Annotated in this window: 52 protein-coding genes (1 of these 52 cut by a window edge); 31 read left to right on the top strand and 21 right to left on the bottom strand. The window is 65.2% G+C overall.

The genetic code is table 11. From position 1 onward, the window contains the following. Nucleotides 1–968 carry the 5' portion of an aldehyde dehydrogenase family protein gene (locus ACIPZB_RS08120; RefSeq protein WP_400639733.1) on the bottom strand. It extends 418 nt beyond the left edge of the window, so 968 of the gene's 1,386 nt are visible here — the first part of the coding sequence; its start codon is at nt 966–968; its stop codon lies beyond the left edge, outside the window. A 105-nt stretch (nt 969–1,073) separates the two neighbouring features. Here ACIPZB_RS08120 and ACIPZB_RS08115 point away from each other — a divergent pair, with 105 nt between their 5' ends. The 4 genes from ACIPZB_RS08115 (at nt 1,074) to ACIPZB_RS08100 (ending at nt 3,954) form a co-directional block, all read left to right on the top strand. Next, nucleotides 1,074–1,940, top strand: coding sequence for a LysR family transcriptional regulator (locus ACIPZB_RS08115; RefSeq protein WP_400639770.1), 867 nt, complete (start codon nt 1,074–1,076; stop codon nt 1,938–1,940). Nucleotides 1,941–2,000: 60 nt separating this feature from the next. Further along, on the top strand, nt 2,001–2,444 hold the full coding sequence (locus tag ACIPZB_RS08110; protein WP_400639732.1) for a carboxypeptidase regulatory-like domain-containing protein: 444 nt from the start codon (nt 2,001–2,003) through the stop codon (nt 2,442–2,444). Between the two features lie 57 nt (nt 2,445–2,501). After that, complete coding sequence (locus tag ACIPZB_RS08105) at nt 2,502–3,248, top strand: phytanoyl-CoA dioxygenase family protein (RefSeq protein ID WP_400639730.1); 747 nt, start codon at nt 2,502–2,504, stop codon at nt 3,246–3,248. 184 nt (nt 3,249–3,432) lie between these two features. Next, on the top strand, nt 3,433–3,954 hold the full coding sequence (locus tag ACIPZB_RS08100) for an acyloxyacyl hydrolase (RefSeq protein WP_400639729.1): 522 nt from the start codon (nt 3,433–3,435) through the stop codon (nt 3,952–3,954). 32 nt (nt 3,955–3,986) lie between these two features. Here the strand turns inward: ACIPZB_RS08100 and ACIPZB_RS08095 are convergent, their stop codons facing one another. Then, complete coding sequence (locus tag ACIPZB_RS08095; RefSeq protein ID WP_400639728.1) at nt 3,987–6,122, bottom strand: TonB-dependent siderophore receptor; 2,136 nt, start codon at nt 6,120–6,122, stop codon at nt 3,987–3,989. Nucleotides 6,123–6,314: 192 nt separating this feature from the next. Then, nucleotides 6,315–7,205 carry a universal stress protein gene (locus ACIPZB_RS08090; protein ID WP_400639727.1) on the bottom strand — a complete coding sequence of 297 codons (891 nt, stop codon included), beginning with the start codon at nt 7,203–7,205 and terminating at the stop codon, nt 6,315–6,317. Nucleotides 7,206–7,343: 138 nt separating this feature from the next. Between ACIPZB_RS08090 and hisN the strand changes: the two genes are divergently transcribed. The 3 genes from hisN to ACIPZB_RS08075 all read left to right on the top strand — a co-directional run bounded on the left by hisN (nt 7,344) and on the right by ACIPZB_RS08075 (nt 10,294). Then, entirely contained in the window at nt 7,344–8,135 is a 792-nt protein-coding gene (gene hisN, locus ACIPZB_RS08085; RefSeq protein WP_008090730.1) for a histidinol-phosphatase, read from the top strand. A gap of 208 nt (nt 8,136–8,343) precedes the next feature. Beyond that, entirely contained in the window at nt 8,344–9,075 is a 732-nt protein-coding gene (locus ACIPZB_RS08080) for a hypothetical protein (RefSeq protein WP_400639726.1), read from the top strand. Nucleotides 9,076–9,337: 262 nt separating this feature from the next. After that, entirely contained in the window at nt 9,338–10,294 is a 957-nt protein-coding gene (locus ACIPZB_RS08075) for an AraC family transcriptional regulator (protein WP_400639724.1), read from the top strand. Nucleotides 10,295–10,390: 96 nt separating this feature from the next. On the opposite strand, the gene ACIPZB_RS08070 is transcribed toward ACIPZB_RS08075, so the two are convergent. The 7 genes from ACIPZB_RS08070 to ACIPZB_RS08040 all read right to left on the bottom strand — a co-directional run bounded on the left by ACIPZB_RS08070 (nt 10,391) and on the right by ACIPZB_RS08040 (nt 18,387). Beyond that, nucleotides 10,391–11,542 (bottom strand): acyl-CoA dehydrogenase family protein, encoded by a 1,152-nt coding sequence (locus ACIPZB_RS08070; protein ID WP_400639723.1) that lies wholly within the window; start codon nt 11,540–11,542, stop codon nt 10,391–10,393. Nucleotides 11,543–11,558: 16 nt separating this feature from the next. Beyond that, nucleotides 11,559–12,629 carry an enoyl-CoA hydratase/isomerase family protein gene (locus ACIPZB_RS08065; RefSeq protein ID WP_400639722.1) on the bottom strand — a complete coding sequence of 357 codons (1,071 nt, stop codon included), beginning with the start codon at nt 12,627–12,629 and terminating at the stop codon, nt 11,559–11,561. 332 nt (nt 12,630–12,961) lie between these two features. Next, complete coding sequence (locus ACIPZB_RS08060) at nt 12,962–14,158, bottom strand: MFS transporter (RefSeq protein ID WP_400639721.1); 1,197 nt, start codon at nt 14,156–14,158, stop codon at nt 12,962–12,964. Nucleotides 14,159–14,232: 74 nt separating this feature from the next. Beyond that, the gene (locus tag ACIPZB_RS08055) at nt 14,233–15,273 is read right to left on the bottom strand and encodes a DUF3445 domain-containing protein (protein WP_008091737.1); all 1,041 of its coding nucleotides are present in this window, start codon (nt 15,271–15,273) and stop codon (nt 14,233–14,235) included. Between the two features lie 17 nt (nt 15,274–15,290). After that, nucleotides 15,291–16,259, bottom strand: a complete 969-nt coding sequence (locus ACIPZB_RS08050) for a PDR/VanB family oxidoreductase (RefSeq protein WP_008091738.1) — start codon at nt 16,257–16,259, stop codon at nt 15,291–15,293. Further along, the gene (locus ACIPZB_RS08045) at nt 16,256–16,861 is read right to left on the bottom strand and encodes a dimethylamine monooxygenase subunit DmmA family protein (protein WP_400639720.1); all 606 of its coding nucleotides are present in this window, start codon (nt 16,859–16,861) and stop codon (nt 16,256–16,258) included. The genes ACIPZB_RS08050 and ACIPZB_RS08045 overlap by 4 nt, the downstream gene beginning before the upstream one ends. Before the next feature lie 101 nt (nt 16,862–16,962). Continuing rightward, entirely contained in the window at nt 16,963–18,387 is a 1,425-nt protein-coding gene (locus tag ACIPZB_RS08040; RefSeq protein WP_400639719.1) for a gamma-aminobutyraldehyde dehydrogenase, read from the bottom strand. Nucleotides 18,388–18,623: 236 nt separating this feature from the next. Between ACIPZB_RS08040 and ACIPZB_RS08035 the strand changes: the two genes are divergently transcribed. The 11 genes from ACIPZB_RS08035 (at nt 18,624) to madM (ending at nt 27,558) form a co-directional block, all read left to right on the top strand. Continuing rightward, a complete protein-coding gene (locus ACIPZB_RS08035; protein WP_400639718.1) occupies nt 18,624–19,379 on the top strand; it encodes a FadR/GntR family transcriptional regulator in 756 nt (251 codons plus the stop codon). Between the two features lie 47 nt (nt 19,380–19,426). After that, nucleotides 19,427–20,170, top strand: a complete 744-nt coding sequence (locus ACIPZB_RS08030; RefSeq protein ID WP_400639717.1) for a cache domain-containing protein — start codon at nt 19,427–19,429, stop codon at nt 20,168–20,170. A gap of 111 nt (nt 20,171–20,281) precedes the next feature. Beyond that, entirely contained in the window at nt 20,282–21,943 is a 1,662-nt protein-coding gene (gene mdcA / locus ACIPZB_RS08025; RefSeq protein WP_400639715.1) for a malonate decarboxylase subunit alpha, read from the top strand. After that, nucleotides 21,943–22,863 carry a triphosphoribosyl-dephospho-CoA synthase gene (locus tag ACIPZB_RS08020; protein ID WP_400639713.1) on the top strand — a complete coding sequence of 307 codons (921 nt, stop codon included), beginning with the start codon at nt 21,943–21,945 and terminating at the stop codon, nt 22,861–22,863. Before mdcA ends, ACIPZB_RS08020 begins: the two co-directional genes overlap by 1 nt. Before the next feature lies 1 nt (nt 22,864). Beyond that, nucleotides 22,865–23,164, top strand: a complete 300-nt coding sequence (locus tag ACIPZB_RS08015; RefSeq protein ID WP_400639712.1) for a malonate decarboxylase subunit delta — start codon at nt 22,865–22,867, stop codon at nt 23,162–23,164. After that, complete coding sequence (locus ACIPZB_RS08010) at nt 23,157–24,005, top strand: biotin-independent malonate decarboxylase subunit beta (protein ID WP_400639711.1); 849 nt, start codon at nt 23,157–23,159, stop codon at nt 24,003–24,005. The genes ACIPZB_RS08015 and ACIPZB_RS08010 overlap by 8 nt, the downstream gene beginning before the upstream one ends. Then, entirely contained in the window at nt 24,002–24,793 is a 792-nt protein-coding gene (gene mdcE, locus ACIPZB_RS08005; protein WP_400639710.1) for a biotin-independent malonate decarboxylase subunit gamma, read from the top strand. Before ACIPZB_RS08010 ends, mdcE begins: the two co-directional genes overlap by 4 nt. 1 nt (nt 24,794) lies before the next feature. Beyond that, nucleotides 24,795–25,409 carry a malonate decarboxylase holo-ACP synthase gene (locus tag ACIPZB_RS08000; RefSeq protein WP_400639709.1) on the top strand — a complete coding sequence of 205 codons (615 nt, stop codon included), beginning with the start codon at nt 24,795–24,797 and terminating at the stop codon, nt 25,407–25,409. Then, nucleotides 25,406–26,326 (top strand): malonate decarboxylase subunit epsilon, encoded by a 921-nt coding sequence (gene mdcH / locus ACIPZB_RS07995; RefSeq protein WP_400639708.1) that lies wholly within the window; start codon nt 25,406–25,408, stop codon nt 26,324–26,326. The genes ACIPZB_RS08000 and mdcH overlap by 4 nt, the downstream gene beginning before the upstream one ends. A 60-nt stretch (nt 26,327–26,386) precedes the next feature. Next, nucleotides 26,387–26,788, top strand: coding sequence for a malonate transporter subunit MadL (gene madL / locus ACIPZB_RS07990; RefSeq protein ID WP_028625380.1), 402 nt, complete (start codon nt 26,387–26,389; stop codon nt 26,786–26,788). A gap of 5 nt (nt 26,789–26,793) precedes the next feature. Next, nucleotides 26,794–27,558, top strand: a complete 765-nt coding sequence (gene madM, locus ACIPZB_RS07985; protein WP_400639707.1) for a malonate transporter subunit MadM — start codon at nt 26,794–26,796, stop codon at nt 27,556–27,558. Nucleotides 27,559–27,674: 116 nt separating this feature from the next. On the opposite strand, the gene ACIPZB_RS07980 is transcribed toward madM, so the two are convergent. After that, the gene (locus ACIPZB_RS07980; protein WP_400639706.1) at nt 27,675–28,586 is read right to left on the bottom strand and encodes a LysR substrate-binding domain-containing protein; all 912 of its coding nucleotides are present in this window, start codon (nt 28,584–28,586) and stop codon (nt 27,675–27,677) included. Between the two features lie 166 nt (nt 28,587–28,752). On the opposite strand from ACIPZB_RS07980, the gene ACIPZB_RS07975 reads away from it, so the two are divergent. The 3 genes from ACIPZB_RS07975 (at nt 28,753) to ACIPZB_RS07965 (ending at nt 32,560) form a co-directional block, all read left to right on the top strand. Beyond that, nucleotides 28,753–29,601: a helix-turn-helix transcriptional regulator gene (locus ACIPZB_RS07975; protein WP_008091760.1), complete on the top strand. Its 849-nt coding sequence runs from the start codon at nt 28,753–28,755 to the stop codon at nt 29,599–29,601. A 64-nt stretch (nt 29,602–29,665) separates the two neighbouring features. Next, on the top strand, nt 29,666–31,156 hold the full coding sequence (locus tag ACIPZB_RS07970) for an aldehyde dehydrogenase (protein WP_400639705.1): 1,491 nt from the start codon (nt 29,666–29,668) through the stop codon (nt 31,154–31,156). Between the two features lie 21 nt (nt 31,157–31,177). Further along, entirely contained in the window at nt 31,178–32,560 is a 1,383-nt protein-coding gene (locus tag ACIPZB_RS07965) for an aspartate aminotransferase family protein (protein WP_400639704.1), read from the top strand. Between the two features lie 160 nt (nt 32,561–32,720). Here the strand turns inward: ACIPZB_RS07965 and ACIPZB_RS07960 are convergent, their stop codons facing one another. Continuing rightward, nucleotides 32,721–34,721, bottom strand: coding sequence for a U32 family peptidase (locus ACIPZB_RS07960; RefSeq protein WP_400639703.1), 2,001 nt, complete (start codon nt 34,719–34,721; stop codon nt 32,721–32,723). Nucleotides 34,722–34,926: 205 nt separating this feature from the next. Between ACIPZB_RS07960 and ACIPZB_RS07955 the strand changes: the two genes are divergently transcribed. Continuing rightward, nucleotides 34,927–35,979, top strand: a complete 1,053-nt coding sequence (locus ACIPZB_RS07955) for a 3-keto-5-aminohexanoate cleavage protein (protein WP_400639702.1) — start codon at nt 34,927–34,929, stop codon at nt 35,977–35,979. A 179-nt stretch (nt 35,980–36,158) separates the two neighbouring features. After that, complete coding sequence (locus ACIPZB_RS07950) at nt 36,159–37,493, top strand: MFS transporter (RefSeq protein ID WP_400639701.1); 1,335 nt, start codon at nt 36,159–36,161, stop codon at nt 37,491–37,493. Between the two features lie 71 nt (nt 37,494–37,564). On the opposite strand, the gene ACIPZB_RS07945 is transcribed toward ACIPZB_RS07950, so the two are convergent. After that, complete coding sequence (locus ACIPZB_RS07945; protein ID WP_400639700.1) at nt 37,565–38,584, bottom strand: AraC family transcriptional regulator; 1,020 nt, start codon at nt 38,582–38,584, stop codon at nt 37,565–37,567. 291 nt (nt 38,585–38,875) lie between these two features. Here ACIPZB_RS07945 and ACIPZB_RS07940 point away from each other — a divergent pair, with 291 nt between their 5' ends. Continuing rightward, nucleotides 38,876–40,747 (top strand): DUF1302 domain-containing protein, encoded by a 1,872-nt coding sequence (locus ACIPZB_RS07940; RefSeq protein WP_400639699.1) that lies wholly within the window; start codon nt 38,876–38,878, stop codon nt 40,745–40,747. A gap of 40 nt (nt 40,748–40,787) precedes the next feature. After that, complete coding sequence (locus tag ACIPZB_RS07935; RefSeq protein ID WP_400639698.1) at nt 40,788–42,143, top strand: DUF1329 domain-containing protein; 1,356 nt, start codon at nt 40,788–40,790, stop codon at nt 42,141–42,143. Nucleotides 42,144–42,188: 45 nt separating this feature from the next. On the opposite strand, the gene ACIPZB_RS07930 is transcribed toward ACIPZB_RS07935, so the two are convergent. The 3 genes from ACIPZB_RS07930 to ACIPZB_RS07920 are packed head-to-tail and all read right to left on the bottom strand — an operon-like array spanning nt 42,189 to nt 46,204. Next, the gene (locus ACIPZB_RS07930; protein WP_400639697.1) at nt 42,189–43,247 is read right to left on the bottom strand and encodes an NAD(P)-dependent alcohol dehydrogenase; all 1,059 of its coding nucleotides are present in this window, start codon (nt 43,245–43,247) and stop codon (nt 42,189–42,191) included. A 55-nt stretch (nt 43,248–43,302) separates the two neighbouring features. Continuing rightward, nucleotides 43,303–44,760: an acyl-CoA reductase gene (locus tag ACIPZB_RS07925; protein ID WP_400639696.1), complete on the bottom strand. Its 1,458-nt coding sequence runs from the start codon at nt 44,758–44,760 to the stop codon at nt 43,303–43,305. 4 nt (nt 44,761–44,764) lie between these two features. Continuing rightward, nucleotides 44,765–46,204 (bottom strand): hypothetical protein, encoded by a 1,440-nt coding sequence (locus tag ACIPZB_RS07920; protein ID WP_400639695.1) that lies wholly within the window; start codon nt 46,202–46,204, stop codon nt 44,765–44,767. A gap of 289 nt (nt 46,205–46,493) precedes the next feature. Between ACIPZB_RS07920 and ACIPZB_RS07915 the strand changes: the two genes are divergently transcribed. From ACIPZB_RS07915 to ACIPZB_RS07905, 3 genes are all read left to right on the top strand, one after another. After that, a complete protein-coding gene (locus ACIPZB_RS07915) occupies nt 46,494–47,645 on the top strand; it encodes an iron-containing alcohol dehydrogenase (RefSeq protein ID WP_400639693.1) in 1,152 nt (383 codons plus the stop codon). Beyond that, entirely contained in the window at nt 47,642–48,076 is a 435-nt protein-coding gene (locus ACIPZB_RS07910) for an acyl-CoA thioesterase (protein ID WP_400639692.1), read from the top strand. Before ACIPZB_RS07915 ends, ACIPZB_RS07910 begins: the two co-directional genes overlap by 4 nt. 70 nt (nt 48,077–48,146) lie before the next feature. After that, nucleotides 48,147–48,806, top strand: coding sequence for a TetR/AcrR family transcriptional regulator (locus ACIPZB_RS07905; RefSeq protein WP_400639690.1), 660 nt, complete (start codon nt 48,147–48,149; stop codon nt 48,804–48,806). A gap of 135 nt (nt 48,807–48,941) precedes the next feature. On the opposite strand, the gene ACIPZB_RS07900 is transcribed toward ACIPZB_RS07905, so the two are convergent. Beyond that, nucleotides 48,942–49,301: a RidA family protein gene (locus ACIPZB_RS07900; RefSeq protein ID WP_400639689.1), complete on the bottom strand. Its 360-nt coding sequence runs from the start codon at nt 49,299–49,301 to the stop codon at nt 48,942–48,944. 148 nt (nt 49,302–49,449) lie between these two features. Between ACIPZB_RS07900 and ACIPZB_RS07895 the strand changes: the two genes are divergently transcribed. Continuing rightward, entirely contained in the window at nt 49,450–50,145 is a 696-nt protein-coding gene (locus ACIPZB_RS07895; RefSeq protein WP_400639687.1) for a tRNA (adenine(22)-N(1))-methyltransferase, read from the top strand. A 1-nt stretch (nt 50,146) separates the two neighbouring features. Here ACIPZB_RS07895 and ACIPZB_RS07890 read toward each other — a convergent pair whose 3' ends face one another. After that, nucleotides 50,147–50,422 carry a DUF2790 domain-containing protein gene (locus tag ACIPZB_RS07890; protein WP_400639686.1) on the bottom strand — a complete coding sequence of 92 codons (276 nt, stop codon included), beginning with the start codon at nt 50,420–50,422 and terminating at the stop codon, nt 50,147–50,149. Nucleotides 50,423–50,546: 124 nt separating this feature from the next. Between ACIPZB_RS07890 and ACIPZB_RS07885 the strand changes: the two genes are divergently transcribed. Next, nucleotides 50,547–51,479 (top strand): LysR family transcriptional regulator, encoded by a 933-nt coding sequence (locus tag ACIPZB_RS07885; protein WP_008091796.1) that lies wholly within the window; start codon nt 50,547–50,549, stop codon nt 51,477–51,479. A 9-nt stretch (nt 51,480–51,488) separates the two neighbouring features. On the opposite strand, the gene ACIPZB_RS07880 is transcribed toward ACIPZB_RS07885, so the two are convergent. The 3 genes from ACIPZB_RS07880 to ACIPZB_RS07870 all read right to left on the bottom strand — a co-directional run bounded on the left by ACIPZB_RS07880 (nt 51,489) and on the right by ACIPZB_RS07870 (nt 53,882). Then, nucleotides 51,489–52,040 carry a YbhB/YbcL family Raf kinase inhibitor-like protein gene (locus ACIPZB_RS07880; protein WP_400639684.1) on the bottom strand — a complete coding sequence of 184 codons (552 nt, stop codon included), beginning with the start codon at nt 52,038–52,040 and terminating at the stop codon, nt 51,489–51,491. A gap of 41 nt (nt 52,041–52,081) precedes the next feature. Then, nucleotides 52,082–52,393, bottom strand: coding sequence for a hypothetical protein (locus ACIPZB_RS07875; protein WP_400639682.1), 312 nt, complete (start codon nt 52,391–52,393; stop codon nt 52,082–52,084). 211 nt (nt 52,394–52,604) lie between these two features. Beyond that, entirely contained in the window at nt 52,605–53,882 is a 1,278-nt protein-coding gene (locus ACIPZB_RS07870) for an MFS transporter (protein WP_400639681.1), read from the bottom strand. A gap of 153 nt (nt 53,883–54,035) precedes the next feature. Here ACIPZB_RS07870 and ACIPZB_RS07865 point away from each other — a divergent pair, with 153 nt between their 5' ends. Beyond that, nucleotides 54,036–54,911 carry an AEC family transporter gene (locus ACIPZB_RS07865; protein WP_400639680.1) on the top strand — a complete coding sequence of 292 codons (876 nt, stop codon included), beginning with the start codon at nt 54,036–54,038 and terminating at the stop codon, nt 54,909–54,911. The last annotated feature ends 137 nt before the right edge of the window (nt 54,912–55,048 follow it).

Below are 55,048 nucleotides of genomic sequence, written 5' to 3'. Positions count from 1 at the left end.
TGAACCTGGCCATCGAGCTCGTCGCGCAGGTCATAGCGGGCCATCGGGCCGATGTAGGTGTCGTCCTGCAGCGGGTTGCCGATTTTCAGCTGGCGCGTCGCCTCGACGAACTTGCGCGTGAATGCCTCGACGATGCTTTCTTCGACGATCAGACGCTTGGCGGCGGCGCAGACCTGGCCAGTGTTCTGGTAGCGGCCAATCACAGCAGCCTTGACCGCGGCGTCCAGGTCGGCGTCGGCCAGCACGATGAACGGATCGGAACCGCCCAGCTCGAGCACGCACTTCTTCAGCGCGGCACCAGCCTGGGCTCCGATGGCCATGCCGGCGCGCACGCTGCCGGTGAGGGTCACGGCGGCGATACGCGGGTCGTTGATGGCGCGGGTGACGCCCTCGGGCGTCACGTTCAGTACCTCGAACACGCCTTCAGGCACACCTGCGTCCTTGAACAGTTCACCCAGCAGGTAAGCGCTGCCCATCACGTTCGGGGCGTGCTTGAGCACGTAGGTGTTGCCGGCCAGAATCGCTGGCACCGCGCCGCGCAGCACCTGCCAGATCGGGAAGTTCCACGGCATCACGGCCAGGATCGGGCCCAGCGGGCGGTATTCGATACGCGCCTTTTCCACCTGGGTCGGTTCTGCGGCCAGCATGGCTGGGCCGTGCTCGGCGTACCAACGGCACAGGCCGACGCATTTGCTCACTTCACCGCGGGCCTGGCTGATCGGCTTGCCGATTTCGTGGCTGATCATCTGCGCGAAGGCTTCGGCCTTGGCTTCCAGGGTGCTGGCCAGGGCGAGCAGGTATTCGCTGCGCTGACCCAGCGACACTTGGCGCCACTGGCTATAGCCCGCCTTGGCGCGTTGCAGCGCCGCTTCCAGTGCGGCGTCGGTGTCGAAGGGGTAGGCGCCGATCTGTTCGCCGCTGAATGGGTCGACGGAGATGGCGTGGGTCAGGCTGCTGATCGCACTCATGGCGGGGCACTCTTTGTTGTTAATCAGTGACGCCAGACTAGTGGGCTATAGCTTTAATGAAAACTGAATAATAATGAGCGAAACATTCACGTTTGGAGAATGACTGTGGACCTGGTGCAACTGGAGATCTTCAAAGCCGTGGCCGAGCAGGGCAGCATCAGCGCCGCCGCCCAGCACATCCATCGGGTGCCGTCGAACCTGACCACCCGCATCAAGCAGTTGGAAGAAGACCTTGGCGTCGAGCTGTTCATTCGCGAAAAGAGCCGCCTGCGCCTGTCGCCAGCTGGCTGGAATTTCCTCGAATACACCCGGCGGATCCTCGACCTGGTGCACGAAGCACGGCTGACCGTGGCCGGCGAAGATCCGCAGGGCACCTTCGCCCTGGGATCGCTGGAGAGCACGGCGGCGGTGCGCATTCCGGCGCTGTTGGCGGCGTACAATCAGCGTTACCCCAAGGTCGACCTCGACCTGTCCACCGGGCCTTCGGGGACCATGCTCGAAGGCGTGCTGTCCGGACGTCTGGTGGCGGCGTTCGTCGATGGGCCGGTGCTGCACCCGACCCTCGAAGGCATGCCGGTGTTCGAAGAGGAGATGGTGATCATCTCGCCGCTCAACCATGCGCCGGTGAGCCGCGCCCAGGACGTCAATGGCGCGAGCATCTACGCCTTCCGTGCCAATTGCTCGTATCGCCACCACTTCGAGAACTGGTTCGTCCATGACCAGGCGGTGCCAGGCAAGATCCATGAAATGGAGTCGTACCACGGCATGCTCGCCTGCGTCAGCGCCGGCGCGGGCCTGGCCATGTTGCCGCGCAGCATGCTCGACAACATGCCCGGCTGCAGCACGGTCAGCGCCTGGCCGATGTCGGAGGATTTCCGCTACCTCAAGACCTGGCTGGTGTGGCGTCGGGGCACCGTGTCGCGCAGCCTGAGCATGTTCGTGAAACTGCTCGAAGAACGCCGCGCGGCATGAACCTCGCCGCTGGCCGGGCATCCAATGTAGGTGAGCCATCTCCACAAGGAGGAGCTAACCATGCGTACTCATCACTACGCCCTGGGTGCAGCACTGCTGGTCACCTTGGCATTGCCCTGGACCCTCGCCGCCGCCGCGGACCTGAATGCCCCGGTCGACATGCAAGCCGTGCAACTGCAACCGCAGGAGCAGAACGGCATTCGCTACCTGGAAGGCGGCATAGGCCAGGACGAAGCCAATGCCCTGCGCAAGACCCCAGGCTACGACCTTCACGTAGAACTCTCGACCGGGCCCGACGGCAAGTTCCAGAGCGGCGCTTCGGTGGACATCCAGAACGCCCAAGGCAGCTCGTTGCTCAGCCTGCAGGATGCGGGGCCATTGCTATACGTACAGCTGCCACCGGGCCAGTACCGCGTGATCGGGCAGGCTGACGGCACTACGGTGCAGCAGCACGTGACCGTGAACGGCAAGGCACCTGCCACGGTGAACCTCAACTGGCGTTAAGAGGGCAGAGATGGCGCGGAGTACAAATGTACTCCGCGCAGGGAGGAGCACATCGCCATGGGACTGGACGTTCAATTGAAGCAGTTGCAGGAGCAGGGCTACGTGCTGCTGCCCGGTGTGCTCGACCCCCTGCAGGTGGCGTTGCTGCGCTGCGCCATCGATGACCTGCAGCCCATCCACTGGGATTACCAAGGGCTGCTCGAACACTACAAATGTGTCTTCAATCGCCACCCGCTGTGGCTGCCGTTTCTCGACCTGCCCCCGCTGATCGCCCTGGCCGAGGCAGCGCTGGGTAGCGATTGTCACGTGATCGGCCAGACCGCCTGGCGCAGCCACCCCGGCTACCCGGGCATGGGCTTGCACCTGGATCATCTGCCCATGCAACTCCCGGCGTGGATCAGCGAGCGTGATGACTTCGTCCAGCCTATGAACATTCTTACGGCGCAGCTGTACCTCTGCGACATCGACCCCAGCATCGGGCCGACCTGTATCGTGCCCGGCAGCCACCGTGCGGCACGACCGCCGCAAGCTGGCGAGCTGCAATGGCAGGGGCGCGAGGCGCAATCGGTGTTGTGCCAGGCGGGCGATGCGCTGGTGTTTCGCAGTGACGTCTGGCACAGCGCGGGCGCCAACTGCAGCAACACCCGCGAGCGCGACATGCTGCAGGTGCACTACGGGCGGCGCATGGTGGCGCAAAAGTTTTCACCGTACCTGAGCTGGCAGTTCAACCCGCACGTGTTGCAGGCGGCCACGCCCCGGCAGCGCCGTTTGCTGGGTGAACATGAGGAGGCTGAGTACGATTGAAACCCGGCCGCCGAGGGCGAAAAAGAGATTAGCCATTAGTGGCAATTCACTTTCAACTTTCTGATTATCTGAACAATAATCAGAAAGGTATTACATCGTGTGACCAGTTGAATGTACTTGTCACCGAAAAAATCGAGGGGCCCAAGCCCCCGCTTGCCATGTCGACCATCAGGAGAAGTCATCAATGAATACCCGTCTAGCCGCTTCGCTGGCCGCCGCCGTATTGGCATTCACCGCGACCAACCTTGCTCAGGCTGCGCAGGTGTCCGGGGCCATTGGCGCCACCGGCCAGGGGGACATGACCTACCGTATCGGCATGTCCTTCGACTGGGACAAGAAATGGCTGGAAAGCAACACCGGTTACGTCACCGGCTACTGGGATGCGGCCTACACCTATTGGGAAGGGGGTGATTTCAGTGGTGCCCACTCGCTGTCGTTCAGCCCGGTGTTCACCTACGAGTTCAGCGGTTTCACCTACACCCCTTACATCGAGGCCGGTATCGGCCTGGCGGCGTTCTCCAAGACCGATGTGGGCAATCAGCAACTGGGCTCGTCGGTCAACTTCGAAGACCGTATCGGCTTTGGCCTGAAGCTGCCGGGGGAGCAGAAGATCGGCCTGCGTGTCATGCACTACTCCAATGCCGGTATCAACCAGCCGAACGACGGCATCGAGTCGTACTCGCTGTTCTACAGCAAAGGGTTCTGAGTAGCAGGGGGCCGCAGCGCGGCCCCAGCCCTTCAGAAGGTGTAAGACACTCCGGCCTGTACGGTGCGCGGTGCGCCTGGGTAGACGTAGGTATTGAACGCCCCTTCGTCATAGCCTTTGTTGAACAGGTTCTTCACATCCAGGTTCAGCCGCACGTGCTCGTTGACCTTGTAGAAGCTGAGCAGGTCGACCACGCTGTAGCGCTCCATGGTGTAGGTGGTCGCGGCAGTCTGCCCGGCGCGGTCATCGATGTACTTCACCCCAACCCCCAGGCCCAGGCCCTTGGCCAACCCATCCTGGAACTCGTAGGTGTTCAGCAGGCTGAAGCTGTTGCGCGGAATGTTCGCCAGGCGCGTGCCGGTGGGTACCGTGTTGTCCTCGGTCACTTCGGCATCGACGTAGGCATAGCCACCGATCACGCGCCATTCGGGCGTGAGGTTGCCGGCAATGTTGATGTCCAGGCCACGGCTGCGCACTTCGCCCGCGGCAATACTGTAGGTGCCGGTCGGGTCGTTCGGGTCGCGGGTCAGCACGTTCTCCTTGACGATGTGGTAGATCGCCGCGTCGATGCTCAGCTGGCGATCCAGCGCCTGCCATTTCACGCCCAGTTCGTATGACTTGCCTTTCTCCGGGTCGAAGCCACTGCCTTGCAGACTGGCACCGCTGTTGGGCTTGAACGAGCGCGCGGTGTTGGCATAGACCGCCACGCTGTCGGTGAGGTCATAGATCAGGCCAAAGCGTGGGGTCACGCCGTTTTCGCCCTTGCTGAAGTCACCGGCATTGTTGAGCTTGTTGTCGTAGTCATGCTCGTAGCGCTCGAAGCGCACGCCGGCGAGGGCCTTCAGGCGCTCGGTCAAGGCAACCTGATCCTGGACGAAGACGGCCCAGGTCTTGAGGTTCTCCTTGTCGAAGGTGGTGGTACGGGTCAGGGCAGGGCGGGGCTGGCCCAGCACCGGGTCGAAGATGTCGATCGGGTAGGCGCCGCTGCCGGCGGCCGAGCGCTGGATGATTGAGTTGTAGTCGTAGTCTTCGTATTCGATGCCGGTCAGCAGCGTATGGGCGAAGCCGCCGGTGTCGAAGTGGCCGGTGAGGTTGAGCTGATAGTCGCGGTCGGTCCACTCCAGCTTGCGGTAATTGAAGTTGCGCCCCAAGGTGCGGCCGTCCGCCTGCAGGCCATTGGCTTCGACGGCGTTGCCCTTGAGCGAGCCGTCCAGCCACTGCAGGCCGCCGCCGAGTGTCCAGTTGTCGTCGAGGGCGTGCTCGAAGCGCAGTTGCGCCATGTCGTTGTCGTTGTGCAGCAGGTTGTCGCTGCCTTTCTCCCAGATGTAGGTGTCGCGCGAGGCCGTGCCGCGCTGGCCAGGCAGGCGGGTCAGGCCACGGTCCAGGGGGTGGTTGTTGCGCATGAAGTCGCCCTCGAAGACCAGCCTGGTGGCGTCGTTCACCTGCCAGCTGATCACCGGCGCGACGTCGTAGCGTTCGCTCTCGACATCATCGCGGAAGCTCTCGCCACCTTCGCCCAGCACGTTCAGGCGATAGGCCAGCGAACCGTCCTGATTGAGCGGCCCGGTAGCGTCCAGGGTGGCGCGGTGCATGCCCTGGTCATCGAACTGGCTACCCAAGGTCACCTTGGGCTCGGCCAGCGGCTGTTTGCTGACTACATTGAAGGTCCCGCCAGGGTCGCCACGGCCATACAGGCTGGTGGCGGGGCCGCGAATCACTTCCAGGCGCTCGACGGTATTGGCGTCGGGCGCATTGGGGTAGCCGCGGTTGATCGGGAAGCCGTTACGGTAGAACTCGCCGGTGGTGAAGCCGCGCACGGTGAACGTGGTCAGGCCCTGGCCACCGAAGTTGTTGGCGCGACCGACGCCGCCGGCGTAGTCCAGGCCATCCTGCAGGCGCGTGGCGCCGATGTCTTCGAGCACATCCTTGGGCACCACGCTGATCGACTGCGGGGTTTCATGCAGGGCGGTGTCGGTACGCGTGGCGCTGGCCGAGCGGGTGGCCCGATAGCCCTCGACCGGGCCATCGGCGCGCTCGCTGTCGGCGCTGCTGGTGATGTTCAGGGCCTGCAGCTCGATGCTTGCAGGGTCGCTGGCAGGTGCAGGCTCGGCAAGGGCCAGGGGGGAGATGGCTTGAAGCACACAAAGCGAAACGAACGTGCGACGCATCGACGGTACGATCCTGAAGTAGGGCGCTGAGAGGGGTGGGGACGCGCCGCGAAACTACTACGAATCATTATCAAATGCATTATATTTAAGTGGTACTGGTGTACCACATACCATAGTCGTCGCCGCCCGGGCCTTTCCGCGTGCAAGCCTGCACCTGCACGAGAAAGGTGGGCGCCGATGAGCTGCTAAAACTTATTGCGCCCCCTTGATCGCCAGCACGTTGCACAGCGGATGCTCCAGCACATGGGCCGTGGTGCCGCCGAGGAACGTCTGCATGGCATCGTGCCGGTGGCTGCCCATCACGATCACATCCATCCGGCTGTGGCTGACGAACTGGGCGATCGCCCGTGTCGCGGCGCCTTCGAGGAAATGCCGGCGGTCGAGCGCGATCTGATGATGGTCGCCGAGCCGGTTGAACGCCGCGCGCTGGCCGCTGCGCACGCTGGCATCGAAGCCAGGCATGGTCACCGTGCCGGCGCCGAAATCGGCGATGTGGGTCTTGCTCGCATCGCACACATGCAGCAAGTGCAGTTCGGCGTTGCACTGCAGGGCCAGGGCATGGGCGCAGTGGATCACCTGCTCGTCCAGGTGTTCGCCGGCGCCATGGCTATTGAGGTCGACCGCCGCGGCGATCTGCCGGGGCAGCGGCAGGCGGATGTCGCTGACCAGGTGCACCGCCACCGGGCTGTTCTTGAGCAGTTGCCAGTCCAGTGGGGTCACCAGCAGGCGCTTGAGCACGGGTTCGTGCTGCACGTCCTTGACCAGCAGGTCGCAGCCCACTTGTTCCATGCGTTCGAGGACGCTGCCCAGCGGGTCGCGGGTCAGCAGCAGCTCGGTGGACACATCGAGCCCGGCATTGCCCAGTTGCTCGGCCTGGTCGATCAGCCACTGGCGGTTGTCGGTGAGCAGGCGCTCGCGCTCATGACCGTCGCCCATCAAGCCAAAGGTGTCGACGTCGTCGACGAATACGTTGATATCCAGCAGTGCACCGTTGGACTCCGCCAATGCCGCTGCACGTTGCAGGGCTGGCGTGTGGCGCATCTGCGGGCCGAGCATGACGAACAAACGCTTGAACTGGCTCATCGCACACCTCCTCGTGTGGGCAGCCCCCCGGTTCATGCCTCGTGGTCTGTTCAGTCTAGACCCAGCTGCGGCTGGCACGCAGGCGTTGGCCACTCGGGTATGATGCGAGCCCCAACTTCTACCTCGAGGTCCCGCCCCATGTCCCTGAATGCCGAACAGATCGCCGAATACCGCGCCTTCGCCGAGCAGTTGGCCGATGCCGCTGCAGCAGCGATCCAGCCGTACTTTCGCGCCAGCCTGGACGTCGAGGACAAGGGCGGGCGCTTGTACGACCCGGTGACCGTGGCTGACAAGGCGGCCGAAGACGCCATGCGCGCGCTGATCCAGGCGCGCTACCCCGAGCACGGCATTCTCGGTGAAGAGGCGGGCGTGGCAGTGGGCAGCAGCCCGCTGACCTGGGTGCTCGACCCTATCGACGGCACCCGTGCGTTCATCACCGGCCTGCCGTTGTGGGGCACGCTGATTGCGCTGAACGATGGCACGCGCCCGGTGCTTGGGGTGATGAACCAGCCGTTCACCGGTGAGCGCTTCGTGGGTACGCCCGAAGGCGCCTGGCGCAGTGGCACGCCGCTGAAAACCCGGGCCTGTGCGGACCTGGCGTCGGCCACCTTGATGTGCACCACGCCGGACATGTTCGACACGGCCGAGCGCAAGTCGGCCTTCGAAGCCGTGGCTGGCAAGGCGCGGCTGATGCGTTACGGTGGCGACTGCTACGCCTATTGCATGCTGGCTTCGGGCTTCGTCGATGTGATCGTCGAGGCGAGTCTGCAGCCCTATGACGTGCAGGCGTTGATGCCGATCATCGAAGGGGCGGGCGGGGTGATGACTGCCTGGGATGGCAGCTCGGCGCAGGAGGGTGGGTGCGTGGTGGCCTGTGGCGATCCGGCGCTGCATGCACAGATGGTGGAGATGTTGCGTCACGCCATGTAGGTGCAGGGGCTGTACCGGCCTCATCGCCGGCAAGCCGGCTCCCACAGGGTAAACACTGACCTGAAGGTGGGTGGTGTACCTGTGGGAGCCGGCTTGCCGGCGATGAGGCCATGACAGGCAGACATCGCACTTTTTCCCATTTCCGGGCTCTATGTCTTGGCCAGGCCACGCCGATCCCCGCGCGGCCGCCGATTTCGTCCCGGTGCCGATGGTTGCAAGCAAACCCGAATTCTTCCCCCGCCTGCTGTTGGCAGGCGCCCTGATCTGCCTGGGCGCCTGTACCCAGCAACAAGGCCATGACATCGTCAGCCAGTTCGGCAACGGCAAGCCCAGCGAGCTGTTCCAGACCAGCGTCGATCGCCTGGCCACGCTGTCGATGCGCGACAACCTGCAGAGCCTGTACCTGCTGATGAACAAGCTGTACCTGCGCAACCCCAACCAGTGGAAGATGTCCGGCTACCTCGATGCCGCCACCGCCGAGCGACAGATTCGCATCGCCATCGAACAGCGCCAGCCCTTGGCGCAGCTGGGCGACCGCCGCGACCTGGCTGCCCTGAGCTATGCCCTGAGCCCGGAGTTTCGCGGTGACCGGGTCGGCGCCTTCATCTACGCCATCGGCAGCATGCTGATCACCGCGCACGGCGGGCGTACCGATTTCTACATGACCGATACCATCGACCCGCTGTTCGTCAACAACGCCGCGCGCAACATCGAGAAGGCGACCTGGATGCTCAGCCAGCGCCAGGATGTCAACGGCGTGCTGCTGTTGTTTTCCAACGAAATCTCCGAAGAGGGCAGCAACCTGAGCTTTGCCGTCGAGTTCGGCAAGATCGTGGCACGCCTGGATCTGCTCGCCGAGCTACTGGATGAACGCTACCGGCGGATCGGGCTCAACTATGCCCAGAGCCTGTTGCTGATGAACTTCCTGCCGGTGCAGTGACGGGGGTCAGGCGCTGGCGTGCAACAGGGTGTGAGGTTGTGCTTCCGGGCCCCATCGCCACAAATTGCAAAACCGTTCGATTATCGCGCAACCCAACCCACGCCCCTGTCCGCTATCCGCCCACCCAATCCACAGGTCGCATTGCCCAACCCCCACCTTTTGCTTAGTGTATCGTTCAATGACCGTGACCGACCGCGACCACAGGCCCCCGAGCCTGTAGGAAGCGGCGCCCAGAACAATAACGACACCGAGTGCCTTGCCTATGGAAAGCCGCCTGCTGAGCGAGCGCAGTAGCGTGTTCCATCACGCCGACCCGTATGCCGTGTCCGACTACGTCAACCGGCACGTCGGCCAGCACTGCATCGGCTTGTCACGCACCACCCATCCTCAAGCCAGCCTCAGCCACCGCAAGTTCGCCGACCTCGACCTGTGCCGCATCAGCTACGGCGGCAGTGTGCGCGTCACCTCACCGGCACTGGAAACCATCTTCCACCTGCAGGTGCTGCTCAACGGCAACTGCCTGTGGCGCGGCCACCAGCGCGAGCACCACCTGGTGCCTGGCGAGCTGTTGCTGATCAACCCGGACGACCCGGTCGACCTGACCTACTCGGACGACTGCGAGAAGTTCATCCTCAAGGTGCCCACCCGGCTGCTCGACTCGATCTGCGAAGAACAACGCTGGCAACGGCCGGAGGGCGGGGTGCGGTTCTTGCGCAACCATTATCGACTGGACGAGCTGGACGGTTTCGTCAACCTGCTGGGCATGGTCTGCCATGAGGCCGAGGTCAGCGATTCGCTGCCGCGCGTGCAGGGGCACTACAGCGAGATCGTGGCAAGCAAGCTATTGACCTTGATGAGCACCAATATCCGGCGCGAGCACCTGGGCAACCCTGGGGCGGGGCTGGAGCGGATACTTGATTATGTCGATCGCAACCTGAAGCTGGAGCTGGCGGCCGAGACGTTGGCGGAGCAGGCGTGCATGAGTGTGCGGTCGTTGTATGCGCTGTTCGACCGGCAACTGGGCACCACGCCCAAGCAGTACGTGCGCCAGCGCAAGCTGGAACGGGTGCATGCGTGTCTTAGGGATGGCAGTTGCACGGTGCGCAGCGTGACCGAGTTGGCCATGGATTATGGCTTCATGCACCTGGGGCGGTTTTCGGAGATCTATCGGCAGCGGTTTGGCGAGCTGCCTTCGGAGACCTTCAGGCAGCGGCGCTGACTGTACCGGCCTCATCGCCGGCAAGCCGGCTCCCACATTATCAGCGGCGCTGCCGTACCTGTGGGAGCCGGCTTGCCGGCGATGAGGCCGGTAGCATCACAACGGATAGTGCTTCAACTCCCGCGCAATCAGCATCCGCTGAATCTCGCTGGACCCTTCATAGATCTGGGTAATCCGCGCATCCCGATAATGCCGCTCCACCGGGTAATCCTCCAGGTAGCCATACCCCCCATGCACCTGGATCGCCATCGAGCAGACCCGCTCAGCCATCTCCGAGGCGAACAGCTTCGCCTGTGAAGCCTCCGACAAGCACGGCTTGCCAGCCGTGCGCAGGCGCGCGGCGTGCAGAATCAGTAGCCGCGCGGCATTGACCTGAACCTGCATGTCGGCCAGCAGGTTGGCGATGCTCTGGTGCTCGTTGATCGGCTTGCCGAACTGCACCCGCTCACGCGAGTACACCAGCGCCGCCTCGAACGCCGCACGGGCAATCCCCAGCGCCTGGGCACCAATGCCGATACGCCCACCTTCGAGGTTGGACAGGGCAATGGCCAGGCCCTTGCCGCGCGCGCCCAGCAGGTTGGCGGCAGGGATACGGCAGTTGTCGAAGGTCACGGCGCAGGTGTCGGAGGCGCGAATGCCCATCTTGTGTTCGCTGCGGTCGACCTTGAAGCCTGGGTTGTCGGTCGGCACCAGGAAGGCCGACAGGCCTTTCTTGCCCAGGTCCGGGTCGGTCACCGCAAAGACGATCGCCAAGCCCGCACGGCGGGCGTTGCTGACGAACTGCTTGGCGCCGTTGATCACCCATTCACCGTCAACCAGTTCGGCCCGGGTACGCAGGTTGTGCGCCTCGGAGCCAGCCTGCGGCTCGGTCAGGCAGAAGCAGCCGATCACCTCGCCACTGGCCAGCCGTGGCAGCCACGTCTGCTGTTGCTCAGGCGTGCCGTAGGCCAGCAGCGGGCCGCAGCCCACCGAGTTGTGGATGCTCATCATCGCCCCGGTAGCGCCGCAGCCAGCGGCGATTTCCTCGACGGCCAGGGCATAGGCGACGTAGTCGGTGTAGCTGCCACCGAACTCCTCCGGCACCACCATGCCCAGCAGGCCCAGTTCGCCCATCTTGCGCACCACGCCGTCGTCGATCCAGCCAGCCTTTTCCCACGCCTGGGCGTGCGGGGCGATCTCGCCACGGGCGAAGTCCCGGGCCATGTCGCGGATCATGATCTGCTCTTCGCTCAGTTCCAGGTCTTGCATTGCTGTACTCCCGGGCTCACAGGCCTTCGAAGAATTGCTCGACCCGCTGGCGTTGCAGGCCGTCCAAGGTTGGCGGGTTCCAGCGCGGCTGCTTGTCCTTGTCGATGATCAGGGCGCGCACGCCCTCGATGATGTCGCCGTACTGGAACCACTGGCGGTCCAGGTGCAGCTCCAGGGCGAAGCAGTCGTCCAGCGACAGGTGACGGCCACGGCGCAGCATTTCCAGAGTAACCGCCATCGCCAGGGGCGAGCGGCTTTCCAGCTGGTCGGCGGTGGCCAGGGCCCATAGATGACTGTCGCCGATGCTGACGGCACGCAGTTGTTCGATGATCGCCGCCGGGTCGGGCAGGGCGAAGAAGTGGTCGATGGCCGGGCGCAGCTTCTCCAGCGGCGCGTCGTCCAGGGTCTGGCTGCCGAGCTTGGCCAGCAGGTTCTGCAGGTCCTTGAGCGGGTGCTCGGTGAAGGTCAGGCGGTCCAGGCCTTCATCCAGGGCCGCGAGCTTGTCGCTGGTCAGGTACCAGTCGGCAAGCCCGCAGTACAGCGCGTCGGCGGCCTGGATCTGGGCACCGCTGACGCCCAGGTAGGTGCCCAGCTCGCCCGGAATGCGCGACAGGAAGTAGCTGCCGCCGACATCCGGGAAGTAGCCGATGCCGACCTCGGGCATCCCTAAGCGGCTGCGCTCGGTGACGATACGCAGGTCGCAGCCCTGGGCCAGGCCCATGCCGCCACCGAGGGTGAAACCGTCCATCAGCACCAGCACCGGCTTGCGGTAGCGGTGGATCAGCAGGTCGAGGGCGTATTCCTCGACGAAGAAGTCTTCATGCAGCGTGTCGCCGGCCTTGTAGCTGTCGTACAGCGAGCGGATATCGCCACCGGCGCAGAAGCCCTTGGGGCCTTCGCCGCGCAGCACCACGGCCAGCACCTGCGGGTCTTCGGCCCAGGCGTCGAACTGCTGGCGCAGGCTGCGCACCATGTCGAGGGTCAAGGCATTGAGGCCGGTGGGGCGGTTGAGGGTGAGGTGGCCAATCTGGTTGCGGACCTCGGCCAGTACATGAGCCGTTGCCGAGGTATGAGCGTGCGCGGTCATCGCGTTCTCCCTGCTTTGTTATTGATTTTCCAAGTGAAGTTTGGAGGGCGCTGGAGTATCGCGAGATCGTGGCATGCGAATTTGCCGTCCACAATCGGCAAAAATGCAGGGGTGGCCTGCATTTTTGCCTTATATGCATGAGGGCGAGGTTTTCGGCGCTGTCATGATCGAGCGCCGCTCGCGCGGCGCATCGCGGATGAATCCGCTCCTACAAAACTTGTTGAAACGTACCATGGCCAATCAGACATAGGCACGTTGCAACCAATGTAGGAGCGGATTTATCTGCGATGCGCCGCGCGGGCGGCGCTCGATCTCAACCGCCCCGCCGAACCTCAGGCGGTCGCCAGTCCTGCAGGCACGTGCTCACGGCGAATGCTCGCCAAGGGGATAGCCACCAGCATCAACGTCAGCACCACGGTAACGCCAATACCCCAGGCCGCCAGACTGAACCCGCCCAGCGAGATCAACCCACCGGAAATCGCCGGCCCTACCGCCAGCCCCAGGCTCAGGAAGCTACTGGCAGCCGCCACCACACGCCCTTCGCGGTCCAGCGCCGCCGCCAGCCCGGTCAGGTAGCTCAGGGCATAGAAGTAGGTGATGCAGATGGTCATCACGCCAATGGTGTACATGGTCTTGGAGTGCTCGCCCAGCACGTAGCACAGGCTGGTCGCGCCGGTCAGCAGAATGGCCAGGATCACCGGAGTGCTCAGGCCGAAGCGCTTGCCGATCATCGCCGCCAGCAGCGGACCGATCAGGCCGACGAACGACTGGAACGACAGCAACACGCCCAGTTCGTCACCGTTGTAGCCGACCAGGGTGCCGATGCGTTCGACGAACGCCCAGCCCATGGTGTCGCGGGCCTGGAACACGAACATCGCCAGCATCATGCAGATGGCCGGCAGGCTCAGCAGCACATTGCCAGGGCCTTTGTGCGTCGCCACCGTCGCTTCGAGCACCGGTGCACGCTGCTCCATCACCGGGATCGCCAGCAGCATGACCGCCATGGTCGCGGCCATGGCGTTGTACAGCCCGGCCAGGCCGTACAGCGCCATGACCTTGGCGTAGCCGAGCATGACCACGATCATCAGCAGCACCGAGAGGATGTTCATGTGCCCGGCGATACGGTCGGGCTGCTTGGCGCTGGCCACGCAGGCGTTGCCGCACGCCAGCGCCAGGCCCGCGCCGACCCCGGCCACGCAGCGCACGGCGCCCAGGGCATAAAGGTCGGTCATGTGCGCACTGACCAGGTTGGCAGCGATCGCCAGCAGGGTGCCGCCCAGCGCCAGGGTGCGGCGCGGGGCGCGGCCCATGAGGGGTGCTACCAGCAGGGAGGCGAGCATGGTGAAGATGAATTCGGCCGACATCAGCAGCCCGGCCTGGGCTTCGTTGAGCTTGAGGTCATTGATGATCGCGCTGATCAGGAACGGTAGCGCCCAAAGGCCGAGCAGGCCCACACCATAAGCGGAGGCGGCGGCGGAGAACACCAGGCTCCAGCTTTCGGGCAAGGCATTGCGTATTGTTGTTTTCATCGGGGTAATCCCTGGTTGGCATGCACAGCGTTACTAAAAAGCGCGCCAGTATGGCGCGCTCGTGGGAAAAAAACTTACTGCTGCAGACTTTCGTCGACAGGCGTACCGTCGTCGTACTGCGACAGCCAAGTGACCATGGCGTCGCGGTAACGGGTGAAGCCCTTGTAGTCGACCAGTTCCTGGTCCAGGTCGCGGATCACCCGGTGCATGCGCTTGGCCCACTGCGGCGCGGCCTCGGCCAGCTCCTTGAGGCTCACCAGGTAGGTGCGCACCGGGAACAGCACGGCGTTGCTGCGCGGCAGGCGGTGCAGCGGTTGCAGTTCGATGCGCAGGTTGACCAGCTCGCCTGCGTTTTCCGCGGTCACGGTGGTGCGGTCCGGGGCCCAGTCCGGCAGGGTCTCGGCCGAGGTTTCCAGGCGCGGGTTGACGGTGATCGACCAGTTGGTGCGGCGCACCGGGTGGCCTGGGCGCAGGCGCAGCAGGAACTTCAAGGCGCGCTGCAGGATGCCCATCTCGTGCAGTTTCGGCACCGGGCCGTGGAACTCCATGAAGCTCATGCCCAGGTTGAAGCGCAGCGAATAGTCGGCGCGCTGGGTGGCCATGCCGGCGCCCATCACCAAGGTCTCGTCACGCTCTTCGAGGAGGATGAATTCGCCCTGGGCCTGGCGGGTGATGTATTCCATCGGCTCCATCGGCAGGGTGCTGGCGTCGCCGAAGGTGAAGGTCTGGTCGATCTGCAGCGGGCGGTTGATCCAGTGCCACTGGCTGCCGTTCTTCTCCAGGGTGAAGTGCTCGGGGAAGTCCCGCGAGTAGGACTCCATCAGCAGCTCCAGCAAGTCCCACTGCGCTTCCATCATGTGCGGCAGCGCGGCGTAGTGCACGCCCGGCTGGCTGTCGAGGGTCTGCGCGCGGTGGTGGCACTCGGAGATGTAGTGCTCGTCGATGTCGAACTGGGCGCGCAGGGCGCCGACCCCGAACGGCACATGCGGCTCGACGTTCATCGAGTACATGTACTGGTCTTCCGGGTAGGGGAAGGGCAGGCGCAGGATGGCGTCGCGGCTGTTGCTGTAGGAGTAGTCGTCGGAATAGGTTTCGATCGGCTTGAACACGGTCATGGTTTCTTGTTCTCGTCTCAGAGGTCTACGACCAGGCGGCTGCAGGAGGCCCGGGATACGCACGGCATGAATTTGCGTTGGCTCAGCTTGTCTTCGTCGCTCAGCCAGTCGTCGCGGTGATCCAGCTCACCGTCGAGGTCCAGCACTTCGGTCTCGCAGTAACCGCAGGCACCGCCACGGCACAGGTAGGGCACCTTGTAGCCAGCCTGTTCGGCGGCTTCGAGCAGCGACTGGTCCGGCGGCACGTCGATGGTCACGCCCTGGCGGGCCAGGGTGACGCTGAACGGCTGGCCGGTGGAGCCTTGCTCGGTGAAGCGCTCGAAGTGGATGTGGCTGTCGGTCCAGCCCAGGGCGTGGGCGCTGTCGACGGTGTCGTCGATCATGCTGTCCGGGCCGCAGACGTAGACGTGGCTGCCCAGCGGACGCTCGGCGAGGATGCCGCGGATGTCCATGCGCTCATCCTGGCCTTGCACATAAAGGTGCACACGGGCGCCATAGCGGGCTTGCAGTTCCAGGCCCAGCGCGGTGTGCTCCGGGCCGCGCACGGCCAGGTGCAGCTCGAAGCTGGCCTGCTTGGTGTGCAGTTCTTCCATCTGCGAGTAAACCGGGGTGATCCCCACGCCACCGGCGATGAACACGTGCTGGCGGGCATGCTTGGCCAGCGGGAACAGGTTGGCCGGCTGCAGAATCTGCAGCAGCGCACCTTCTGTCACGGCTTCATGCAGGTGGCGCGAGCCGCCGCGGCCGTCTTCGACTCGGCGCACGGCGATCTGGTAGGCGCTGGAATCGTAGGGCGAGCCCATCAGCGAATAGGCGTTGCGGTGGGTCTTGTCACCGTCCTGCATCACCACGACCACATGGCTGCCGCCAGAAAACGCCGGCAGGTGCTTGCCGTCCGGATCGACGAACGTGAAGCGCTTGATCTCCGGGGTGAGCGTCTCGATGCGGGTGACCCGCACGCTGAGGGTTCCGTTGTGGGTGTTCATGTGTCGAGCTCCTCGGCAGCTGGCATTTCGCCCGGGACTTCACCGTCGGCCTTGATGCCCTGGAAGGCAGCCAGGCGGCGGGAGTAGTGGTCGCGTACCACGAGGTCCAGCTTGCAGCCGGGGCAGGTGAAGACGCGGTGGGTGACGTTCTCGGTGTAGGTGTCGCAGTGGGCGCACCAGACGCGGCGTACCAGGGTGCCGCTGTGTTCGCGCAGCACTTCGTCACGGTTCAGGTCCACCGCGTTGGCGGCCTGCATGGTGGTGCCGATGAAGCTTTCCGAACCGCTCAGGTACAGGCGGGTGCCCATGTGCGCGCTTTCCAGCAGGCGGCGCAGGCCGTCGATCAGCGCCTGGTTGCTGTCGAACACCTGCAGGTCGCCCACCTGGGCCTGGCGCAGTTCTGCCAGGTGGTTGTGCCCGGAAAACGACTCGGTGGAGTAGAGCAGGGTGCTGGCCTGGCGCTGGCCGGGGGTCATGTCGCCGATCAGGCGCAGCATGGCCGCGCCGCCGCTGCCCTGGCCGGCGACCAGGTGGCGCAGGCCACCTGTCATCGGTTGCAGGCGGTCATAGACCGGGCGGCTCTTGATGCCGGTGATAAGCATGGGTGTCACACCTCGTTCAGGTCATGGCAGGGCGCACGGTCAGCGCTTAAAGCCATATTACCTATTGTGTTATATGTTTTATGACGAAAGCGAAAGCTGTTTCAGTGCTTGAACATCACGTGGCGCACGCAGGTGTAGTCTTCCAGCCCGTACATGGACATGTCCTTGCCGTAGCCGGACTGCTTCATCCCGCCATGGGGCATTTCGCTGACCAGCATGAAGTGCGTGTTGACCCAGGTGCAGCCGTACTGCAGGCGCGCGGCCAGGCGGTTGGCGCGGCCGACGTCACCGGTCCAGACCGACGAGGCGAGGCCGTAGTCGGAGTCGTTGGCAAAGGCCAGGGCCTGGGCTTCGTCGCTGAACGGGGTGACGCTGACCACCGGGCCGAAGACTTCGCGCTGGACGATCTCATCGTCCTGGCGGGCATCGGCCAGCACGGTCGGCTCGAAGAAGTAGCCGGGGCCCGGTACACGGTTGCCGCCGGTGATGACGCGAATGTGCGGCTGCGCCTTGGCGCGCTCGACAAAGCCTGCCACGCGCTCCAGGTGGTCGCGGGTGATCAGCGGGCCCAGCTCGGTTTGCGGGTCGTCCTGCAGGCCATGGCGAATGCTGCCGACCGCTTCGCCAAGCTTCTGCACGAAAGTCTCGTAGACGCCTTGCTGCACATACAGGCGGCAGGCGGCAGTGCAGTCCTGGCCGGCGTTGTAGAAGCCGAAGGCGCGGATGCCTTCGACCGCGGCGTCGATGTCGGCGTCGTCGAAGATCAGCACCGGGGCCTTGCCGCCCAGTTCCATGTGGGTGCGCTTCACGCTGCTGGCGGTATTGGCGACGATGCGCGCGCCGGTGGCCACGGAGCCGGTCAGCGATACCAGGCGCACTTTCGGGTGGGTCACCAGCGGCTCGCCCACGCTCGGGCCTTTGCCGAAGAGGATGTTGACCACCCCGGCCGGGAACAGCTCGTTGATGATCTCGGCCAGCTTCAGTGCGGTCAGCGGGGTCTGCTCGGAAGGCTTGAGCACCACGCAGTTACCGGCGGCCAGGGCAGGGGCGAGCTTCCAGGCGACCATCATCAGCGGGTAGTTCCACGGCGCGATGGAGGCGATCACGCCCAGCGGGTCGCGGCGAATCATCGAGGTGTGGCCGGGCAGGTACTCGCCACCGGCCGAGCCGTTCATGCAGCGGCTGGCACCGGCAAAAAAGCGGAACACGTCGGCAACGGCCGGAATTTCGTCGTTGAGAGCTGCCTGGTAAGGCTTGCCGCAGTTCTGCGACTCCAGGTAGGCAAACACCTCGGCCTGCGCTTCGATCCGGTCGGCAAGCTTGAGCAGCAGGGCGGCGCGGTCCTTGGGCGGGGTTTGCGACCAGGCATCGAACGCCTGATCGGCCGCCTGCACAGCGGCATCCACCTGTGCGCTGCTGGCTTCGTTGATTGTGACCATGACTTCACCCAGGGAGGGGTTGTACACAGCATGGCTGGCGCCGTCACCTGCGATCAGCTGGCCGTTGATCAGTAGTTTCGTTTGCATGGCGGTTCCCTTGAGGGGTTTTATCGTTGTGGTAAACCGTAAACATATGAAAACATATCTTAATGTTTGAAGTTTGCCAACTCCCCTGGTGATAATAGGTCGTGCGCCGCATTCAAGCGGTTGCAGCGGCGTTGCAGCGACCGTATCAGCCACCGCCCATTCGCTATAAGATACGGAACTGAACGTTTAACCCGTTGCCCCAGGGCCTGGTCGAACACACTGAATAGGGAGAGTCAATGAGTGCCCTGAATACTGCCCGCAGCACCGCGTTCATTCGCCTGCGCCAGGAAGGCCGTACCGACGAAGTGGCGCGGCGGCTGGTGGAGGCCATCGAGCTGGGGCTGTTCACCGAAGGCCAGCAACTGCCCAGCGAAAGCGAACTGGCGCTGCAGTTGGGGGTGGCCACCGTGACCTTGCGCGAAGCGTTGGTGGTCCTGCGCCAGCGCGGGCTGATCGAAACCCGTCGCGGGCGCAACGGCGGCAGCTTCGTCTGCGCGCCGGTGGAACTGCCCGAGCCGCTGTTGCTGAGCCGCCTGCGCGAAATGAGCGGCCCCGACCTGCGCGACCTGGGCGATGAGCAGATGGCGATTTCCGGCACCGCCGCGCGCCTGGCCGCCCAGCGCAGCTCCCGCGAGCAACAGGCGCGCATCGCCCAGCACATCGAGTCGCTGAAGCAGGCCACCACCCGCCTGGCCCGGCACCGCGCCGATGCGCGGTTCCATATCGAGGTGGCGGCAGCGGCCCAGTCGTTGCGCCTGACCCATGCCGAGATGCGCCTGCAGTCGGAAGTCGGCGAGTTGCTGTGGATGGAAGCCGCCGGCGGCGGCGAAGTCAGCGTGATCGAACATGAACACCGGGCGATTCTCGACGCCCTGGTCAACGGTGACGCGGTGCTCGCCGGCGCGCTGGCCGAGGCCCATGTCAGCCGCGGCATAAAGCGCCTGATGGCGCTGCGTCTGGAGTTGCTGGCCGGTAACGAAAGCCCGGCCTGATCCCTTGACCACAACACCCTACAAGAATAACTGCGTGAGGAAATGCCATGTCTACCGCGATCGATAGCGACCCAATGCTGTTGTGTGCCCAGCAGCTCAACAGCACGGTGGGTACCGTCTTTGGCCAGGTGCGGCAGTTGGTGGATGTGGCGGTCGAGCAGTGGACGCGGGTGCTCGCCGAAGGGCGCCAGCCGGCCTCCAAGGACCTGGCCTTGCTGCGCCCGGCCATCGACGAGCAGCTGCTGGCCACCGGCGCGTTCGGTTGCGGGGGCGGAGTGATCGTCGAGCCCGGCTGCCTGGCGGACCGCGAAATGCACCTTGAATGGTGGTACCTGGCCGATGGCGGCAAGACCCTGCCGCTGCGCCCGAACTTCGACCGGCGCCGGGAAAACTTCTACGACTACACCAACATGCCCTGGTACGCGCGCCCGCGCGACTCGCGCAACAGCAGCGTCGAAGGGCCCTACGTGGACCTCTACGGCACCAACATGTACGTGCTGACGTTCACCATGCCGATCCTCGTCGAGGGGCAATTCATTGGTGTCGCGGGGCTCGACCTGTCGCTGCACAACCTGGAGAAGATGCTGGTGTGCAGCCTCATGCGTCTTGAGCACGAGGCCGTATTGATCAGTGCCGATGGACGCATCATCGCCGCCAACACCGCCAACTGGATGGTCGGCGACCTGGCGCCCAAACTGCTCGATCCCACCCCGCTTGGCGGCGTGCGCCTGGTCCTGGAAGAGCCCGAGGCCGGCTGGTCGCTGATTCGCTTGCCATCCCCTCGGCGCTGAAAATGGCGCGATCGTTAACCTGAGCGTAACGATCGCGCACCCGGCTTGATTGATCGGGTCGGCAAGCCCGTCCTACTGTGCCTCCACGACAGCGAACCCGTGGAGTCACAAATGACCATAACGAAGAATCCACCGCCGCAATGGTCCAGGCGGCGCGCCGAGAAGCAGCGCCGCCTGGAACGCGTCCGCCACCTCGCCGACGGCGTGGTGCTACCGACCGAGCGCATCGTCGAAGCCCTGGAACTGCTGATCGCCCCCGGCGACCGGGTGGTGCTCGAAGGCAACAACCAGAAGCAGGCCGACTTCCTCTCACGTTCCCTGGCCAAGGCCGACCCCGAGCGCCTGCACGACCTGCACATGATCATGCCCAGCGTCAGCCGCGCCGAGCACCTGGACCTGTTCGAGCGTGGCATCGCGCGCAAACTCGACTTCTCATTCGCCGGCCCGCAGAGCCTGCGCATCGGCCAGTTGCTGGAAGACGGCCTGCTCGAAGTCGGCGCCATTCATACCTATATCGAGCTGTACTCGCGTCTGCTGGTCGACTTGATCCCCAATGTCACCCTGGTCGCCGGCTTCATGGCCGACCGCGAAGGCAACCTGTACACCGGCCCCAGCACCGAAGACACCCCGGCGCTGGTGGAGCCGGCCGCGTTCAGCGACGGCCTGGTGATTGCCCAGGTCAACCAGCTGGTGGACCGGGTCGACGACCTGCCACGGGTCGATATCCCGGCCTCGTGGGTGGATTTCGTGGTGGTCGCCGACCAGCCGTTCTACATCGAGCCGCTGTTCACCCGCGACCCGCGCCACATCAAGCCCGTGCACGTGCTGATGGCGATGATGGCGATCCGCGGCATCTACGAAAAACACCAGGTGCAGTCGCTCAACCATGGCATCGGCTTCAACACCGCTGCCATCGAGCTGATCCTGCCGACCTACGGCGAATCGCTGGGCCTGAAAGGCAAGATCTGCCGCAACTGGACCCTCAACCCGCACCCGACGCTGATTCCGGCCATCGAGACCGGCTGGGTCGAAAGCGTGCACTGCTTCGGCACCGAGCTGGGCATGGAAGACTACATCGCCCAGCGCCCGGACGTGTTCTTCACCGGCCGCGACGGCTCGATGCGCTCCAACCGCATGATGTGCCAGCTGGCCGGGCAGTACGCGGTCGACCTGTTCATCGGCGCCACCTTGCAGGTCGATGGCGATGGCCATTCCTCCACCGTCACCCGTGGCCGCCTGGCCGGTTTCGGCGGGGCCCCGAACATGGGCCACGACCCGCGCGGCCGCCGCCATGCGACCCCGGCCTGGCTGGACATGACCGTGCCCGACACGATGCTCGAACGCGGCCGCAAGCTGGTGGTGCAGATGGTCGAGACCTACCAGGAAGGCGGCAAGCCCACCTTCGTCGAGACGCTCGACGCGGTCGAGGTGGCGAAGAAGGCCGGCATGCCGCTGGCGCCGGTGATGATCTACGGCGACGACGTCACCCACCTGCTCACCGAAGAGGGCATCGCCTACCTGTACAAGGCACGCAGCCTGGAAGAGCGCCAGCAGATGATCGCCGCCGTGGCCGGCGTCACCGCCATCGGCCTGCGGCACGATCCCAAGGACACCCTGCGCCTGCGCCAGCAAGGCCTGGTGGCCTTGCCTGAAGACCTGGGCATCCGCCGCACCGACGCCAGCCGCGAATTGCTTGCCGCGCGCAGCATCGCCGACCTGGTCGAGTGGTCCGGCGGCCTCTACAACCCGCCCGCACGGTTCAGGAGCTGGTAATGAAAGCCCTCAACCTGCAACCGCTCACCCCCCCTCATCAACCCATCCCCCTCCCTGTGGGAGCCGGCTTGCCGGCGATAGGGCCAGCAAAAACAACCACAATCCCCTTGGTCGATCACCTGGCCGACCTAGCCGTCGAATCCCTGATCGACGAAGCCGAACTCTCCCCCAAACCCGGCCTGGTCGATCGCCGCAGCAGCGGCGCCCACAGCGACATGACCCTGGCCCTGATGCACGCTTCGGCCCTGTCCCTGTGGCCCTGCCTGCGCCAGATGGCCGAAGCCGCCGAGCAGCATGGCCAGATCGGCGCCCCCCTGCGCGCCGCCTTGGGCCGCATCGGTCGCGACGGCGAGGCGGTAATGCTGACCACCACCGGCGGCGTCAACACCCACCGCGGCGCCATCTGGGCCCTGGGCCTGCTGGTGGCAGCCCGCGCCCTGGACCCCCGCGCCGATGCCGCCACGGTGGCAGCCCGCGCCGGCCGTATCGCCCTGATCGATGACCCGCAAGCCATTGCCCCCGACAGCCACGGCAACCAGGTACGCCGTCGTTACGGCGCCAGCGGTGCCCGCGAACAGGCCCAGCAAGGCTTCCCGGCGGTCATCGAACACGGCCTGCCGCAACTGCGCCGCAGCCGCGCCGCCGGTGCCAGCGAAAACCACGCCCGGCTCGATGCCCTGCTGGCGATCATGGCCGCCCTGAGCGACACCTGCGTGCTCTGGCGCGCCGGCCCGCAAGGCCTGCAAGCGCTGCAGCAGGGCGCCCGCGCCGTACTCGCCGCCGGCGGTTGCGCCAGCCTTGACGGTCGCCGCCAGCTGCGCCTGCTCGACACCCAGTTGCTGCACATGAATGCCTCGCCAGGGGGCGCCGCCGATTTGCTGGCCGCCTGCCTGTTCCTCGACAAGACCGGGAGCCTGTGACATGGAAACCCTGACCTTTCAATACCCCGCCGCCGAACCCGGCCGTGGCCGCACCCTGGTCGGCTGCGTCAGCTCCGGCGACCTGGAAGTGCTGATCGAACCCGGCACCCCCGGCCAACTGGACATCCAGGTGGTGACCTCGGTCAACGGCAGTAGCGCCCGCTGGAGCCAGCTGTTCCAGCGCCTGTTCGACGGCCGCAGCGTGCCGGCGGTGAAGATCGACATCCATGACTTCGGCGCCACCCCCGGCGTGGTGCGCCTGCGTCTGGAGCAAGGTTTCGAGGAGATCGGCCATGACTGACATCGCACGCCTGCTGCAGAGCCGCAGCTTCGTCGAACTGGGTGCACGCCAGCGCGCCCGTGCCTTGCTCGACCCCGGCAGCTTCCGCGAACTGCTCGGGCCCTTCGAACGGCTGATGTCGCCCTGGTTGCCGCGCCAGGGCATCGTGCCCCAGGCCGACGATGGAGTGGTCATCGCCAAGGGCCTGCTCGATGGCCGCAACACCGTCATCGCCGCCATCGAAGGCGCCTTCCAGGGTGGCAGCATGGGGGAGGTGGGTGGAGCCAAGATTGCCGGCGCTCTGGAGCTGGCCATCGAAGACAACCGCAACGGCATCCCCACCTGCGCCGTGCTGCTGCTGGAAACCGGCGGTGTGCGCCTGCAGGAGGCCAACCTGGGCCTGGCGGCGATTGCCGAGATCCAGGCGGCCATCGTCGAGCTGCGTGCCTATCAGCCGGTGATCGGCTTGGTCGCAGGCTCGGTCGGCTGCTTCGGCGGCATGTCCATCGCCGCGGGTCTGTGCAGCCACCTGCTGGTCACCCGCGAAGCGCGCCTGGGCCTCAACGGCCCGCAGGTGATCGAACAGGAAGCCGGCATCGCCGAGTACGACGCCAAGGACCGCCCGTTCATCTGGAGCCTGACCGGCGGCGAGCAGCGCCATGCCAGCGGCCTGGTGGACGGCTACGTGGCCGACGACGTCGACAGCATTCGCCAGCAGTTGCTGCAGCTGCTGGACACCCCGCCCGCCGACCGCGCCGGCCAGCACGCCGGGTACCTGGAGCGGCTGGCAAGCCTGGGCGACGACTGCCCGCAACTGGATGCCGCCGCCGTGCGTGCCCTCTACCAAGGAGATGCCCCATGAACCGTGCCTTGAACTGGCTGCCGGGCCTGGCCGGTGGCGAAGCCCTGCCGGGCTATCCCGCCTCGGTGAAGGTCATCGACGGCGAGCTGGACCACCGCCTGGCGCGCTTCATCGCCGTGGTGCCGGATGCGCACAACCCGTTCCCCCGCGCCCGCTCAGGCGAAGTCGGCCTGCTCGAAGGCTGGGGCCTGGCCAAGGCGGTGAGCGAGGCGGTCGAGCTGGACCGCGATGGCGAGAAACGCGCCATCGTCGCGGTCATCGATGTGCCGAGCCAGGCCTATGGCCGCCGCGAGGAAGCCCTGGGCATCCACCAGGCCCTGGCCGCAGCCGTGCAGGCCTATGCCCAGGCGCGGCTGGCCGGGCACCCGGTCATCGGCCTGCTGGTGGGCAAGGCCATGTCTGGCGCCTTCCTTGCCCATGGTTATCAGGCACAACGGCTGATAGCCCTGGATGACAGTGGGGTGATGGTGCACGCGATGGGCAAGGCGGCAGCGGCGCGCATCACCTTGCGCAGCGTCGAACAGCTCGAAGCCCTGGCCGCCGAAGTGCCGCCCATGGCGTATGACGTGGCCAGCTATGCCTCGCTGGGCCTGCTGTGGCGGCGCCTTGGCGTTGATAACGCTGATGCGCCGAGTGCAGCCGACCTGGCGCAGGTTCGCGCCTGCCTGGCCGAGGCAGTGCGCGATATCGGCCGTTCGACCGACCTGTCTTCACGCCTGGCCGGTGAGCATCGCAGCGCCTCCCGTGAGGTGCGTGCACGCCTGCGCCGCCAATGGCAGGAGGCTTGAGATGAACGCCCCGCAGCCCCATGACCTGCTTTGGGGGATGACCCCGACGGCGTTGCCTGCCGATGCCCCGGCCTGGGCCGCGCAGGTGCTCGCGGCCGGGCAGCCCGTGGTGGTGCGGCGTGCCGTATGCGCCGCAGGCTGGGTGGCAGTGGGCGTGCGCGGGCAGGGGCGGGCGCAGCGCCTGGGCGTGGCAATGCGGCTGGCCGACATCGGTCGCCAGCTGAGCCCCGAAGCGCTGCGCTGGCAGGGCACCAGCCCGTGGGCTGCGTTGCAGGCACTGGCAAGCGTGGCGCCTGTACTCGACGCCTTCGGGCTGGAGTGGGGGCCAACGGGCGGGGTGGGTTACCAGCTGGCGACCGGCGTCGATGTGCTGCACGCGGCCAGCGACCTCGACCTGGTGATTCGCACTTCCAAGCCTTTGGCGCGGGCCAAGGCACGCGAGCTGCTGGATATCCTCGACTGCGGCCCGTGCCGCATCGATGTGCAACTGGAAACCCCGGCCGGTGCTGTCGCCCTGCGCGAATGGGCCGGGGGCGCGCGGCGCGTGCTGCTCAAGTCGGCGCTGGGGGCACGGCTGGTGGCCGACCCGTGGAACCTGCTGGAGTGCGCAGCGTGAGCAGCCTGTTCGCCTTCCCTGGCCAGGGCGCGCAGCAGGCGGGGATGCTGCAGCGCCTGCCCGAGGGCAGCGCAGCGCTGCTGGAGGAGGCCAGCGATGCGCTGGGCGAGCAGGTGCTCACCCTGGACAGCCCGCAGGCCCTGCGGGGCACCCGGGCCGTGCAGCTGTGCCTGCTGCTGACCGGGGTGGCCTGGGCGCGCTGGCTGATGCAGCGCAGCCCGGTGCCCGACTATGTGGCGGGGTTGTCGATTGGCGCCTATCCCGCTGCCGTCGCCGCCGGCGCCCTGGCGCTGTCGGACGCTGTGCGCCTGGTGGCGCTGCGGGGTGAGCTGATGCAACGCGCCTACCCCCAGGGTTACGGCATGACTGCCCTGAGCGGCATCGATCAGGCCAGCGTCGAGCGCTTGCTGGCAGAAGTGGGCGGCGAGGTCTACCTGGCCAACCTCAACAGCGACAACCAGATTGTCATCGCCGGCAGCGACAGCGCCATGGCCGAAGTCGCGGCCCGTGCCCGCAGCTTTGGCCAGGGTGTGGCCCGGCGTCTGTCGGTCAGCGTGCCATCCCATTGCGCCTTGCTCGACGGCCCGGCCGCCGAGCTGGCCGCGGCCTTCGCCACGGTCGAGCTGCGCCGGCCGCGCATCACCTACCTGAGCGGCAGCAGCGCCCGGCCGATCCACGACCCACAGCGCCTGCGCGACGACCTCGCCGGCAACATGGCGCGGTTGGTGGATTGGCGTGCTACGGTGCGCAACGCCTATGAACGCGGGGTGCGCCTGCACCTGGAGATGCCCCCTGGCAGCGTGCTCAGCGGCCTTGCCCGGCCGGTGTTCGAACAGGGCAGGGTGGTGGCGGTGGAACAGACCCGACCCGACAGCATCGACGCCCTGTTGCGTCAGGAGGGCCGCCAGCGCCAATAACTGCCGTGTTTTTCGAAGGACAACAACAAGCAACTTCGACCCAACGCGAGGACAACAACAATGATTATCTACGGTGTGGCCTTCTTGGCCCTGTGTACCCTTGTCGGCCTGTTCATCGGCGAACTCCTGGGCAAGCTCCTGGGGGTGCCGGCCAACGTCGGCGGCGTCGGCATCGCCATGCTCCTGCTGATCTTTATCGGCAGCTACCTCAGCAAGCGGGGCTTGATCAAGCCCAAGTCCGAGCAGGGCGTGGAGTTCTGGAGCGCCATCTATATCCCCATCGTGGTGGCCATGGCGGCCCAGCAGAACGTGCTCGGGGCACTCTCCGGCGGCCCCATGGCGATCCTCGCCGGCGTTGTGGCCGTGGTCGCGAGCTTCGCCATGGTCCCGCTGCTCGACCGCATCGGGCAAAAGAAGCCTGAGGCGGGCACCGACAAATCCCTGACTGCCCCGCAACGGTGACCGCCATGTACGAATCCATGATGAAAGTGATCAACGGCTATGGCCTGGTCAGCGGTTTTGCCGTCATCGGCGTGACCATGTGGTTGTCCTACTGGTTCTCCGACAAGATCACCCGGGGGCGCCTGCACGGCTCGGCCATCGCGATTTTCCTGGGCCTGGTGCTGTCCTATGTGGGCGGGGTGATGACCGGCGGGCAGAAAGGGCTGGTGGACATTCCGTTGCTGTCAGGCATCGGCCTGCTGGGCGGCGCGATGCTGCGTGATTTCGCCATCGTCGCCACGGCGTTCGGCGTCAATATCGAGGAACTCAAGCGGGCCGGGGTGTCTGGCGTGGTGTCGCTGTTCTTTGGGATCGGCACATCGTTCGTCGCCGGGGTCGGGGTGGCCATGGCCTTCGGCTACACCGATGCCGTCAGCCTGACTACCATTGGTGCCGGTGCCGTGACCTACATCGTCGGCCCGGTGACTGGTGCGGCGATCGGAGCGAGCTCCGAAGTGATGGCGCTGTCGATCGCCGCGGGGTTGGTCAAGGCGATCCTGGTGATGGTGGTGACGCCGTTCGTGGCACCGATGATCGGGCTGAACAACCCACGCACAGCGGTGATTTTTGGTGGTTTGATGGGCACATCCAGTGGCGTGGCCGGCGGCCTGGCGGCGACCGATCCGAAGCTGGTGCCCTACGGCTGCCTGACGGCGGCGTTCTATACCGCCCTGGGGTGCCTGCTGGGGCCATCGCTGTTGTTCTTCTGCATGCGCGGATTGGTGGGCTGACGAACCTGGGGCTGCTTTGCAGCCCATCGCCGGCAAGCCGGCTCCCACACGTACAGCACAAGGCCTGAGAGCGATGCTGTAACTGTGGGAGCTGGCTTGCCAGCGATGGCCGCACCTCAATTCTCCCGGCTGTACATCCGGCATTCAGCCAGCAACGCCAACAGATTCGGCTCCCGCTCCCGAGCTTTCAGAAACACCACCCCGATATGCTGCTGCAGCCGATACCGCGCCTGCAGCGCAATCAACTTCACCCGGTTCTCGTAAACCGCCGCAATCCTTCCTGGCAGCAAGGCAAACCCCACCCCCGAACTGACCATGCTGAGCAGGGTGAAGATATCGTTCACCTGCATCGCCACCTTCGGCTCGAACCCCGCCTGCTGGAACACGCGCGCACCATCACGGTGGGTGGCGAACCCCTGGGTCAGGGTGATGAAGGTGGAATCGGCCAGGTCCGCCAGGTCGACTTCCTGCTGCTCGGCGAACGGCGAGTCGGTGGGCACGGCCAGGAAGATGTCGTCGGAGAACAGCGGTAACTGCTCGCAGGCTGGGTCGGCCACGCTTTCGTCCAGCGACACCAGGATCGCCTCCAGTTCGTGGTTTTTCAGCCGCTGCAGCAAGTCGACGTTCGAGCCCAGGGTCAGGTCGATGTTCAGCTCGCTACGTCGCAGCTTCAGACCCATCACCAGCTTCGGCACGGTTTTCACAGTGAGTGAGTACAGCGCCCCCAGGCGAAAACGCTCGGCGTAGAAGCCGGCGGCCTCGCGGGTCTGGCGCACCATCTGTTCGGCGTCCTGGATCAGCAGGCGGGCCTTTTTCTCCAGCACGTAGGCGCTTTCCAGCGGGATCAGCTGCCGGCCTTCGTGCTTGAACAGTGGGCAGCGCAGGGCGCTTTCCAGGGAATGGATGGCCCGGTGCACGCTGACCGCACTGGTGGACAGCTCGGCGGCGGCGCGGCCGAGGTTGCCGCTGCGCATGAAGGCGAGGAAGGTCTCGAGCTTTTTCAGGGTCAGTTCTTCGTCGATCAGCATGGCAGGGCCCTGAATTGGAGGTGGCGCAGATGATGCCACAACCAGATGCTTGCGCGATCCTTGTGGGAGCCACAGCTTTCAAAAGCTCACCCCGAAGGGTGATGGCCGCTCCCCTCAACCCATGCAAGAATCCCAACCACAACAACCCCGACATGGGACCACGACAATGAGCAAAGACCGGCTGAAATCGCCCGATTGGTACGCGCAGATGGCGCGTGTCATCGACGCCCAGGGCACGCCGGGCTTCGTCGAGTCACTGTTCGCCGCGCTCAAGCTGCTCGCCCCGTGCCAGGCCATCACGGTATTCCTGTACCCGCGCAAGGGCCTGCCCTCGGCGCTGTTCGTCAAGGACGAGGAGGGCCCGTGGCTGCCCGAAGGCAACGTGCAGCGTTACCTTGAAGGCTATTACCTGCTATGCCCGTTCTACCGCGCCTGCATGGACGGCGTGGCGCCCGGTTGCTACCGCCTGAGCGATGTCGCACCCGACCACTTCAAGCGAAGCGAATACTACCTGGCGTTCTACCAGCACGCGCACCTGGAGGACGAGCTGAACTTCATCGTCCCGCTGGATGAGCACCTGACCATCGCCGTGGCCCTGGCCAGCACCCAGCGCCTGGACCGCCAGCAAGTCAACGACCTCAAGTGCGTGGCGCCGTGGGTGGTGGCGGTGGTGCGCCGGCAATGGGGCCACCTGGACATCGACGCCCTCGGCGGGCGCTTCGAGAGTGCCCTGGGCCGGCAGATCAACGCGGCGCTGAACAACTTCGGCTCGTCGTTGCTCACCGAGCGCGAATGCCGCATCGCCCAGTACCTGCTGCGCGGCCACTCGACCCGTTCGCTGGCCGAGCGCCTGGGGATCAGCGAAGACACGGTCAAGACTCACCGCAAGAACCTCTACACCAAGCTCGACATCGCCAAGCAATCCGAACTGTTCTCGCTGTTCATCGACTCCTTGGCCCAGGCCCAGGAAGGCCTGAGCAAGGACCCGCTGGAAAGCTACCTGCGAAGGCGCTGACGCCCGCGCGACACCTCATTCGAACGACAAACCGGCCGCCCGCGCGGCCGCAAGGGAGACCTGCGTGCATACGAAAAGCGATTGGCAGCAGCGCGCTGCTCGGCAAAGCTTCATCACCTCGGCGCTGATCGACGGCCGCCCGCTGTCGGCCCGCTCCGGGGAAACCTTTGCCGCCATCAACCCAGCCACCCAGCAGTTGCTGGCCCAGGTGGCTGCCTGCGGCGAGGCCGAAATCGACCAGGCGGTGCGTTCGGCGCGCCGCGCCTTCGAACAAGGCCCCTGGGCGCGCATGGCACCCTCGGCGCGCAAGCAAGTGCTGCTGCGCCTGGCCGAGCTGATGATGGCCCACCGCGAAGAACTGGCCTTGCTCGACTCGCTGAACATGGGCAAGCCGGTGATGGACGCCTACACCATCGACGTGCCCGGCGCCGCCAACGTGTTCGCCTGGTACGGCGAGGCGCTGGACAAGGTCTACGACCAGGTCGCACCGACAGCCGCCAATGCCCTGGCCACCATCACCCGTGAGGCACTGGGCGTGATCGGCGCCGTGGTGCCGTGGAACTTCCCGCTGGACATGGCCGCCTGGAAAGTCGCCCCGGCCTTGGCTGCCGGCAACAGCGTGGTGCTCAAGCCCGCCGAGCAGTCGCCGTTCTCGGCCTTGCGCCTGGCCGAACTGGCCCTGGAGGCGGGCGTGCCGGAAGGTGTGCTCAACGTGGTGCCTGGCCTGGGCGAAAGCGCTGGCCGCGCCCTGGGCCTGCACCCGGACGTGGACTGCCTGGTGTTCACTGGCTCCACCCAGGTCGGCAAGTACTTCATGCAGTACTCGGCGCAGTCCAACCTCAAGCAGGTGTGGCTGGAGTGCGGCGGCAAGAGCCCGAACCTGGTGTTCGACGACTGCCAGGACCTGGACCTGGCCGCCGAGAAGGCCGCGTTCGGCATCTTCTTCAACCAGGGCGAAGTGTGCTCGGCCAACTCGCGGTTGTACGTGCAGCGCTCGATCCACGACGAATTCGTCGAGCGCCTGCTGGGCAAGGCCCGTGACTGGCTGCCCGGCGACCCGCTGGACCCGGCCAGCCGCGCCGGCGCCATCGTCGACAGCGCCCAGAGCGCACGCATCATGGCCGCCATCGAGCAGGGCCAGGGCGACGGTGCACGCCTGCTGTGCGGCGGCCAGCGCCTGAGCTTCAACGGCTCGGACAACTACATCGCACCGACCGTGTTCAGCGACGTGCGCCCGGACTCGGCCCTGGCCCGCGAGGAAATCTTCGGCCCGGTGCTGGCGATCACCGCCTTCGACGACGAAGCCCAGGCCCTGCGCCTGGCCAACGACAGCGTCTACGGCCTGGCCGCCTCGGTCTGGAGCGACGACCTCAACCGCGCTCACCGCGTGGCTCGCCAGCTCAAGGCCGGCACCGTGTCGGTGAACACGGTCGATGCCCTGGATGTGGCGGTGCCGTTTGGCGGCGGTCGCCAGTCGGGCTTTGGCCGCGACCTGTCGCTGCACGCTTTCGACAAATACACCCAGCTCAAGACCACCTGGTTCCAGCTGCGCTGACCTACATCACGGAGAACAACAATGAATGCACCTTTCCAGCCGCAACGCGAAACCCGCGATTACCAGGCCAGCGACGCGGCCCACCACATCCACGCCTTCCTCGACCAGAAAGCGCTGAACGTCGAAGGCCCGCGCGTCATCACCCGGGGTGAAGGCCTGTACCTGTGGGACAACGACGGCCGCCGCTACCTGGACGGCATGTCCGGCCTGTGGTGCACCCAGCTCGGTTACGGCCGCAAGGACCTGACCGCCGCCGCTGCCACGCAGATGGACCAGTTGGCCTACTACAATATGTTCTTCCACACCACCCACCCGGCGGTGATCGAACTGTCCGAACTGCTGTTCAGCCTGCTGCCGGGCCACTACAGCCACGCGATCTACACCAACTCTGGCTCTGAAGCCAACGAGGTGCTGATCCGCACCGTGCGCCGCTACTGGCAGGTCGTCGGGCAGCCGAGCAAGAAGATCATGATCGGTCGCTGGAACGGCTACCACGGCTCGACCCTGGCCGCCACCGCACTGGGCGGCATGAAGTTCATGCACGAGATGGGCGGGATGATCCCCGATGTTGCGCACATCGACGAGCCGTACTGGTACGCCGAGGGCGGCGAGCTGACCCCGGCCGAGTTCGGCCGCCGCTGCGCGCTGCAGCTGGAAGAGAAGATCCTCGAACTGGGTGCCGAGAATGTCGCAGGCTTCGTCGCCGAGCCGTTCCAGGGCGCTGGCGGCATGATCTTCCCGCCGGAAAGCTACTGGCCGGAAATCCAGCGCATCTGCCGCCAGTACGACGTGCTGCTGTGCGCCGACGAAGTGATCGGTGGCTTTGGCCGCACCGGCGAATGGTTCGCCCATGAGTACTTCGGCTTCGAGCCTGACACCCTGTCCATCGCCAAGGGCCTGACCTCGGGCTATGTGCCCATGGGTGGCCTGGTGTTGAGCAAGCGCATCGCCGAGGCACTGGTGGAGCGCGGCGGGGTGTTCGCCCACGGGCTGACCTACTCCGGGCACCCGGTGGCGGCGGCGGTGGCGATTGCCAACCTCAAGGCGCTGCGTGACGAAGGCATCGTGCGCCAGGTGAAGGACGATACCGGGCCGTATCTGCAGCGCATTCTGCGCGAGGTGTTCGCCAACCATCCATTGATTGGCCAGGTGCAGGGGGCTGGGTTGGTGGCGGCGTTGCAGTTCGCCGAGGACAAGGGCAGTCGCAAGCGTTATGCCAACGAGAACGATCTGGCTTGGCAGTGCCGGACGTATGGCTTTGAGGAGGGGGTGATCATTCGTTCCACCCTGGGGCGGATGATCATGGCGCCGGCGCTGGTGGCCAAGCGTAGCGAGCTGGATGAGCTGGTGGAGAAGACCCGCATCGCCGTGGACCGCACAGCGCGGGGCTTGGGGATTCTCTGAGGCTGTAAAAGGGGCCGCTTTGCGGCCCATCGCTGTAGGAGCGGCCTTGTGTCGCGAAAGGGCCGCAAAGCGGCCCCCGGATTTCTGCAGCGCTGCTGATATCGCCAGGGGCTGCTTTGCGGCCCTTTCGCGACACAAGGCCGCTCCTACATGTCGGCGATCAATGCGGCGCGCGCGGGATGGTCTTGAGCAGGTCTTCCGGGCTGATGTGCCCCACCACCTGAGCCACCGCGCTGCCCGGTGTCGGCAGGTCGATGATGTGGCCTTTCATCTTGCCGATCACATGCATCTCGCACGGCTTGCAGTCGAACTTCAAGGTCAGCACTTCATCGCCCTGAATCAGCTGCATCGGCGCCACCTTGGTCCGCACGCCGGTCACGCCCTTGGCCTGTTTCGGGCACAAGTTGAACGAGAACCGCAGGCAATGCTTGGTGATCATCACCGGCACTTCGCCGTGTTCCTCGTGGGCTTCATACGCCGCATCGATCAGCTGCACACCATGGCGGTGGTAGAAGTCGCGGGCCTTCTGGTTGTAGACGTTGGCCAGGAACGACAGGTGCGACTCGGGGTACACCGGCGGTGGCGTGGTCTCGTCCTTGCGTGCACCGCGCGGGTGGGCCTTGATGCGGGCTTCGGTCAGCGCCTCGATGGCTTCGCGGCGCAGGGCCTTGAGCTGCGAGTTGGGGATGAAGTACGCCTGCGGCGCGTCCAGCTCGATGGCATTGGCGTGGTACATCGTGGTACCCAGCTGGCCGAGCAGGTCATGCAACTGGTCCAGCGCCTGCTGCGGTTTGTTGGCCGCACCGAACGGACCGTCCAGGGCGACCTGCACGCTGACGCCTTCCTCGCTGCTGACGCTGAGCATCAGGCGCTGCTCGGTCAGCACGGCGTGCCACTCGACGCCCACCCGGCGCTCGGCCGAGGTGCGCTGCAAAGCCTGTTGCCAGTTATGGTCGAGGTTGCGCGATAGCGGATGGTTCGGGCGCAGCTTGTGCAGGCCTTCGGGCATCTCGTTGGGCTCGACCCGGTAGCGGTAGCGCTTCTGGCCGTCTTCTTCGAACTCGCCACGGGGCTCGGCGATGTTGGCACGGAAGCCCACCACCTCACGCTTGACCAGCACGTTCAGGCCATCGCCGTTGGTCAGCGGCACTTCGGTGACCACCTGCATGTCGCGCTTGCCGACTTTCTCCACCACGCCCACCGGCAGGCCGGTGAAGGTCGGCGAGTCGAAGGCGCCAATGTCGACCTTGCGGTCGGTGACGAAGTAGTCGGTGCTGCCGCGGTGGAAGGTCTTGTCCGGGTCGGGCAGGAAGAAGTGCTCGGTACGGCCGCTGGAGGCGCGGGCCAGGTCCGGGCGGTCTTCGAGAATGGCGTCGAGCTCTTTGCGGTAGTGGGCGGTGATGTTCTTCACATAGCCCATGTCCTTGTAGCGGCCCTCGATCTTGAACGAGCGCACGCCAGCGTCGACCAGGTCGCGCAGGTTGGCGGTCTGGTTGTTGTCCTTCATCGACAGCAGGTGCTTCTCGAACGCCACCACACGGCCCTGGTCGTCTTTCAGGGTGTACGGCAGGCGGCAGGCCTGGGAGCAGTCACCGCGGTTGGCGCTGCGGCCGGTCTGGGCGTGGGAGATGTTGCACTGGCCGGAGAAGGCCACGCACAGCGCGCCATGGATGAAGAACTCGATGGCGGCATCGGTTTCGGCGGCAATGGCGCGAATCTGCTGCAGGTTCAGCTCGCGGGCCAGCACCAGCTGGGAGAAGCCGGCCTGGTCGAGGAACTTGGCCCGCTCCAGGGTGCGGATGTCGGTCTGAGTGCTGGCGTGCAGCTCGATCGGCGGGATATCCAGTTCCATCACCCCCAGGTCCTGCACGATCAGCGCATCGACGCCGGCATCGTAGAGCTGGTGGATCAGCTTGCGCGCCGGCTCCAGCTCGTTGTCGTGGAGGATGGTGTTGATGGTGGTGAACACGCGTGCATGGTAGCGGCGGGCGAACTCGACCAGCTCGGCGATTTCGCCGACCTCGTTGCAGGCGTTGTGGCGCGCGCCGAAGCTCGGGCCACCGATGTAGATGGCGTCGGCGCCGTGCAGGATCGCTTCGCGAGCGATGGCCACGTCACGGGCAGGGCTGAGCAGTTCCAGGTGATTCTTTGGAAGGGACATGTCGTTATAGGTTCGGGCTGTCACGGTTAGGGCGGCATTGTAACGGTGAAATGCCTTGCTGGCACCTTTGGCTGCCCGGAGGGCGCTTGTCATCAAATGTGACGGCGCTGTCGCGGGATGAGACGCACCCGGCAAGCCCCGCGCATACATTTCCTTCAACGCCATTGCCGCCTGTCGGCAGGTCAGAACAATAAAGGAGATGATCATGCAGTTTTTCGACGATTCCCTGCACCCGGACAACATGGACAAGGTGGTGATCACCGTCGCCCCTTACGCGCCGCAGTGGATGCCCGACGACTTCCCCGAGGACGTTCCGCTGACCATGGACCAGCACGTGCAGGCCGCAGTGGACTGCTATGAAGCCGGCGCCACGGTGCTCCACCTGCATGTGCGCGAACTGGATGGCAAGGGCTCCAAGCGTCTCTCCAAGTTCAACGAGTTGATCGCCGGTGTGCGCGAAGCCGTGCCGGACATGATCATCCAGGTCGGCGGTTCGATCTCCTTTGCCCCTGAAGGCGAGGGCGCCGAAGCCCTGTGGCTGTCCGACGATACCCGGCACATGCTCGCGGAGCTTTCGCCCAAGCCGGACCAGGTCACCGTGGCCATCAACACCATCCAGATGAACATCACCGAGCTGCTGTTCGCCGATGGCATCGAAGGCACTTCCTTGCTCGACCCGGCGATCCACGCCGCCTACAGCGAAATGACCGTGCCGGCCGGCCCGGCCTGGGTCGCCGAGCACCTCAAGCGCCTGCAGGCAAGCGGTATCCAGCCGCACTTCCAGCTGACCGGCATCCATGCCTATGAAACCCTCGAACGCCTGGTGCGCAAGGGCATTTACAAGGGCCCGCTGAACCTCACCTGGATCGGCATCGGCGGCGGCTTCGACGGCCCCAACCCGATGAACTTCATGAACTTCGTCAACCGCGTGCCGGATCGGTGTACCCTCACCGCCGAATCGCTGCTCAAGAACGTGCTGCCGCTCAACACCATCGCTCTGGCCATGGGCCTGCACCCACGTCTGGGTAACGAAGACACCATCATCGACCAGCACGGCAAGCGCTTCTCGTCGGTCGAGCAGGTCAAGCAGACGGTGCGTATCGCCCACGAGCTGGGCCGCGAAGTTGCCAGTGGCAAGGAAGCGCGGGCGATCTACCGCATTGGTGAGCAGTACGCGACTGTCGAGCAAACCCTGCAGGCCAACGGCATGGCGCCGAACCGCAAGCAGGGGCAGAAGGGCGTGCCACAGCGCGGCTGAGGCTCCACTGGCCTCATCGCCGGCAAGCCGGCTCCCACAGGTACTTCACAGTGCTCAAGGGCAGTGATCAACCTTGTGGGAGCCGGCTTGCCGGCGATGAGGCCAGTAAAGGCAGTACAGATTTTGGCAAGTGTTCATAACAACAAAAAGCAACTAAGCCAGAGACTCGAGGAGGCAGCATGGCCACCCCTTACGCCGGTGCGGCAGAAGCAGAAATCGATACTTCAATCGGCATTCCCCGGCGCTACGCCTGGGTCGTGTTCGCCCTGACCTTCGGCTTGCTGATTTCCGACTACATGTCACGGCAGGTGCTCAATGCCGTGTTCCCCATCCTCAAGGGCGAATGGGCCCTGAGCGATGGCCAGCTCGGCTTGCTCAGCGGCATCGTCGCGCTGATGGTGGGCCTGCTGACGATCCCCCTGTCGATGCTGGCCGACCGCTTCGGCCGGGTCAAAAGCCTGACCCTGATGGCGCTGCTGTGGAGCCTCGCCACCCTGGGCTGCGCCCTGGCCGACAACTACCAGGAAATGCTCATCGCCCGCTTCATGGTCGGTGTCGGCGAAGCGGCCTACGGCAGTGTCGGCATCGCGGTGGTGGTGTCGGTGTTTCCCCGCAGCATGCGCGCCACCCTGGCCAGCGCGTTCATGGCCGGTGCCATGTTCGGCTCGGTGCTGGGCATCTCGATTGGCGGGGCGATTGCGGTCAAGCTGGGGTGGCGCTGGTCGTTCGCCAGCATGGCGCTGTTCGGCCTGTTGCTGGCGGTGCTGTTCCCGCTGATCGTCAAGGAAGCGAAAATCGCCCCGCAGCGCATGGCCACGGCGGCGAACAAGGCCCAGGTGGCGGCCAGGCATCCGCTGCGCACGCTGTACAGTACCCGCTCGGTGCTCGCGGCGTACCTGGCCAGCGGCCTGCAGACCTTCGTCGCCGGCAGCATGATCGTGTGGATGCCCAGCTACTTCAACCGCTACTACGGCATGGGCGAGGGCAAGGCCGGTGCGCTGGCCGGCGTCATGGTGCTGTGTTGCGGCGGCGGGGCGATTCTCTGTGGCATGCTCAGTGACCGCCTGTGCCGCCAGTCGGCGCTGCGCAAGATCGAGATCTCCATGGTGTTCTGCCTGGGCAGTTGCCTGCTGATGTCGCTGGCGTTGATCCAGTCCACAGGGCCTTTGCAACTGACGCTGATCGGCCTGGCCATGCTGATGGTCACCGGGATCAATGGCCCGACCATCGCCACCATCGCCAACCTGACCCACTACAAGGTGCACGGCACCGCCTTCGCGGCGCTGACGTTGGTCAACAACATGGTCGGCCTGGCGCCGGGGCCTTTCGTCACCGGCCGGGTGTCCGACCTGATCGGCCTGCACGGGGCGTTCCAGCTGGTGCCGATGATGAGCATCGCGGCGGCGGGGGTGTTCTTCTACATCCGCTGCCATTACCTGGAAGACATTGCCCGCGTGCAGCGTGCACAGGACGAGACGGCGCCTGCACAAAACCTGATGGAAGCATCGTCATGACGTAGCTGGCACGTCATGCTCCCTTGCGGTCATCCGTCCACGCGGATGACCGATTTTTTTGCTCGCCCGGTTCAGCTGTCCTTGCGCGCCACGATCTTGCGCTCGCTGCGCCAGGCCGCAGGCGGCATGTCGAACTGGGAGATGAACCAGCGGGTGAACGAGTTGGGCATGGAATAGCCGAGCATGTCGGCGATCCGCCCCAGGGAATAACTCGGGTTTTCCAGGTAGCGCACTACCAGGTCACGGCGCACGCTGCTGATCAGTTCGCTGAAACTGACCCCTTCCTCATCCAGGCGACGCTGCAGCGTGCGCACGTTCATGCCCTGGCTCTGGGCGATCTGCGCCAGGGTGGCGCGGCCCATGGGCAGCAACAGGTAGATGGCCTTGCGCACTTCGCCCGCCACCGAATGGTCGCGCTTGCCGAGCAGCGAATCCATGTAGCGCTGCGCATGCCGGGCCATGGCCGCATTGGCCAGGGGGATGGCCGTGTCAAGGTGGGCGGCAGGGCAGACGATGCCGTTGAACTCGCAGCCGAACTCCACCTTGGAAGCGAAGATGCGCCGATGCACGCTCAGGTCCGCGGGCGCGTCATGGGTGAAGCACACCTTGATCGGTTGCCAGTGGCTGCCCAGCAGGGCAGCGCAGAAGCGGTGCATCACGGCGATCGCCAGCTCGATGGATTGGCGGTTGTCGGTGCCCCTGTCGGTCACCAGCTCTTCGCGGATGATCACCGTGTTGCCGACTTCCTCGATGTAGATCGCCAGCGATTCATTGATCTGCTGCCCGTAATGCACGATCACCTGCAGCGCATCGCGCAGGTTGTTCTGGTGGCTGAGCAGCAGGCTCACTTCACCGAAATCCGCCAGTTCACGCAGCTCGGCCATGCGCAGGCCGATGGTGTCGCAACCGCTCAGGCGCGCCGACTTCTCCAAAAGGATGATGCTGGCGGTGGCCGGTATGCGTTGGCTCGGGTCGCTGAGCAGGGCAGGGCTCAAGCCCACCTCGCCCAGCAGCGAGATCGTGTTCAGCTTCAGGTGGCGAGCGACATCCAGGTAGTTGGTCAGAACCGCAGTGCGTGCTTGTACGGGCATGGCGTGGCTACTTTTCCTGTGGTGACGAAAGACATCTCGGTGGCGCAGTCAGCCGCCAGTTATAGAGCCTTGATTGTCAAATGAAAAGTGGCTTGGCGGGGAAATCTGCCGGGTCGAGGTCACGCGCCTGTCATCGATAGGGAAGTGGCTGACGCTAAATGTAACCCGCTCCGATCAGGGCAATCCTACTGTGCTGCTGGCAGGGTCCGAAACGTCGGCAGGCGCCCAAACCTGCGTGCTCGCGGGCCCATGGCGCCTGAGACAAAAACAACAAGAAACGGAGACAACGTCATGCACAGCACCACAGGGCTGCGCCCTACACGTCGCGGCCTGCTGGCCACCGCCACGCTGCTGGCCTCGATGCCAGCTGCCCAGGCCTTCGAACTGAGCGACGGCCGTGAAGACTGGACGGTGCGTTTCGACAACACCCTCAAGTTCAGCTACGGGCAACGGGTGGAAGGTCAGAACGCAAAGATCGCCAACGCCGCCAACTACAACGACGGTGACCACAACTTCGGTGTCGGCAGCGCCGTGACCCAACGGGTCGACCTGCTGACCGAGCTGGATGTGCTCTACCAGCGGAAAATGGGGTTTCGCGTCAGCGCCGCAAGCTGGTACGACCACGCCTATGACAACGTCGGCTCCAACAGCAACCCGTTCCCCGGCCAGGAAGGCAACGCCGGCAATCTGGTGGCGGCGCGCCAGGCGGGCGCCATTGCCCCCGGCGACTCGCTCAACGGCCGCACGCCTCAACGCCATGGCCTGAGCCGCTACACCGACCGCTACTACAACGGCCCCTCCGGCGAAATCCTCGATGCCTTCGTGTTCTACAGCACCGAAGTGGGCGAGGAGTCGATGTTCAGCGCCAAGCTGGGCCGGCACAACCTGTTCTGGGGCGAGACGGTGTTCAACGCCGCCAACGGTATCAACTATGGTCAGTCGGGGCTGGACCTGGCCAAGCTGTACAACGTGCCCGGCACCGAGACCAAGGAGCTGTTCCTGCCGCGCAGCCAGCTCTCGATGTCCTACACCGTCAACCCCGAACTGACCCTGGGCGCCCAGTACTTCCTGGAGTTTCGCAATACCCGCCTGCCGGAAGGGGGCACCTACATGGGCGGCTACGACATGTTCGGCGAAGGCGGCGACGTGTTCTGGCTGCCGGTGCCCACCGCGCTGGACGGCGCCGGTGCGTTCTACGCCACCTCCCGTGGGCATGACCTCAAACCCCACAGCACGGGCGATTTCGGCCTGATGGCACGCTGGAGCCCTGCCTGGCTCGACGGCAACCTCGGCTTCTACTACCGCAAGACCTCCGACCCGATGCCGGTGGTGTTGATCAACGCCCCTAACCTGCACCAACCCGGCGTGGCCGGCCTTCCCGGCACCGAGTACCTGGCGGCCTACGCCGACGACATCGACATCTACGGCATCAGCCTGTCCAAGGGCGTGGGCCCGGTCAGTGTCGGGCTCGACCTGAACTACCGCGAGAACATGCCGCTGCTGAGCAACTTCACCACCATCAACGCGACCTTGAGCGAGCGGGCCGGGCAAGGCCAGGTCAACGGCGACAACCTGATTGCCAGCATGCCGGGCAGAGGGAATACCGGCACGGCGCGCGGCAAGACCTTTCACGTCGTGCTCAATGGCCTGGTGAGCTTTGGCAGCACACCGCTTTGGGACGCCTCGTCACTGGCGATGGAAGCGGCCATGACCCACCTGGTCAGCGTCGACAAGGGCAAGCAGTCGTTCAAGGGCAATTCCAGCTACCAGGGCGTCGACAAGGTCGACACCAATGCCTACAGCCTGGCCACCAACTTCACCGCGACCTGGTTCCAGGTATTCCCCGGCGTCGACCTGTCCATGCCGCTTTCCTACAACGTGGGCCTCAAGGGCAACTCGGCGGTGCAGCTGGGCGGCAGCGAGAACGCCGGCAGCTACTCGGTCGGCATCGCCGCGGACGTGAAGCAGAAGTACCGCTTCGACCTCAAGTACGTCGACTCCTTCGGCCCGTTCAACACCTGTGAAAGCGGCTTCGACAACAACACCCCCGGCAGCGGCGGGCAGTACCGCTGCATCCCCGGGCAGATCACCTCGCAGGCGGGCCTGGCGCCCCTGCTCAAGGACCGCGGGATGCTCACCGCCTCGTTCAAGACCACTTTCTGATTGACCCCCGAATGACAACAACAACGTGGAGAGTACTCAGATGAAACTGCGCTACAGCCTATTGGCATCGGCCCTGACGACGATCATTGCAGGCCAGGCACAGGCGGCCGTGTCAGCCCAGGAAGCCGCCAAGCTTGGCACCAGCCTGACCCGCGTCGGCGCCGAGCGGGCAGCCAACGCCGATGGCTCGATCCCCGCCTACGAAGGCGGCCTGACTTCAGCCCCAGCCGGCTTCAAGGCCGGCGACGGCATGCGCCCGGACCCGTTCGCCGACGAGAAGCCGCTGCTGGTCATCGACGGCAAGAACGTCGAGCAGTACCAGGGCCAGTTGACCGCCACCACGGTGGAGCTGGCCAAGCGTTACCCCAGCTTCCACGTCAACGTGTACCCGACCCACCGCACAGTGGCCTTGCCCGCCGCCGTGCTGGAAAACAGCGTGAAGAATGCCACCGGCACCCGCTCCATCGACGGCGGCGTGGCCATCGAGAACCTGCTGCCTGGCGTGCCGTTCCCGATCCCCACCACCGGCAGCGAGGCCATGTGGAACCACCTGCTGCGCGTCGGCGGCAACCGCAACGTCAAGTACGACTCGTGGATCGTCGACTCTGGCGGTGGGGCCAGCTTGTCGACCACGGCCATGTCGTTCTCCAGCTACCCGATCTACGAAGACATGAACAAGCCGTTCAACAGCACCGACGTGTTCTTCCAGATGAAGCTGTACTACACCGGCCCCGCGCGCCGCGCGGGCGAGGCGATCATGCTCAAGGACACCGCCAACCCGTTGGCCCAGCCACGTCGCAGCTGGCAGTACCTGCCAGGCCAGCGCCGGGTGAAACTGGCCCCGGACCTGTCCTACGACACGCCCAACCCAGGCACCGGCGGCGCCGGCACCTACGATGACGTGTTCGTCTTCAACGGCGCGCTGGACCGCTTTGAGTGGAAGCTGGTGGGCAAGCAGGAAATGTTCGTGCCCTACAACACCTACAAGCTGACCTACGCCCTGGACCCGAAGCAGTTGACCACCGCCAACCACCTCGCCCCGGACTTCGTGCGCTGGGAGAAACACCGTGTGTGGGTCGTGGAGGGCACGTTGAAATCGTCGGCGCGGCACATCTACCACAAGCGCCGCATGTACCTCGACGAGGACAGCTGGATCGCCCTGGCGTCCGACCAGTATGACGCCCGTGGCAAGCTCTACCGCGGCTCGTTCGCCTTCCTCAGCCAGAGTTACGACAAGAACATCCCGGATGTCACGCCGTTCATGATCTATGACCTGATAGGGGGTTCCTACAACATCAACGGTGTCACGGGTGCCTATGGCGGCATCCATTACACCGACACGCTGTCCAAGGCGCAGTGGGCGCCGGATGCGTTGGCGGGGGCGGGCATTCGCTGAGTGACATCGATGCTGCGGTGGTCGACACCGCAGCATCGGCAGCGGTTAGAGAGTCACGTCACGCAAGCTGTTCATGTCGATCACGAAGCGGTACTTCACATCATTGTTCTGCAGGCGCTCGAAGGCGCCGTTGATGTCCTGGATGGCGATCATTTCGCAGCTGGGCAACACCTGATGCTCGGCGCAGAAGTCCAGCAACTCCTGGATCCCCTGAATACCCCCGATCAGCGAACCGGCCAGGGTGCGATTGTTGCGGATCAGCAAGCCACCATGGATCGGCTCCAGCGGCTCGATCGCCCCTACCAGCACCATCACGCCCTCGCGCCCCAACAGCATCAGGTAGGGGTTGACGTTGTGCCGGCTGGGGATGGTGTCGATGATGAACGCGAAGGCATTGGCCGCGGCCGCCATGGCCGCCGCGTCGCTGGACAGCAGCACATGGTTGGCGCCCAGGGCGCGGGCATCCTCGGCCTTGCCCGGTGAACTGGTGATCACCGTCACCTCGGCACCCAGCGCCACGGCCAGTTTCACCGCCATGTGGCCAAGTCCGCCCAGGCCCACCACCGCCATCTTCGTACCCTTGCCGACGTTATAGCGGCGCATCGGGTTCCACACGGTGATGCCGGCACACAGCAGCGGTGCGGCGTAGCGGGGGTCGAGGTTCAGCGGCATGCGCAGCACGAACTGCTCGCGCACGACGATATGCTCGGCGTAGCCGCCGTAGGTGATCTCGCCGGTGTGGCGATCCTTGCCGTTGTAGGTCGGCGTCGGCCCCTGGGTGCAGAGTTGCTCTTGATGCTCATGGCACGGCGCGCAGTCCAGGCAGCTGTCCACCTGGCAGCCGACTGCCACCCGGTCGCCGACCTTGAAGCGGCTGACGCCACTGCCCACGGCGGTGACGTGGCCGACGATCTCGTGGCCGGGGACGATGGGGTAGACCGTGTTGTTCCAGTCGTTGTGCACCTGATGTGCATCGGAGTGGCAGACGCCGCAGAAGGCAATGGCGATCGCCACGTCATCGGCACGCAGCGCGCGCCGCTCGAATCGATACGGCGTCAGGGGCGAGTGGGCGTCGTGGGCGGCAAAACCGAGGCAAGTGGTCATGGTCGAATCCTTGTGCATGGAAAGAAGAACCCCCGGCAAGGGCCGGGGGAGAGGTTTAGATCGACGGGCGCAGCCAGGGCGCCGGGGAGGTTTCAGGCGAGGCGATCTGGTTGACGATCCACTTGCCCATGCGTCGCAGTGGCTCGATGGAGTCCTGGGGACCTGCCCACTTCAAGCCGGCCGCGTAGCCCAGCGACACGATGCGCTGGGCGCCATAGAGCGGCAGGATGTCCTTGAGCTCGTCCTTGATGCTTTCCGGGTACACGCCGACGGTCTGGGTGTAGGCGTCGACTGCATCCATCATCTCGGTCAGCGTGTCGACCGGCACCAGGTTGGCGGTGCGGTCGTCCAGGCGTGGCGCGAACGACACGGCGTCGGCGGTTTGCGAGCAGATCACCGCGCCTTCGCCGTCCTGGCCACCGATTACCTGGTACCACTCGTCATCCAGGCGCAGGGCATCGACTTCGGCCTTGAGTTCCGGGTCGTAGCGCTTGGGCACGGTGCTCAGGGTGTTGGGCAGGGTCTGCATAGCGTCGTAGACGTAGCGGCCGAAGGTGTTGAGCTTGGCCAGGCCTGCGTCGTCGGTGCCGCTCTGCACGTAGATCACCCGCGCGCAGACACAGGCCTTCTGGTTCAGCGCACCGATGTCGCTGGCCAGGCGCACGGCGGCTTCGCGCATGCTCGCTTCGCTGTCGAAGGCGGCCTTGCCGATGATGCTGGCGCTGCGCTTGGGGTCCAGGGAAATCAGCTCCAGGCCCGGCTGCACGTAGCGGGTGACGTGCTTCATGGCGTTGTAGCCGCCCCAGGCAACGATCTTTTCCAGGTTCTGCGGCTGGTACAGGCGCTCTTCGAAGGCCTGGTCGCCACCTTTCCAGTAGGCGACGCTGAGGTGCTTGGTCAACGGGTGGTCCGGCGCCATGTCGACCATGGTGCGGGCGATGGCCAGGGCGGTGAACGGGTCGTTGGACGGCGCCTTGATGATCGCGTCGCTGCGCAGCACCATGTTGCGCAGGATGGTCAGCAGCGACAGGCCCGTGGCGTTGCCGGCGACGATATGCAGGGTGCGCGCGCCGAAGCAGCGCACGTCCAGTTCGGTGCCGTCGAGCAGGCGCTGCTTGACCCAGCCCTCCAGGTACTTGATGCCCACCGAGTTCTCCACCTGCTCGGTGACCGAGGCGCGGGTGAGCATCTGGCGCAGCCCCATGTAGCTGCCCTTGACCATGCTCGGGGTCACCGGCGCGGTCAGGTACGACAGCTCGCAGGCTTCCTGCAGGAACGGGTTGTTGTCGAACTCCAGACGCTCACCGAGCGCTTCGGCGTAGTCGAGGATGTCGTTGAACGTCAGGGTGTACAGGTCGGCCAGCTTGGCCGGGTTGCCCAGCGGCAGCTGGTCGATGTACTTGTGCGCATCCGGGGTCTGGAAAATCAAGTCGCCGCCGCGGCCACCCACGTCGATCAGGTTGTCGGTGATGACCTTGCCACGGATGATCATCGGTGCAATCGGTTTGCTCATGGGGTTAGCCCTCTAGTGTGTTGAGGAAGTCCATCGCCTGGCGATGGGAGTCTTCGGTTGCCGCACAGGTGATCTTGTCGTCGCCGCCGTTGAGGTCGCTGTAGCGCTGGATCGGCCCGACCACGTAGCGGCTCGGCCGGCCGCAGCTGCACGGCTGGTCCCACTCGACGGTGATTTCATCGCCGGTGATGAAGCCGCCCCAGCGGATCTCGGCCCCCAGGTCGAAGAACGCCGCGCGCCCGGTGACGCGGCCCTTGCGCGGCAGCGGCTTGCTGGTTTCAGGGTCGAGCTGGAAGGGGATGACCGTGGGGGCGAAGTGGAAGTGACCGGCTTCGCAGCGCGCATGGGCGCCGCCGACGACTTCGGACATGGCGTAGGACTCGTTCAAGGTGCGCGCTCCGGTGAAGCGCAGCACATCCTCGCGCCAGCCTTCCGGCTGGACCACGCCCTTGCCGCCACCGGCGGTGTGCACAAAGGAGTCAGGGTGGAAGACGCCTTCCAGGCCACGCTCAAGGCCGGCCTTGGCCATGCTGTGCAGCAGGTTCCAGGTGGCGCCGATGTACACGCGCTGGCCCTTGAGCTGGGTGGACATGTGGTCGAAGAACGCCGCCAGGTGTTGCGGCATCTCGGTCTGCAGCTGGTCGAAGGCTTTCTTCTTTTCCAGCAGTTCCGGGCTGATCACCAGGCGGTCGAGGGTGCCTTTGGATTGCGCCGCGCGCAGCTTGGCGCCCAGGTGCAGCACGTCGGTGCTGAGGGTGGTCGGGTAGGCGGCATGGAAGTGCGATTCGCTCGGCAGCAGCGCCGGAATCATCGCCGCATGCACCCGCACATGGCTCAGGTAGCCCTTGCGGTAGTAGGGGTAGATAGTGTGCAGGTTGGGCTGCGGGGTGTCCGGGTTGTCCATGTTCCACACCACCATCTTGCGCAGCTGCGCGAACTTCTCCCATTCGTGCACGCCCTGGGGCAGGAACGACAGGGTGCCGGAGGTGCCCGAGGTGTGGCTGATGCGCAGCTGCGGCACGCCTTCGTCCATGGTCTCGAACCAGTCGTCCAGGCCCTGGCAGTCGCTGACATTGACGGCGGCGATGGCCTCGGCGACCTCAGGCGTCACCAGTTTGCCCAGCCACTTGTTGATCTGCGCATAGCTGCGCTTTTCCAGCAAGGACGGCGGGTAGGACTTGTACACGGTGTGTTCGAACAGCAGCGGCACCACGTCATCAAGCTGTTCGATCTGGTCCACGCCCTGGGCATCGGCGAGTTTCTTCAACACCGGTATGCGTTGGCGCAGGGCGTCGAAGCGCTGCTTGAGGCCATTGAGCTGCAGCGCGTCGATCTCGGCGCGGGGCAGGTGGTTCCAGGCGTGCTGGGAATAGTTGACCAATGCTGCCGGATCGTTCAGCAGCAGCTGGGTTTTTTGTTCTATCGACAGGGGGGCAGTGGGCATATTCGGGCTCGCTACTCGACGTGTTGAATCCGGCCAGGCCGGGGGGAGGGTGCGGCCCAAGTATGTCGACGGCGAGTGCCGATTTGTTCCGGATTCCAGGTATTAGTAGTTCGAGATAACACATTGAAAATAAAGGAATAAATGGATGATGCCGAAGCGCTTTCGAGGGATATTCCGGATTCGGTTTTAGCATGCCGGATCGACGCGAAAGGCGGCATACACTGGGCCTCGCCCACTCATTTAAATGAGTGCGGAGCAGTCAATTCGGACCGGTATTCGAGAGGCTTTCATGTTGAAAATGGTATTTCAGACCACGCCTTCATTGATCATCGAGCGTGGTGCTTCGGCCCGGCTTGCCGAGCATGTGCGTGACAAGGGTTGCAAGTCGGTATTGCTGGTCACCGATGCAGGGGTTGTCGCGGCGCGGCTGCTGGATGCGCTGCTCGCCGGCATGCAGAGCGAGGGGATTGCCGTGAGCGTGTTTGCCGAGGTGCAGGCCGACCCGCCTGAGTCGGTGATCCTCGCGGCGGTGGAGGCTGCCAAGGCCTGTAGCGCCGACTGCGTGGTCGGGGTGGGTGGCGGCAGTTCGCTGGATGCTGCCAAGCTGGCCGCACTGTTGGCCTGCAGCGGCGAGTCGTTGAGCAAGGTGTATGGCATCAACCAGGCCAAGGGCCCCCGCCTGCCGCTGATCCTGCTGCCGACCACCGCCGGCACGGGCTCGGAAGTGACCTCGGTATCGGTGGTGACCACCGCTGCCGGCGAAAAGAACGTGGTCTACTCGCCCTTGCTGTTCCCCGACCTTGCGGTGCTCGACGCCGAACTGACCCTCGGCCTGCCGGCCCACGTCACCGCCGCGACCGGTATCGATGCCATGGTCCATGCCATCGAGGCCTACACCACCCGCCACCTGAAGAACCCGATGTCCGATTGCCTGGCCCGTGAGGCGCTGCGGCTGTTGTCTGGCAGCCTGTTCAGAGCCTGCCGGCAGGGTGACGATGTCGAGGCCCGCGAGCAGATGCTGCTTGGCGCCTGCGTGGCGGGCATGGCCTTCGCCAACGCCCCAGTGGCAGCGGTGCATGCACTGGCTTATCCGCTCGGTGCCCGCTTCCACATCCCCCACGGCCTGTCCAATGCGCTGGTGCTAGGCCCTGTGATGCGTTTCAACCTGCCGGTGGTGGCGCCGCTGTATGCGCAACTGGCCGATATCGTCATGCCCGGCTTGCGCGGCAGTGACAGCGAAAAGGCCACGGCGCTGGCCGACTACCTGGGCGGTCTGGCCGGCGAGTTGGGCCTGGCCACGCGCCTGAGCGAACTGGGCATCGTCGAGGCCGACCTCGAAGCGCTGGCCAACGATGCCATCAAGCAGCAACGCCTGCTCGGCAACAACCCACGCGAACTGACGCTGGCGGATGTGCACGCGATCTATAAGGAAATCCTGTGAGCAAGCCCGAGCGGCCGAGCCGCCAGGCCTTTCGCCACTTCACCCAGGTGCCCACGCGTTTTGGCGACAACGATGCCTATGGGCATGTGAACAACGTGGCGTACTACGGCTACTGTGAAACGGCGATCACCACCTTCCTGGTCGAACAGGGCACCCTCGACATCGCCAGCAGCCCGGTGATCGGGCTGATCGTCAATTCCGGGTGCAGCTACTTTTCGCCCCTGGGGTTCCCCGATCGGGTCGAGGTCGGCATGAAGATCGCTCACCTGGGCAACAGCAGCGCGCGCTACGAGCTGGCGCTGTTCCGCAACGATGAACCGCTCGCGGCGGCAGCAGCCCATGTGGTCTACGTGTATGTGGACCGCTCCAGCAACACGTCGGTGCCGATCCCCGCCAGCGTGCGTGACAAGCTGGCCCTGCTGGTCGACTGATCGCATACTCCCGGGTGCTGCCCATCCGTTGGCCAAGGTGGCAGGGGGCAGCATTCTGGAGAGATGACAGATGATCAAGGCAAGTCCGGACAAGCCGGGTGTGCAAGTGGCGATACCGGCGCAACCGCGCAAGGAACCGCGCCAGGCACGGTCGGTTGCGCTGGTGACGGCGGTCAAGCAGGCCGGCAGGCAGATTCTCGAAAGCGAGGGGAGGGAAGCCCTGAGCGCGCTGCGCCTGGCCGAAGATTCAGGGGTGGCGATCAGTTCGATCTACGAGTATTTCCCGACCATGGAGTCGTTGATCGCCGCCGTGTTCGACGATTACCGCACCGAAGCGCGCCGTGGGCTGTACGCCGACATCATGGCGCTACCCGAAGGCACCACGCTGCTCGACGGCATCTTGCTGGCATTGCGGGCTGTGCTGGCCTCGCACCACAAGAAAACCCTCTACGACCCTGCATTCAGCGTGCGCTCGACCCACTATGACGAGCTGGTGCGGCTGGATGTGGTCAAGGCCAAGCAGCTGTGGAGCGCCACGGCCAGCTCGGCGCTGATGCAACGCTTCGCCGATGAAATAAGCGTCAAGGATCGGGACAAGGCGGAGTTTCTGGTGTACCAGACTTGGTCGGCGCTGCCGCGGGCCATGCTGCTGGAGCGTCCGGGCTACCTGACCGATCCGGACACCCCACAGATGCTGGCGCGGATGCTGCACGCCATGCTCACCGAGTGAAATTGGCAGCGACTCGTCAGGCCTCATCGCCGGCAAGCCGGCTCCCACAGGTACCCCACAGGCCTTCAGAGCGGTGAGGTACCTGTGGGAGCTGGCTTGCCAGCGATAGGGCCGACCCCGGCCCTTGAGCTGGAATCAGCCCTTGGCAGCCATCGCGGTCACTTCCACGCGCATTTGCGGGTAGGCCAATGCCGCCACGCCCACGGCGGCACGTACCGGCCACGGCTTGCTGAAGAAGCGCTGGTACACCTCGTTGAAGGCGGCGCGGTCGGCCATGTCGGTGAGGTAGATGGTCAGGTGCATGACCCGGTCCATGCCGCTGCCGGCCTTTTCCAGGGCGTCTTTGAGCGCCTGCAGGGTGCTTTCGCTCTGCTGAATGATGTCGCCATCAAGATCGGCTGGAATTTGAGTCGTGACGAGAATGCCGTTGAACTCGGCGACGTCGGAGGAAATGGAGTCGGCGTCGGAATCGGGGGTGTAGATGAGATCTGTCATTGTTGGTTTGCCTTGCAACGGAAGGAAAGCCGCAAGCCTACGCGACCCCGCCGCGGCGGTCGAGCCAGGGCCACCGTTTGGCCTGCGCACGTTGTAATACCGCGCCCCGGCCGTCAGAATCGCGCCGATTGTAAAGAAGGGGCTTGAGTTGAACGAACAGACATTGTCGATGCGCCTGGAGCGCGTGGCGGCGCATGTGCCGCAGGGCGCGCGCCTGGCCGATATCGGCTCGGACCACGGCTACCTGCCGGTGGCCCTGGCGCTGCGTGGTGTGATCGAAGCCGGCGTTGCCGGCGAAGTGGCGCAGACGCCGTATGCCTCGGCCCAGCGCAATGTGCGCAGGAATGGCCTGGAGCAACGCATCACCGTGCGCCTGGCCGATGGCCTGGAAGCGATCGAGGCGCTGGACCGCATCACGGCGGTCAGCCTGTGCGGCATGGGCGGCGACACCATGTGCGAGATCCTCGACCGCGGCAAGCAGCGCCTGAGCGGCAGCGAGCGCCTGATCCTGCAGCCCAATGGCGGCGAGCGCGAACTGCGCGGCTGGCTGATGGCCAACGGTTATCGGATCGTATGCGAAGAACTGCTGCGCGAGAACCGCTTCGATTACGAGATCATCGTCGCAGAAAAGGGTGATGCGTCAGCCTACAGCGCCGAAGAGCTGTACTTCGGCCCACTGCTGATGCGCGAGAAGAGCCCGGCATTTATCACCAAGTGGCAGCGCATGCTGCGCCAGAAGCAACAGACCCTGGCCAACTTCGAGCGCGCGCGTGACGCCATCCCTCAGGAAAAACGCAGCGACTTCGCCTGCCAGGTCGGCTGGATCACCCAGGTACTGGCCTGAGTCACAGTTGCGAGCAGTTGCCCATTTCCCGGTAGTTGACTTCGCGGGTCTGGCCCTGGTGGTCGACATAGACCATGTGCGCGGTGCCGACCTGGCAATCGGCGACGTTGCTGGCCGGGGTGATGGAAAGGACCTTGGCCACGTCCAGCGGCATGCCGTATTCGTAATTGTCAGTGCTGGCGGCTACCGGCGGGTTGCCGGCGGTGTCGGCCAGGGCGCCGAACGAGGCGAGCAGGGCGCTTACGGCAAGCACGGCAATTCGGCGTTGAGTGTTCATGGCAGGCTCCTTTTTCAATGTTTTACCAATGATGTATTCATTGGTGATCCTCAATAAATGGGCTAAGTCGTGATAGATTCCTGCCTGGAACGCACGAATAAGAAAAACACAAGGAGCCAAACCCATGGACATGCTGCACGCCATGCGAACCTTCGCCCGGGTAGTGGAGTGCGGCAGTTTCGCCGCGGCCGCCAATGCCCTGGATATTTCTGCGGCGCAGGTGTCGCGGATAGTCGCGGAACTTGAGAACCAGCTGCAGACTCGGCTGCTGCACCGCACCACCCGGCGCCTGCGCATGAGCGAGGCGGGGGAGCGCTTTCTCGAGCGCGCGCGGCAGATCATGCTGCTGACCGAAGAAGCCATGGACGAGGCCCGCGGCGCCCACCTCACCCCGCGCGGGCGGCTGCGCCTGCATTGCCCGCACGGCCTGGGCATGCTGCTGATGCCGCTGGTGGCCGGCTACAACGCGGTGTGCCCCGAAGTGGTGATCGAGCTGACCCTGTCGCAGCGCAACCCCGACCCCCTGGCCGAGGGCCACGACGTGGTGATCACCGTGGATGAGGCCCTGCCGGATTCGCAGTTGATCGCCGTGCCGCTGGGCACCATCTTCAGCATCCCCTGCGCCGCCCCAAGCTACCTGCAGGCCCATGGCGTGCCCGAGCGCCCGGAAGACCTGCACGAGCACAGCTGCCTGCGCATGGCGTACCCGATGTACGAGGGGGACTGGGTGTTCCCGCAGGGGCTCGATCAGTGCGTGATCGCCCCGCGCGACAGCTTCCTGACCAATGTCGCCGACGCTATGCTCAGGGCCAGCGAGCTGGGCATGGGCATTGGCTTGCTGCCGTTCTACACGGCCAGCCAGGCCATCGTGCAAGGCAGGCTACGGCGCCTGCTGGCGCCGTATCGGTTGAGGGAATGCGCGCTGTACGCGATCTATCCGTCGCGGCATTACCTGGATGCCAAAGTCAGGACCTGGATCGACTACATGAAGGAACAGCTGCCTGGGCTGTTCGCCGGGCACGAACGCATCGTCGACGATCCGCAGTACTGGAGATAGGCCCGCAGGTCAGTGCCCGTAACGCCCGACCAGGCTCTGGGCACCCAGCGCATGCCCCTGCAACAGCTCCAGCAGGCCATTGCGGTCCAGCCCCTCTGGCAAGGTGCCGAGGGGAATGTCGGTGGCAATCAGTGTCAGTGCATAGTGGTGCGGGTTGTCGCCGGCGGGTGGGCAGGGTCCACGGTAGACGAGGGTGCCGCGAGAATTGCGCCCCACCATGATCGTCGGGCCGGTCAGCCCGGCCGTGCCTTCTTTCAGGCCATCGAGCGCCGGGTCGATGTTGTAGGCGACCCAGTGCACCACGCCGATGCCCTTGCCACCGTCCGGGTCGAACATCACCAGTGCCAGTGAACGCGTGCCGGCGGGCAGGTTGTCCCAGCTCAGTTGCGGGGTACGTTCCTCGCCTGCACCGCAGGCCGGGTCGGGCCCGACCTGCTGCAGGGCGATGACACCGCCATCGGTGAACGACGACGAGCTGATTGACAGCGCGCCGGCGCTACCGCCGGCCGCCAGGGCAGTGCAAGGCAACAAGGCGGCGAACAGCCAGGGCTTGAGGTGCATGACGATTCCTCGGCAGGGCGATGGGCCGCAGTGTAGTTCAGTCAGCGGCTGTCCTGGTCTTCTGCTGTGCCGCCGGTGTGCCCGGCGCCGCTGCCGGTGGCCTCGCCGGTGCTGTTGGAGCCGCCAGAAGCGCCATCGGCTGCGTCGGAATTGCTGCCGGTGTCGCTGCTGTCGTTGGCCTTGCCGCTGCCGGGGCTGTTGACGCTGCTGCCGTCACCGGCGGTCTTGCCGCCTTGCTGGTCGGTTTTCGGGTGGGCGTCGGTGTTGGTGTTGGAGGGGTAGGAGGCGGCAAAGCTGCCGGCGCTGCCCAGGGCCAGGGCGAGGAATAGGGCGAGGGGGCGAATGCGGATCATGGCGATGCTCCTGTGCGGATGATCTGTCATTCGTTTGGCTGGCAGGAGATGGCATCGTGCCCGTCGTGCGACGGGCGGTCGCCCTTGTAGGGGCTGTTCGGGCCCTATCGCCGGCAAGCCGGCTCCCACAGGTACGCCACTGTTCTCGAGGGCAGTGGGGTATCTGTGGGAGCCGGCTTGCCGGCGATAGGGCTGCGCAGCAGCCCCAGGTTCAATGCGCTTGCGTTTCCACCGGCTCCAGCGGCGGATGCTCCTGCGCCGCATGCATCAAGTCTTCAGTCACCCGCAACTCAGCCCCGGTCGGCGAGAAGGTGGTCGAGGCAGTAAACGGTGCCGGATGCTCGGCCGCCGGCCGCTTGCCACGGCGCCACAGGAAGAAGCACACCATGCCCAGGTTGACCACGGCAAAGGCCCAGAACAGCCCCGGCTCGCCAAACTCGGTCATCACCGGCGAAATCGCCAACGGCGCCATGGCCGAGCCCAGCGAGTTGATCAGCAGCAAGCCCTGGATCATCGGCACCAGCGCATCGGACGGCGCCCGGTCGGCAGCATGGCTGACCGCCACCGGGTACAGCGCGAACACGCCGCCCCCGAGCAGGAACAGCATCGCCGGCAACAGCGCCGAGTGCGAGGGCAGGAACACCGTGACCAGCGACAGCACCACGCACAGTGCGGCCAGGGCGATCAGCACATCCTGGCGGTCCTTGCGGTCGGACCAGCGCCCCACCGGGTACTGCAGCAGCATGGCGCCGAGGATCACCCAGGCCATCATGCCGCCCACTTCACCCACGTCCAGGCCGATGCGCTGCAGGTACAGCGGCAGCAGGGCATAGATCCCGGCGATGGCCACCCCCGAACCGAAGCAGCCGACCAACCCCGACGGCGCCACCCCGAGCAGCTGGCGCGGCTTGAGCGGCTCGACCTGGTCCAGCAGCGGCGACACCCGCGGCAGGATCACGATCGGCAGTACCGACAGCGCGGCGAGCATGCCGGCCAGCATGAACGGTGCGCTGTCGCTCAGCTGCGCGATGACGCCCAGGCCCGCCTGGGCGATCACGCCGGCACCGTAGAAGGCGATCATGTACAGCGCCAGCAAGCGCCCGCGGATCTTCGCATCGCCCGCCAGCAGCAGCCAGCTCTCGATCACCAGGAACACGCCGACCGCCGCCCAGCCGTTGATCAGGCGCAAGACCGACCACCAGGTGCTGTCGTAGAACATCCCCTGCAGCAGGATGGTGGCGGCGATCAGCGAGGCGAAGCTGGTGTAGGCGCGGATATGGCCGATGCGCAGGATCAGCCGGTCGTTGAATACAGCGCCCAGGGTCAGGCCAAGGAAGTAGCTCGACGAGACGATACCGATGGTGGTGGCCGATTCGCCGGCAGCGCCGAGGCGCAAGGTGGTCAGGGAGGACATGAAGCCATTGCCCAGGGCAATGATGAACAGCCCGAGCAGGGGTGCCAGCGCCATGGCCAGCAAACGCGGAGACATAAAAACCTCAAGGGGGAGTAGCGCAGTTGCCAGCCGTAGCGGCACAGGGGAGTAGGACGCGCGATTCTAAGGTGTGGGAAAGATTTCCCCAAGGGGCTTGGCCCTGCGGCATAATGACGCCTTTGCGCAGCTGATCCAGGGAAGGAAAGGTCTATGTTCGCTTCGCTGTTCGCAGTACTGGCACCGGTTTTCATCGTCGCCGGCATCGGCTTTGCCTGGGCCCGCACGGTCCTGGACTACCCCACCCAGTTCGTTGCCCGGATGGTCATGAGCGTCGGCACACCCGCGCTGGTGCTGGCGACCCTGAACCGCACCCAACTCGATCCCACTGCCTTTATCAGCATGGCCCTGGCCTGCCTGCTCTGTACCCTGGCCATGGCCCTGGCGGGGCTGCTGGTGTGTCGCGTCAGCCGCCAGGACTGGCGGGTACTGCTGCCGGCGTTCATGTTCCCCAATACCGGCAACATGGGCCTGCCGATCAGCTTGTACGCCTTTGGCGAACAGGGCCTGGCGTTGGCGATGGCATTCTTCCTGGGGCTGTCGATCGTGCAGTTCACCGTTGGCATGGCCATCTCCGGTACGGCGGCTTCGTTCAAGGCGCTGGTGAGCAACCCCATCGTCATCAGCCTGGCGCTTGCCCTGCCGATGATCTTCTTCGACATCCACCTCCCGCGCTGGGTCGCCAACACGGCAGAACTGCTTGGCGGCATGTGCATTCCCCTGATGCTGCTGACCTTGGGCGTGTCGCTGGCCAGTATTCGCCCACAACATATCGCCAGCGGCCTGCTGCTGGGCGGCGTGCGGATCGTGCTGGGGGCCGGGGTGGGGTGGGCAGTGGGCGCCGCCCTGGACCTGGAGCATTTGCAGCGGGCGGTGCTGATGGTGCAGTCGGCGATGCCGGTGGCGGTGTTCAACTACCTGATGGCGGTCAGGGCCAATCGCTCGCCGGAGCAGGTGGCGAACCTGGTGATGTGTTCGACGGTGCTGTCGTTCGTTTGGCTGCCGGTGGTACTGGCCTGGTGGATGTGAACCTGTAGGGGCCCTATCGCCGGGGGGGCCGGGGCCCCCCCGGGGGGGGGGGGGGGGGGGGCCGGGGGGGGGGCGGGGGGGGGGGGGGGGGGGGGGGGCGCGCGCCCCCACGGCCGGGCCCGGGCGGGGGGAAAAAG

The sequence above is a fragment of the Pseudomonas sp. NPDC089396 genome, assembly GCF_044749545.1.
GTDB lineage: Bacteria > Pseudomonadota > Gammaproteobacteria > Pseudomonadales > Pseudomonadaceae > Aquipseudomonas.
The sequence above is the reverse complement of the archived record's forward strand: the minus strand, read 5'-3'. Positions and strand labels throughout refer to the sequence as shown.

What these genes read in the sequence shown, in the direction of transcription:
- ACIPZB_RS08105 (WP_400639730.1), top strand. Translation starts at nt 2,502, where the DNA reads ATGGGACTGGACGTTCAATTGAAGCAGTTGCAGGAGCAGGGCTACGTG.
- ACIPZB_RS08110 (WP_400639732.1), top strand. Translation starts at nt 2,001, where the DNA reads ATGCGTACTCATCACTACGCCCTGGGTGCAGCACTGCTGGTCACCTTG.
- ACIPZB_RS07915 (WP_400639693.1), top strand. Translation starts at nt 46,494, where the DNA reads ATGTTGAAAATGGTATTTCAGACCACGCCTTCATTGATCATCGAGCGT.
- hisN (WP_008090730.1), top strand. Translation starts at nt 7,344, where the DNA reads ATGTCCCTGAATGCCGAACAGATCGCCGAATACCGCGCCTTCGCCGAG.
- mdcA (WP_400639715.1), top strand. Translation starts at nt 20,282, where the DNA reads ATGACCATAACGAAGAATCCACCGCCGCAATGGTCCAGGCGGCGCGCC.
- ACIPZB_RS08055 (WP_008091737.1), bottom strand. Translation starts at nt 15,273, where the DNA reads ATGACCGTGTTCAAGCCGATCGAAACCTATTCCGACGACTACTCCTAC.
- ACIPZB_RS08035 (WP_400639718.1), top strand. Translation starts at nt 18,624, where the DNA reads ATGAGTGCCCTGAATACTGCCCGCAGCACCGCGTTCATTCGCCTGCGC.
- ACIPZB_RS08000 (WP_400639709.1), top strand. Translation starts at nt 24,795, where the DNA reads ATGAACGCCCCGCAGCCCCATGACCTGCTTTGGGGGATGACCCCGACG.
- ACIPZB_RS07890 (WP_400639686.1), bottom strand. Translation starts at nt 50,422, where the DNA reads ATGAACACTCAACGCCGAATTGCCGTGCTTGCCGTAAGCGCCCTGCTC.
- ACIPZB_RS07950 (WP_400639701.1), top strand. Translation starts at nt 36,159, where the DNA reads ATGGCCACCCCTTACGCCGGTGCGGCAGAAGCAGAAATCGATACTTCA.
- ACIPZB_RS07925 (WP_400639696.1), bottom strand. Translation starts at nt 44,760, where the DNA reads ATGAGCAAACCGATTGCACCGATGATCATCCGTGGCAAGGTCATCACC.
- ACIPZB_RS07945 (WP_400639700.1), bottom strand. Translation starts at nt 38,584, where the DNA reads ATGCCCGTACAAGCACGCACTGCGGTTCTGACCAACTACCTGGATGTC.
- ACIPZB_RS07955 (WP_400639702.1), top strand. Translation starts at nt 34,927, where the DNA reads ATGCAGTTTTTCGACGATTCCCTGCACCCGGACAACATGGACAAGGTG.
- ACIPZB_RS07960 (WP_400639703.1), bottom strand. Translation starts at nt 34,721, where the DNA reads ATGTCCCTTCCAAAGAATCACCTGGAACTGCTCAGCCCTGCCCGTGAC.
- ACIPZB_RS08045 (WP_400639720.1), bottom strand. Translation starts at nt 16,861, where the DNA reads ATGCTTATCACCGGCATCAAGAGCCGCCCGGTCTATGACCGCCTGCAA.
- ACIPZB_RS07940 (WP_400639699.1), top strand. Translation starts at nt 38,876, where the DNA reads ATGCACAGCACCACAGGGCTGCGCCCTACACGTCGCGGCCTGCTGGCC.
- ACIPZB_RS08075 (WP_400639724.1), top strand. Translation starts at nt 9,338, where the DNA reads ATGGAAAGCCGCCTGCTGAGCGAGCGCAGTAGCGTGTTCCATCACGCC.
- ACIPZB_RS07935 (WP_400639698.1), top strand. Translation starts at nt 40,788, where the DNA reads ATGAAACTGCGCTACAGCCTATTGGCATCGGCCCTGACGACGATCATT.
- mdcE (WP_400639710.1), top strand. Translation starts at nt 24,002, where the DNA reads ATGAACCGTGCCTTGAACTGGCTGCCGGGCCTGGCCGGTGGCGAAGCC.
- ACIPZB_RS08010 (WP_400639711.1), top strand. Translation starts at nt 23,157, where the DNA reads ATGACTGACATCGCACGCCTGCTGCAGAGCCGCAGCTTCGTCGAACTG.
- ACIPZB_RS07880 (WP_400639684.1), bottom strand. Translation starts at nt 52,040, where the DNA reads ATGCACCTCAAGCCCTGGCTGTTCGCCGCCTTGTTGCCTTGCACTGCC.
- ACIPZB_RS07870 (WP_400639681.1), bottom strand. Translation starts at nt 53,882, where the DNA reads ATGTCTCCGCGTTTGCTGGCCATGGCGCTGGCACCCCTGCTCGGGCTG.
- madM (WP_400639707.1), top strand. Translation starts at nt 26,794, where the DNA reads ATGTACGAATCCATGATGAAAGTGATCAACGGCTATGGCCTGGTCAGC.
- ACIPZB_RS07930 (WP_400639697.1), bottom strand. Translation starts at nt 43,247, where the DNA reads ATGACCACTTGCCTCGGTTTTGCCGCCCACGACGCCCACTCGCCCCTG.
- ACIPZB_RS08070 (WP_400639723.1), bottom strand. Translation starts at nt 11,542, where the DNA reads ATGCAAGACCTGGAACTGAGCGAAGAGCAGATCATGATCCGCGACATG.
- ACIPZB_RS07900 (WP_400639689.1), bottom strand. Translation starts at nt 49,301, where the DNA reads ATGACAGATCTCATCTACACCCCCGATTCCGACGCCGACTCCATTTCC.
- ACIPZB_RS07885 (WP_008091796.1), top strand. Translation starts at nt 50,547, where the DNA reads ATGGACATGCTGCACGCCATGCGAACCTTCGCCCGGGTAGTGGAGTGC.
- ACIPZB_RS08030 (WP_400639717.1), top strand. Translation starts at nt 19,427, where the DNA reads ATGTCTACCGCGATCGATAGCGACCCAATGCTGTTGTGTGCCCAGCAG.
- ACIPZB_RS08095 (WP_400639728.1), bottom strand. Translation starts at nt 6,122, where the DNA reads ATGCGTCGCACGTTCGTTTCGCTTTGTGTGCTTCAAGCCATCTCCCCC.
- ACIPZB_RS08090 (WP_400639727.1), bottom strand. Translation starts at nt 7,205, where the DNA reads ATGAGCCAGTTCAAGCGTTTGTTCGTCATGCTCGGCCCGCAGATGCGC.
- ACIPZB_RS07875 (WP_400639682.1), bottom strand. Translation starts at nt 52,393, where the DNA reads ATGATCCGCATTCGCCCCCTCGCCCTATTCCTCGCCCTGGCCCTGGGC.
- ACIPZB_RS07905 (WP_400639690.1), top strand. Translation starts at nt 48,147, where the DNA reads ATGATCAAGGCAAGTCCGGACAAGCCGGGTGTGCAAGTGGCGATACCG.
- madL (WP_028625380.1), top strand. Translation starts at nt 26,387, where the DNA reads ATGATTATCTACGGTGTGGCCTTCTTGGCCCTGTGTACCCTTGTCGGC.
- ACIPZB_RS07975 (WP_008091760.1), top strand. Translation starts at nt 28,753, where the DNA reads ATGAGCAAAGACCGGCTGAAATCGCCCGATTGGTACGCGCAGATGGCG.
- ACIPZB_RS07965 (WP_400639704.1), top strand. Translation starts at nt 31,178, where the DNA reads ATGAATGCACCTTTCCAGCCGCAACGCGAAACCCGCGATTACCAGGCC.
- ACIPZB_RS08040 (WP_400639719.1), bottom strand. Translation starts at nt 18,387, where the DNA reads ATGCAAACGAAACTACTGATCAACGGCCAGCTGATCGCAGGTGACGGC.
- ACIPZB_RS08080 (WP_400639726.1), top strand. Translation starts at nt 8,344, where the DNA reads ATGGTTGCAAGCAAACCCGAATTCTTCCCCCGCCTGCTGTTGGCAGGC.
- ACIPZB_RS08065 (WP_400639722.1), bottom strand. Translation starts at nt 12,629, where the DNA reads ATGACCGCGCACGCTCATACCTCGGCAACGGCTCATGTACTGGCCGAG.
- ACIPZB_RS08020 (WP_400639713.1), top strand. Translation starts at nt 21,943, where the DNA reads ATGAAAGCCCTCAACCTGCAACCGCTCACCCCCCCTCATCAACCCATC.
- ACIPZB_RS07980 (WP_400639706.1), bottom strand. Translation starts at nt 28,586, where the DNA reads ATGCTGATCGACGAAGAACTGACCCTGAAAAAGCTCGAGACCTTCCTC.
- ACIPZB_RS08015 (WP_400639712.1), top strand. Translation starts at nt 22,865, where the DNA reads ATGGAAACCCTGACCTTTCAATACCCCGCCGCCGAACCCGGCCGTGGC.
- ACIPZB_RS08060 (WP_400639721.1), bottom strand. Translation starts at nt 14,158, where the DNA reads ATGAAAACAACAATACGCAATGCCTTGCCCGAAAGCTGGAGCCTGGTG.
- ACIPZB_RS08050 (WP_008091738.1), bottom strand. Translation starts at nt 16,259, where the DNA reads ATGAACACCCACAACGGAACCCTCAGCGTGCGGGTCACCCGCATCGAG.
- ACIPZB_RS07865 (WP_400639680.1), top strand. Translation starts at nt 54,036, where the DNA reads ATGTTCGCTTCGCTGTTCGCAGTACTGGCACCGGTTTTCATCGTCGCC.
- ACIPZB_RS08100 (WP_400639729.1), top strand. Translation starts at nt 3,433, where the DNA reads ATGAATACCCGTCTAGCCGCTTCGCTGGCCGCCGCCGTATTGGCATTC.
- ACIPZB_RS07920 (WP_400639695.1), bottom strand. Translation starts at nt 46,204, where the DNA reads ATGCCCACTGCCCCCCTGTCGATAGAACAAAAAACCCAGCTGCTGCTG.